At 40.2% G+C, this 57671-nt stretch carries 48 protein-coding genes and 3 tRNA genes (1 of these 51 running past the window's edge); 14 read left to right on the top strand and 37 right to left on the bottom strand.

The window, feature by feature from the left end; translation table 11 throughout:
• Positions 1-432: 432 nt before the first annotated feature.
• Positions 433-509 (bottom strand) — tRNA-Met (locus DW015_RS00040).
• A gap of 151 nt (positions 510-660) precedes the next feature.
• Here DW015_RS00040 and DW015_RS00045 point away from each other — a divergent pair.
• Positions 661-737, top strand: a tRNA-Pro gene (locus DW015_RS00045).
• Between the two features lie 42 nt (positions 738-779).
• Here DW015_RS00045 and DW015_RS00050 read toward each other — a convergent pair.
• The 10 genes from DW015_RS00050 to DW015_RS00090 all read right to left on the bottom strand — a co-directional run bounded on the left by DW015_RS00050 (position 780) and on the right by DW015_RS00090 (position 7316).
• Positions 780-968: a hypothetical protein gene (locus DW015_RS00050; protein WP_117903306.1), complete on the bottom strand. Its 189-nt coding sequence runs from the start codon at positions 966-968 to the stop codon at positions 780-782.
• An 18-nt stretch (positions 969-986) separates the two neighbouring features.
• Complete coding sequence (locus DW015_RS00055; protein WP_117903307.1) at positions 987-1301, bottom strand: hypothetical protein; 315 nt, start codon at positions 1299-1301, stop codon at positions 987-989.
• Positions 1302-1314: 13 nt separating this feature from the next.
• Positions 1315-2205 (bottom strand): site-specific integrase, encoded by an 891-nt coding sequence (locus DW015_RS13835; protein WP_117903308.1) that lies wholly within the window; start codon positions 2203-2205, stop codon positions 1315-1317.
• On the bottom strand, positions 2202-3203 hold the full coding sequence (locus tag DW015_RS00065; RefSeq protein ID WP_117903310.1) for a hypothetical protein: 1002 nt from the start codon (positions 3201-3203) through the stop codon (positions 2202-2204). Before DW015_RS00065 ends, DW015_RS13835 begins: the two co-directional genes overlap by 4 nt.
• A gap of 108 nt (positions 3204-3311) precedes the next feature.
• Positions 3312-4106 (bottom strand): zonular occludens toxin domain-containing protein, encoded by a 795-nt coding sequence (locus DW015_RS00070; protein WP_117903312.1) that lies wholly within the window; start codon positions 4104-4106, stop codon positions 3312-3314.
• Positions 4107-4358: 252 nt separating this feature from the next.
• Entirely contained in the window at positions 4359-4568 is a 210-nt protein-coding gene (locus tag DW015_RS00075) for a hypothetical protein (protein WP_117863323.1), read from the bottom strand.
• Entirely contained in the window at positions 4546-4782 is a 237-nt protein-coding gene (locus DW015_RS00080) for a hypothetical protein (RefSeq protein ID WP_117903314.1), read from the bottom strand. Before DW015_RS00080 ends, DW015_RS00075 begins: the two co-directional genes overlap by 23 nt.
• Before the next feature lie 259 nt (positions 4783-5041).
• Positions 5042-6718 (bottom strand): hypothetical protein, encoded by a 1677-nt coding sequence (locus DW015_RS00085; RefSeq protein ID WP_117903316.1) that lies wholly within the window; start codon positions 6716-6718, stop codon positions 5042-5044.
• A 70-nt stretch (positions 6719-6788) separates the two neighbouring features.
• Positions 6789-6944 carry a hypothetical protein gene (locus DW015_RS13320; RefSeq protein WP_181979798.1) on the bottom strand — a complete coding sequence of 52 codons (156 nt, stop codon included), beginning with the start codon at positions 6942-6944 and terminating at the stop codon, positions 6789-6791.
• Between the two features lie 54 nt (positions 6945-6998).
• On the bottom strand, positions 6999-7316 hold the full coding sequence (locus DW015_RS00090) for a hypothetical protein (RefSeq protein ID WP_117903318.1): 318 nt from the start codon (positions 7314-7316) through the stop codon (positions 6999-7001).
• A 327-nt stretch (positions 7317-7643) separates the two neighbouring features.
• Between DW015_RS00090 and DW015_RS00095 the strand changes: the two genes are divergently transcribed.
• The 4 genes from DW015_RS00095 to DW015_RS00110 all read left to right on the top strand — a co-directional run bounded on the left by DW015_RS00095 (position 7644) and on the right by DW015_RS00110 (position 8884).
• The gene (locus tag DW015_RS00095) at positions 7644-7967 is read left to right on the top strand and encodes a helix-turn-helix transcriptional regulator (protein ID WP_117894051.1); all 324 of its coding nucleotides are present in this window, start codon (positions 7644-7646) and stop codon (positions 7965-7967) included.
• Between the two features lie 5 nt (positions 7968-7972).
• Positions 7973-8227, top strand: a complete 255-nt coding sequence (locus DW015_RS00100; protein ID WP_117903319.1) for a hypothetical protein — start codon at positions 7973-7975, stop codon at positions 8225-8227.
• A gap of 2 nt (positions 8228-8229) precedes the next feature.
• A complete protein-coding gene (locus tag DW015_RS00105) occupies positions 8230-8517 on the top strand; it encodes a hypothetical protein (RefSeq protein ID WP_117903321.1) in 288 nt (95 codons plus the stop codon).
• Between the two features lie 145 nt (positions 8518-8662).
• On the top strand, positions 8663-8884 hold the full coding sequence (locus tag DW015_RS00110; protein WP_207659339.1) for a hypothetical protein: 222 nt from the start codon (positions 8663-8665) through the stop codon (positions 8882-8884).
• A gap of 96 nt (positions 8885-8980) precedes the next feature.
• Here DW015_RS00110 and xylB read toward each other — a convergent pair whose 3' ends face one another.
• On the bottom strand, positions 8981-10504 hold the full coding sequence (gene xylB, locus DW015_RS00115) for a xylulokinase (RefSeq protein WP_117903324.1): 1524 nt from the start codon (positions 10502-10504) through the stop codon (positions 8981-8983).
• Positions 10505-10749: 245 nt separating this feature from the next.
• Entirely contained in the window at positions 10750-10929 is a 180-nt protein-coding gene (locus DW015_RS00120; RefSeq protein ID WP_022288558.1) for a hypothetical protein, read from the bottom strand.
• Positions 10930-11307: 378 nt separating this feature from the next.
• On the opposite strand from DW015_RS00120, the gene serC reads away from it, so the two are divergent.
• From serC to DW015_RS00135, 3 genes are all read left to right on the top strand, one after another.
• Positions 11308-12390 carry a 3-phosphoserine/phosphohydroxythreonine transaminase gene (serC, locus tag DW015_RS00125; RefSeq protein ID WP_022288559.1) on the top strand — a complete coding sequence of 361 codons (1083 nt, stop codon included), beginning with the start codon at positions 11308-11310 and terminating at the stop codon, positions 12388-12390.
• 33 nt (positions 12391-12423) lie between these two features.
• Positions 12424-13575, top strand: coding sequence for a 3-phosphoglycerate dehydrogenase family protein (locus tag DW015_RS00130; protein WP_117903325.1), 1152 nt, complete (start codon positions 12424-12426; stop codon positions 13573-13575).
• 119 nt (positions 13576-13694) lie between these two features.
• Positions 13695-13988 carry a hypothetical protein gene (locus DW015_RS00135; RefSeq protein ID WP_117859496.1) on the top strand — a complete coding sequence of 98 codons (294 nt, stop codon included), beginning with the start codon at positions 13695-13697 and terminating at the stop codon, positions 13986-13988.
• A gap of 67 nt (positions 13989-14055) precedes the next feature.
• On the opposite strand, the gene DW015_RS00140 is transcribed toward DW015_RS00135, so the two are convergent.
• Positions 14056-14541: a GtrA family protein gene (locus tag DW015_RS00140; protein WP_117903327.1), complete on the bottom strand. Its 486-nt coding sequence runs from the start codon at positions 14539-14541 to the stop codon at positions 14056-14058.
• A gap of 209 nt (positions 14542-14750) precedes the next feature.
• Here DW015_RS00140 and DW015_RS00145 point away from each other — a divergent pair, with 209 nt between their 5' ends.
• The 3 genes from DW015_RS00145 (at position 14751) to DW015_RS00155 (ending at position 17451) form a co-directional block, all read left to right on the top strand.
• Positions 14751-16019, top strand: a complete 1269-nt coding sequence (locus DW015_RS00145) for a hemolysin family protein (protein WP_117903328.1) — start codon at positions 14751-14753, stop codon at positions 16017-16019.
• On the top strand, positions 16012-16515 hold the full coding sequence (locus tag DW015_RS00150) for a hypothetical protein (RefSeq protein WP_046441718.1): 504 nt from the start codon (positions 16012-16014) through the stop codon (positions 16513-16515). The genes DW015_RS00145 and DW015_RS00150 overlap by 8 nt, the downstream gene beginning before the upstream one ends.
• A gap of 102 nt (positions 16516-16617) precedes the next feature.
• The gene (locus DW015_RS00155; protein ID WP_117903330.1) at positions 16618-17451 is read left to right on the top strand and encodes a hypothetical protein; all 834 of its coding nucleotides are present in this window, start codon (positions 16618-16620) and stop codon (positions 17449-17451) included.
• Positions 17452-17555: 104 nt separating this feature from the next.
• On the opposite strand, the gene DW015_RS00160 is transcribed toward DW015_RS00155, so the two are convergent.
• Positions 17556-18053, bottom strand: coding sequence for a hypothetical protein (locus tag DW015_RS00160; RefSeq protein ID WP_117903332.1), 498 nt, complete (start codon positions 18051-18053; stop codon positions 17556-17558).
• Between the two features lie 388 nt (positions 18054-18441).
• Here DW015_RS00160 and DW015_RS00165 point away from each other — a divergent pair, with 388 nt between their 5' ends.
• The gene (locus DW015_RS00165; protein ID WP_117903334.1) at positions 18442-21015 is read left to right on the top strand and encodes a cation-translocating P-type ATPase; all 2574 of its coding nucleotides are present in this window, start codon (positions 18442-18444) and stop codon (positions 21013-21015) included.
• A gap of 107 nt (positions 21016-21122) precedes the next feature.
• On the opposite strand, the gene DW015_RS00170 is transcribed toward DW015_RS00165, so the two are convergent.
• From DW015_RS00170 to nrdD, 5 genes are all read right to left on the bottom strand, one after another.
• Entirely contained in the window at positions 21123-22151 is a 1029-nt protein-coding gene (locus tag DW015_RS00170) for an McrC family protein (RefSeq protein ID WP_242993183.1), read from the bottom strand.
• Positions 22152-22194: 43 nt separating this feature from the next.
• The gene (locus DW015_RS00175; RefSeq protein ID WP_117903337.1) at positions 22195-23478 is read right to left on the bottom strand and encodes an AAA family ATPase; all 1284 of its coding nucleotides are present in this window, start codon (positions 23476-23478) and stop codon (positions 22195-22197) included.
• Between the two features lie 81 nt (positions 23479-23559).
• Positions 23560-25254, bottom strand: coding sequence for a leucine-rich repeat domain-containing protein (locus DW015_RS00180; protein WP_117903339.1), 1695 nt, complete (start codon positions 25252-25254; stop codon positions 23560-23562).
• A gap of 124 nt (positions 25255-25378) precedes the next feature.
• Positions 25379-25897 (bottom strand): anaerobic ribonucleoside-triphosphate reductase activating protein, encoded by a 519-nt coding sequence (nrdG, locus tag DW015_RS00185; RefSeq protein ID WP_117903341.1) that lies wholly within the window; start codon positions 25895-25897, stop codon positions 25379-25381.
• Between the two features lie 274 nt (positions 25898-26171).
• Entirely contained in the window at positions 26172-28346 is a 2175-nt protein-coding gene (gene nrdD, locus DW015_RS00190) for an anaerobic ribonucleoside-triphosphate reductase (protein WP_022287606.1), read from the bottom strand.
• Between the two features lie 357 nt (positions 28347-28703).
• Here nrdD and DW015_RS00195 point away from each other — a divergent pair.
• Positions 28704-28780 (top strand) — tRNA-Arg (locus tag DW015_RS00195).
• Between the two features lie 856 nt (positions 28781-29636).
• Positions 29637-30521: a hypothetical protein gene (locus DW015_RS00200; protein ID WP_117903342.1), complete on the top strand. Its 885-nt coding sequence runs from the start codon at positions 29637-29639 to the stop codon at positions 30519-30521.
• Between the two features lie 735 nt (positions 30522-31256).
• Here DW015_RS00200 and DW015_RS00205 read toward each other — a convergent pair.
• From DW015_RS00205 to DW015_RS00285, 17 genes are all read right to left on the bottom strand, one after another.
• Positions 31257-32339 carry a site-specific integrase gene (locus DW015_RS00205; RefSeq protein WP_117903344.1) on the bottom strand — a complete coding sequence of 361 codons (1083 nt, stop codon included), beginning with the start codon at positions 32337-32339 and terminating at the stop codon, positions 31257-31259.
• A gap of 213 nt (positions 32340-32552) precedes the next feature.
• Positions 32553-33299 (bottom strand): helix-turn-helix domain-containing protein, encoded by a 747-nt coding sequence (locus tag DW015_RS00210; RefSeq protein WP_117903346.1) that lies wholly within the window; start codon positions 33297-33299, stop codon positions 32553-32555.
• Entirely contained in the window at positions 33286-35808 is a 2523-nt protein-coding gene (locus DW015_RS00215; RefSeq protein ID WP_117903347.1) for a VirD4-like conjugal transfer protein, CD1115 family, read from the bottom strand. Before DW015_RS00215 ends, DW015_RS00210 begins: the two co-directional genes overlap by 14 nt.
• A gap of 12 nt (positions 35809-35820) precedes the next feature.
• The gene (gene mobL, locus DW015_RS00220; protein ID WP_117903348.1) at positions 35821-39030 is read right to left on the bottom strand and encodes a relaxase MobL; all 3210 of its coding nucleotides are present in this window, start codon (positions 39028-39030) and stop codon (positions 35821-35823) included.
• Between the two features lie 2 nt (positions 39031-39032).
• Positions 39033-39458, bottom strand: coding sequence for a hypothetical protein (locus tag DW015_RS00225; RefSeq protein WP_117903350.1), 426 nt, complete (start codon positions 39456-39458; stop codon positions 39033-39035).
• A 335-nt stretch (positions 39459-39793) separates the two neighbouring features.
• On the bottom strand, positions 39794-40165 hold the full coding sequence (locus DW015_RS00230) for a hypothetical protein (RefSeq protein ID WP_117903352.1): 372 nt from the start codon (positions 40163-40165) through the stop codon (positions 39794-39796).
• Between the two features lie 2 nt (positions 40166-40167).
• Positions 40168-40734, bottom strand: coding sequence for a hypothetical protein (locus tag DW015_RS00235; protein WP_117903354.1), 567 nt, complete (start codon positions 40732-40734; stop codon positions 40168-40170).
• Positions 40735-40745: 11 nt separating this feature from the next.
• Positions 40746-41048 carry a DUF3217 domain-containing protein gene (locus DW015_RS00240; RefSeq protein ID WP_117903355.1) on the bottom strand — a complete coding sequence of 101 codons (303 nt, stop codon included), beginning with the start codon at positions 41046-41048 and terminating at the stop codon, positions 40746-40748.
• 18 nt (positions 41049-41066) lie between these two features.
• Complete coding sequence (locus DW015_RS00245) at positions 41067-42227, bottom strand: Ig-like domain-containing protein (RefSeq protein WP_117903357.1); 1161 nt, start codon at positions 42225-42227, stop codon at positions 41067-41069.
• Positions 42224-44902, bottom strand: a complete 2679-nt coding sequence (locus DW015_RS00250; protein ID WP_117903359.1) for a hypothetical protein — start codon at positions 44900-44902, stop codon at positions 42224-42226. The genes DW015_RS00245 and DW015_RS00250 overlap by 4 nt, the downstream gene beginning before the upstream one ends.
• Complete coding sequence (locus DW015_RS00255; RefSeq protein WP_117903360.1) at positions 44865-45194, bottom strand: hypothetical protein; 330 nt, start codon at positions 45192-45194, stop codon at positions 44865-44867. Before DW015_RS00255 ends, DW015_RS00250 begins: the two co-directional genes overlap by 38 nt.
• Before the next feature lie 3 nt (positions 45195-45197).
• On the bottom strand, positions 45198-47642 hold the full coding sequence (locus DW015_RS00260; protein WP_117903362.1) for a collagen-like protein: 2445 nt from the start codon (positions 47640-47642) through the stop codon (positions 45198-45200).
• 98 nt (positions 47643-47740) lie between these two features.
• Positions 47741-48094: a hypothetical protein gene (locus DW015_RS00265; RefSeq protein ID WP_117903363.1), complete on the bottom strand. Its 354-nt coding sequence runs from the start codon at positions 48092-48094 to the stop codon at positions 47741-47743.
• A 2-nt stretch (positions 48095-48096) separates the two neighbouring features.
• Positions 48097-49149 (bottom strand): toprim domain-containing protein, encoded by a 1053-nt coding sequence (locus DW015_RS00270; protein ID WP_117903365.1) that lies wholly within the window; start codon positions 49147-49149, stop codon positions 48097-48099.
• Complete coding sequence (locus tag DW015_RS00275) at positions 49146-49457, bottom strand: hypothetical protein (RefSeq protein WP_117903366.1); 312 nt, start codon at positions 49455-49457, stop codon at positions 49146-49148. Before DW015_RS00275 ends, DW015_RS00270 begins: the two co-directional genes overlap by 4 nt.
• A gap of 24 nt (positions 49458-49481) precedes the next feature.
• The gene (locus DW015_RS00280; RefSeq protein WP_117903368.1) at positions 49482-57524 is read right to left on the bottom strand and encodes an LPD25 domain-containing protein; all 8043 of its coding nucleotides are present in this window, start codon (positions 57522-57524) and stop codon (positions 49482-49484) included.
• Positions 57525-57540: 16 nt separating this feature from the next.
• Positions 57541-57671, bottom strand: partial view of a hypothetical protein gene (locus DW015_RS00285; protein WP_117903369.1) — the final stretch only. The gene runs 172 nt beyond the window's last position; the window shows 131 of its 303 coding nt (coding positions 173-303); its start codon lies beyond the right edge, outside the window; it ends in the stop codon at positions 57541-57543.

Raw genomic sequence — 57671 nt, forward strand, 5'->3', positions numbered from 1 at the left:
ATTACACCTCACATCGTCATTCCCATATCGGGTTCTTCGGTCATGTCCTCGGTCTGACTGCTGTTCATTTTTTACTTGATCACCTCCAGTCGTTTTAGATTCCCTTTTTATAGTATATTTGTTATCAAGCCTCCTTTGAAATAAAAAAAGACCGCTTTGTCGTTTATCACATTTCGTGATATTTGACAAAACAGCCTTCTAAACTTTGTGAATGTTTTTTCATAAAAAAACGGCAAGCCAGGAGCGAAATCTGCTCAAAGCTTGCCGTTTTATTTGACAATATTCATTTGTCGAGGGTTCGAACCCTTCCGGTCGGTGAAAATCATGAAAAAGCATCCATGGTTTTTACCTTGAATTTTTCAGCTGAAAAGCATGAAAAAAGCCCGTAAATACGGGCTTTTAAGGGTGAGCATCCATTTAGTCTCACCAATATGGTTGCGGGAGCTGGATTTGAACCAACGACCTTCGGGTTATGAGCCCGACGAGCTACCGAACTGCTCCATCCCGCGATATTTTACTGCTTTTTTTACTGCTCTCTCCTGAGTGCTTATTTATTATATCACAAATGAATGTGAATGTCAATACCTTTTTTGCAATTTTTTTATTTTGGCTGAAAACTCTTGACTATTGTATCCAAATCGGGTATAATATATACGTTGTCGGGGTGTGGCGCAGATTGGTAGCGCGCTACCTTGGGGTGGTAGAGGTCGCCTGTTCAAATCAGGTCACTCCGACCAATACAAAAGGCTGTTGCAATTGCAACAGCCTTTTCAATTTCATTAAAATTTTTCAGCTTGGCGAATAAGTTCAAGATAATACCGATATTCATTAATAGAAAAAATTTCAACAAGAAAAAAAGCAAACAAAGTAGCACGAACCTCAGAGCCTGAAGTCAACTTATCAGAAAGAAATGCGATTTCATTGTTCATTTTTTCTTTTGCGATATTTTTCATTTGTTCAATAGTCATTTTAAACACCCTTTCTTTTTACAGCAAGTTAATTGAAACCCAACGTTTAGCGCTTACAAGATTTCTGCAGGTCATTAAAACCGTGTGACAATCGCAATCTATGACATCAACCATACCGTCATGAAGTAACTCCAAAAAATAATATTTATTTTCTCCAACCTTTAAAAAATATACGGAAGGATTTCCGTTATCATCATCACAGTCATGCAGTACTTCCCATTTGTTTTTCATTTTAATCAACCTTTCTGCGGTTTGTGGGTTATCCGCTTTCCCTTTTCTGTATATATTATAGCATTCGGTATTTTCTTTACACCAAAAATTAAACTCTTTCATTTTAAAAACTCCTTTATTCAAATTTGAGATTATTCACAGCTTTGCACATTTGGTTGAAATTGCTATGTATATAACGCTGAGTAGTTGTTATATCAACGTGTCCGAGCAATGCTCTGAGAGTTTCGATATCTGCACCGCACTGAATAAGATACGTTGCATAGCTATGTCTAAGCTTGTGCGGGGTGAGATACTGTAAATCAGGATACTTTGTTTTTTGTTGCTCATAGAACGCTCTGTAGAGCCTGTTATAACGTCTAAGGGATATAACTGTATGAGTTATAGGTGAAACGAACAGAAAGCCGTCTGAGACGTCCTGAGAGCGTATCTGATTAAGTATAGATATTGCATTACTATGCAAAGGGATAAGCCTATCACGGCGAGATTTTGTGGTTTGTACAATCCTATCACCGCATGAAGTATGTACGAGTGTCTGACAGACTTTAAGATATCTATTATCAAGGTCAATGTTATCCCAACTAAGGGCGAGAAGTTCGCCACGACGTAAGCCTGTCCACAAGTCAAGCTGAAACATTCTGCAAACCCTACTATCATCATCAAAGAGATGTACAAGATTATCGGGGCTGAAATATTCAGCTTCTTTTTTTATACGTTTTGGAGGTTTAACATAGTCGCAAGGGTTTTTGTCACAATAACCATTAACTATAGCTTCACGGAATACACGTTTAAGTAAGAAATATGAACGTCTTTGACGGTCATTACTGTAAGATAGGGTGGATTTAAGACAATTCTGAATATCAATAGGCTTTACGCTCAGAAGCTCCATATCGGCTATATAACCGAAGTGTTTTTGATTTATATAGTAATAGTCCTTATAGCAATCATAGGCTATCACATCAACGCAGTATGCGTTATAGAACATCTCAAACCATTCTTTAAAAATCATAGGACATCATCATTTCCATTCTCTTTAAGATATTGAAGTATATCATTGCAGTTCTTTTCGACTTGACTTGAAAAGGTGAAACTACTTTCATACTGATAACAGACATTAGCACGAGGGGGAGAGACTATCGGCAAATCATCTTTGAAATCTGAATTGCAATAGATCTCTTTAGTTTTACGGACTATGTTCTTACTACTCCAGAAGAATTTACCGAAAATTTTCTTTACGTCCTTAGTAATGTACTTAGTGACATAAAAAGCTAGGTTTGACATCTGCCCGTAAGTCTGAATAGCTGTTGAGAAACCATAGCGCCAATCAGACACGTTATATACAACAGGCAAATCAGATATATCACAGCCGAGTTTATCACATATATGCAGGCGCTTTATAGTATCTATTTTAAGGGGCTTGTCATGACCCTTAACAAGACGTGTACCACTATCTACGAATTTAAAGTCACAATCGTTTATAAGAGAGTGGCAATGAATACCGCCTTTTTTGTGATACTCAGGAACAAGGACATAACGCAAGCCTTTACGTTGAACAGCATTATCAAACCAACGTTTCAAGGGCTTAAAGACTTCCCGAGGGTCGGAGCGGTCAAAATCTTTACCGCTGAATGTAATAGTAAGAAAGTACTTCCAATCGTTTTGATATACGATATCAAAAATACTTTGCTTAGCACGTTGCAAACTATCAAGACGGACTTCACAACTACGCTCTTGCTTATCCTTAAATTTTCTCGTATCAAGCATATCAAACATTATGTTTCCGTTTTCGTCCTCATAATCAAAATAACATATGTAATTTTCACGAGCCGTTTTAAGTTGCTCTTGTCTTGAACGTTCGTCAATACTATGCTCATGCTTGCAGTGATACTCAAATGCAGGGTCTTTAAAAATGTGTCGATCAGAACGTGTTATAGTATAACTGCCGTCACGATATTCCTTTATTTTGGTATTGCACTTGACCTCTTTAGAGGACGTTTTTAGGGGCATTTTTAACACCTCATTTTTAAAAGTGAGTACTTTTTGTGGCTAATATCAAGTAATAGCCACACGCACCGCAGGGGCGGCGCAAGCGCTCGCCCCTGCGGTCGCTCGTGGCTATATGCCACGTCTTTTTCGCAGGCTTCTGCTTGTCTTTCTATCGTGCATTATGTCACTTGTGACATCCACTCCACGATTGGCAAGTATTTCCGTGTCACTGATATACTCCTTATCAAGCATATTATCTACAAGCTGAGAAGTATCATATAGCTGTCGGCTCTGATTAGTCTGCAAATACAAACGGCTGTAAAGCTTTTTCGGCATATATGACTTATTCTCCGTATACGCTTCATACTCGTCTATATCATAGGTTTTGACCTTGATAAGACGTGTATAAGGGTGACGGAATGTAGCACGGCACGTTGACACTGTAGCCGTTATATCTCGTATCTGCTTATCAAGCAGATTGAAGCGTTGCACTGTAGCAAGTATCATCATTTTGCGCTTTCTGCACTGGCAGAGGTGTTGAAAAAGCGGTTTAGGAACGGCTCTTTTACCACCTGAGAAATCACGAGAATTAAAGATAGTACCTATCTCATCAATCACCACAATGCAATTTTTAGGAGCGTGCAGGATATCTTGTGCTGAATTAAGCTTATATATATTCGTCCACTCAGGGAAGTTTTGAAGATTGATATTTGTAAGTATAGACAACTGAGGATAACGAACGCAATAGTTATATGCTATCTGAGCGAGGGTTGACGTTTTACCGGTGCCGAATTTACCGGTATAAAGGTGAATGCCCCAACCTTGAAAAATAGCAGAATTATTGAAGTATGCACCGAAAAGGTGGTCATATACCTCATAGGTGATAAAGGGCGGTATTTGTTTTATGTAATCAAATAGTATCATAACATTAATCCTTTCTAAAATAATCAACAAGATGATAAACAGAAAAAATAAGATGATGTATAATAATCTCCAAAAGAAAAGAAAAAACAAATCCAAATAAAGCAGTTTGTTTAGGAGTAGTAAAGGGATATGAAACAATACTATTAAAAGTAATTACATGAAAAACTATAAAGGGAGCAATGAAAAACCAAGTATCAAGCATACAACACATAAGGTTAATTATAGGAAATAGTTTTCTATTCATGTAACACCTCACACCGCACTTGCACAACGTGTCATGCGTATCATCACATTATAGAAGAACTTGCAGAAGATACAGAGCATAACCACAGCGAATATAAAAGCCATGCCGAGGAGCAAAGCATCATATCTATTCATGACTTCTTGCGAGAGATCACAGCCCATTAACTTCAAAAGCTGAAAAAATGGATTATTTTCATCAAACACTATGTGTACTTTCATTATCGTTCACCTCACAATCATCAGTTTCAACCGCAGGAACGGCTTTTATTTCAACATCTTCACCGAGCATCAAAAACTCAATAAGCTGTTTTCTGTTTCCGCTGAACTCATGTTCAGCTTTAAAGTTTCTAAGGTCAGTGAAGAAACCTATAACACCGCTTATAGTACAAACCAAAAAGCAGACAGCGAGTATAAACAAAACCAAGTTAAGCATTTTTCTACCTCCTAACGAGCCATACAAGTGAAAGGACCATAAGAGCAACGAGGACAATTAAAACAATATTTACTAACATAATAAACCTACTTTCTAAGCATAAAATATAATAACGTCAAGCTGATTGATAAAAGCATACCGCCTATAATAGCCGAGCCGAGAGTAAAGCTGTATTTTCCAAATGGAAACGTATAAGACATACAGTTCATCAGGAATTTAAAAACTAATTCAATACCATGTATTATATTCATAATTCACCTCACGTAGGTAAAACAAGCTTGATAAGCGCAATAGTTAAGAACAGCACAAACCATGCAGAGAACACAGCATAAAACCATGACGGCAAACAGGAAAGAGCAGCGGTGAGAAAGTCCCAATATGTACCCGTTGTACTGAATATAGATTTTATATCCGTGAAATCAACAGAGCCGAAATTAGCATTGATTTTCTTTTTATCAAGATACTTGTTATAATCATCAGGTTGCATATATGAACCATCATTTATAACACCATCTGAACCCTTAGCAAGGTCAACGTCAGTGACCTTTGACGGCGGTATATTACACAAGTCTTTAAGCTTTGTAGTCGAGGGATTGTAAGTATTTCCGTCCTTGTCTTTATATACTTTTGGTACATAATCAGGAAACTTCTCATAAGAAAAAGGATCTGAAATAACAGAATAAACACGATAAGCCTTGAATGTTTCGGGCTTGCCTGTTTCTTCATCAACGGACTTTACAAAATCATCAATCTTTTCACAAGTCTTTAAATTTGTAAAATCTTCTTGATATGCGTATGAACCGAGCCAAGTTGAAGATGTTGTGTCCTCAGTTTTTTCACCATTCTGAGGAATAACATGACCGTTATTCTTTACAAATACACCGATAACATTAACATAAAGCTTGCTATCATCAGTAAGACCATGTGTTTTATAATCAATAGAAGTGAGGTCAAAAGCTACAGAAAGTTTACCGTCACGTGGAATAGTATAAATAGGTGTTCGACCTTGATATAATGTTAAATACGGCTCAAAGCTGTCAACAGTACCATTACTGTTTAAATCGTCAGAGGAAGAGCCGTCAGACTTGATTTTTTCATCATCTTGTCCCTTATAGTAATTGCCGTCATGGTTCATTGCATAAAGCACAACATCTTCATCAAAGAAACGTTGCAAATCATCACCAGCGTTAAGAAGATTTTTTGAAAGACAACATAAAACGGCATAAGTGCCAGAGCCGTAAGCTTTTCCTAAGTCTTTTTCATTGAACGTTTTTAAAAACTCAGGTGTAAGCTTTATATCAAGGTTTATATTATTATTTTCAGCTGCTACAAGTCCATTTTCATCAGCATTAGCACCGCCCTTTGACGGATAGTAAATTTTATTTTGCATATTCAATGAAAGTTCGGGTGTATATGTAACAGTAAACGGAGCAGGAACAGCGTTAGGGTCTTCCCATACAGGTGTTTTCTTATCTTCCCAATTTAAAACAGGAACGTTACTATATATTACCTTGGCTTGACCGCCTGAATAATCGTAAGGGTCATGGTCGTAGTAATCGCCATTTTCAGACCACCAACGAGTAGCGGAATCGTCAAAGAGAGGTTTATTTTCTGAGGTAACTAAGACACACGCAAACGCATTATAATCAGCCTTTGATACATAGCAATGAAGATTGTTACCAAAATAAGTAATAGAAGAACTAGATTTACAAAATATAATAGTATACGTAAAACCACTGCCGTTAGGGGCGGCAATGACAGTATAATAATCGGTTTTATCACTATCAGGAATGCAAGAAAAGACATTTTGTTTGATAGTGTCATTCCATGTAGTATAAGAAGTGCCGATATCATCAGCAAACGCAGGGACAGCACAGCATATCATCAACACAAGTGCAGAGAACATACAAAACACTTGCTTAATCTTTTTTCTCAATTTATCAACTTCCTTTCAAAAAAATTAAGCGGAGCAATTTGAATTACTCCGCTTATGTAAATGGTTTTGCTTATACAGCGTGTCTGAACTTTGCGAAAAGTCCTGCACCTGAGCCGAGAAGAGACAGACCTACAAGAATTGAAATAGGTACATTGCTTGTCATAGCATCCCAACAAGAACCAAATACAGTAACGGCATTTGTAAGCATTGTTGATACAGCTTCCATTATTAGCAAAACTCCTTTCTTATTAAATTTTTATAACAGCGGTTTCACCGCTAATTATTTTGTGTTGCGGTGAAGTGTTCCGTCTGCATTGATTACAGTAATATGAACAAGCTGAGAACGTCCGTTGAATATCTGATAGTTCAGCATTACATCACAGCCGAGAAGCTTATTGAAATCCTCAGAATTTCCGTTAAGTCTGATTGCATTTTCGGTCGGTATTTTCAGCGTATCGACCATTTTTCCGTGACAGTCGGGATTATCAACTTCCTGCAGAAGCTGAAATACTACCTTTTCGGGGCTGTTAATCTGCTTGCCCTCTATTACTCCGTTAAATGCTTTCTTTTTTGTCCAGCCTACAATAGTTGTTTTCATGTTTTTTCCTTTCTGAGGTTTTTCGGCTTTTCCTCGTGCCTTTTAATTTGCGATAGTAAACATAAGATAAACAGATGCTCACCCGGTGGCTTCTTTAGTGCCAAAACTCTAAGAAAGTTTCATAGAGTGCTACCTATTATGCACACGTTCACGGCTACTACCTACCATTCGAGACTTTTCCGTTTCAGGCTGTCGTCATTCACCGATTTAATCGTAGTTATCTTTATGTTCAAAGACTTAGTACAATAATGTACTACTGACATATATAATATACCCCATTTTTGTACTATTGTCAATAGAACAATTATGTACTATGATATAATTTGTATGAATAAACAAATAAGTGAGGTGATTTTTATTAATTATTATCAAAGACTTAGAGATTTAAGAGAGGATATGGAACTAAATCAAAGCATGATAGCGAAAATTCTTGACACTTCTCAAAAGCAATATAGTAGGTGGGAAACAGGTGAATATCCTATCCCATTTGAAAAAGTTATACAGTTAGCAAAATTTTATAAAGTGAGTATTGATTATATAGCAGGACTTACGAATGACAAAAGAGGAATAGGCTATAAAGCCGACAGCAACAGCAAATACAACATAACACAGCAGAACAATAATAGTGCTATTGTAAAAATAAAGGAGTGATAAAGTTGAATAGTGTATATAGTATAATTAGTGTTTTAGATGATACAGTAAAATTAATTCTTGCCACACGTTTAATAATCAATCTGTTAATACTCGCACTTATAGTCTATTTAATCTGCAAATTTCTTGGCCTTTGCAAAACTGTTAATGATCTTTCAAAGAGGAACAAGGAGCAGGCTGAACTATTGAAACAGCAAAATGAAACGCTTGTGAAAATAGGACAGATAATGATAAAAATTAATAAGGATAAAGAGGAGTAATCATGCTAGAGGAATTATTTCAAAATGCAGAAACAGCAACAGCAATATTCATAGGGTTGAATATAATTTGGCTAGTAATTGTTATTGCTTTAATTATTTGTGTTTTCAACATATCCATAAGACAATCACATCAGGACAGAGGACAAGACACCATAATCAAGCTACTGCAAAACATCTCCGACCAACAAGAGGACATACTTGACGAGCTGAAATACCTCAATGACAGCAATAACATAGACCGACAGGGGCAAGAGGACTACACAGAGCCAAATGACTATCAAGACTTCTGAGTGTCGCCTAATCGGCGAGAATACAAAGTGCTGAACACTACGGAATAAAGTGGAGAAGCGGTGCTTGTTAGTTGCTCCGATTATACATACTCAGGGCACAGGGTACGCACAGACTTGCGACAGTGTGCAGACCTGCACCCCAGAGGTGGGCACGTGGCGATGTCACACAAAGTTTTTCACTGCGTTCAAAACTTTGGCGACCGCCACTCAGGCAGGGGGCAGGCAGGGCGCACAGCACAGCATTATGCGCCCTGCACCCCCAACATTTAATGCTTCGGACATAAAAAAACACCCTACGCACTTCGTGCGTGGGCTTGGGGTGGTAGAGGTCGCCTGTTCAAATCAGGTCACTCCGACCAATATGTAAAAACGGCTTTCCGCTATTGTGGAGAGCCGTTTTTAGTTGTCAAAATATTCTAACGCAAAAAAGCTCCGACGGCAAATCGGAGCTTTTGGTTTTATATTACATCTTCGCAAGCTTTGCAAATTCTGCTTTCAGTGCAGGATAGATCTCTGTGTAAAGCTTGTAGTATTTCTCATACTCAGGTACTCGCTCTGCTTCAGGCTGCTGTACCTTGTCGGTCTTTACTACTGCCTTACAAGCTTCCGGTACTGATGAGTAAATACCTGCGCCTGTTGCTGCAAGAAGTGCTACGCCAAGGGCTGGACCTTCTTTCGATGAGGCTGTTTTTACAGGGCAGTTGTAAAGATCTGCGAGCATTGATCTCCACAGCGGTGAGCTTCCGCCGCCTCCGCATGCCATCATGTCGGATACGTTGATATCCATTTCTCTGAATACCTCAACGCAATCTCTCAGGGAGTATGATACGCCCTCCATTACTGCTCTCAGCATATCACGCTTTGTGTGCATTGCGGAAAGTCCGAAGAATACTCCTCTTGCGTCAGGGTCAAGATGCGGCGTTCTTTCGCCCATGAGATATGGCAGATAGAGAAGTCTGTTTGCACCAACAGGCACTTTCTCTGCTTCCTTATCCATGAGATAATATTCGTCAACACCCATGCACTTTGCTGTTTCTTTCTCTGCATTGCAGAAATTATCCCTAAACCATTTCAGCGAAAGTCCTGCGCCTTGTGTAACACCCATAACGTGCCATGCGTTCGGTACTGCTGCACAGCAGGTGTGAACTCTGCCCTTTGGGTCGATAGAGATAGAAGAAGTGTGTGCAAATACGACGCCTGATGTTCCGATAGTTGTGAACGCCTTGCCGTCCTCTGCAACGCCTGTTCCGATAGCCGCAGCAGCATTGTCGCCTGCTCCGCCTACTACTATAGTACCCTCTTTAAGTCCTGTAAGCTCAGCCATTTTCTTCGTGACTTTGCCTGTTACCTCGCATGACTCGTAAACCTTGCCCAGCATTGACATATCAATGCCAAGCGTATCGCAGACTTCCTTTGACCAGCAGCGGTTTGGCACGTCAAGAAGCTGCATACCGCTGGCGTCGGAAACCTCTGTTGCATATTCGCCAGTGAGGATAAATCTCAGATAGTCCTTTGGAAGAAGAATGTGTCTGCACTTTTCATATATATCAGGCTCGTTGTTCTTTACCCAAAGGATTTTCGCAGCCGTCCAGCCTGTGAGGGCAGGATTTGCTGTTATCTTGATGAGCTTTTCTCTGCCGAGCCTTTCGTTCATTTCTTCAACTTCTGCGGCAGTTCTCTGATCGCACCATATTATGGACTTTCTAAGAACGTTGTTGTCCTTATCCAGCATAACAAGTCCGTGCATCTGACCTGAGATACCAACACCTGCAACGTCCTCTTTATTTACGCCGCTTTTGGTCATAACAGCCTTGATAGTGTTTATCATTGCGTTTGCCCAGTCAGCAGGGTCTTGCTCTGCATAGCCGTTTTTAGGCTGATACATTGGATATTCGATAGTTACAGAAGAAATAACAGTGCCCTTTTCGTCAAAAAGCACCGTCTTAGTGCCGCTTGTGCCGCAGTCTACGCCGATTACATAAGCCATAGTTTTTTACTCCTTTATAATTATGTATAGTATCATTTGTTTTTGCTAAAACGATTACATTAATTATACAATATTTCTCTTTGAATTGCAATACCCATAAAACGTTTTCGCAAAATTTATCTGCACATAAAAAAGGACGGTGGGGCTACCGTCCTATAAGTTTGTTGAAAGACCTGGCGAACTTGTTGGCTGAACATCGTGTCTGCGTTATTGGCAGGGTACGGTCTTATACCGCCATTTTAAGTCTAGTCTGCTTTCTCAAGCACAAAGAATGTGCTGTTGTTTTCGCTTTTCATTTCCTTTATAGCCCAGCCTGCCGCGATCAGACTGTTGAGCTTTTCAACACGCTGAAATCTGTCCATATCCGGGGCTTTTCCATCATGGGCTTTGTCCTCATTTCTTGAAACATAAAATATCTTTTGCATATATATCCTCTTTCCCTGAGAGTGACAATTGTTCCCCGACTTTTTTACAACTGTCGCATTTTATTGATTACATTATACTACACAAATATGGAGATTTCAAGGAATACCAAAAATTTTAACCTCTTTTTAACGTTTTAGTATTATTCTGATTTTTCATGCTTTTCAGTGCTTATTATATATAACGGCATAGGTAAGGTGTAAAAATGCACGTTTTCAGGGCTGTTTTATGTGCTGATATGTACAAAAACTTATGACGAGTGAGTATTTTTATATGACAGCCCTTGACTTTTTTTTATAAAAGGCATATAATAATATTATCAATTTATATATTTATAGTCTTTATAAATAATGAAACTAATTTATATGGAGGGTTTAACAATGGGTAGAGTATATAACTTCAGCGCAGGTCCTGCTGTACTCCCTGAAGAAGTGCTTAAGGAAGCTGCCGATGAAATGCTCGATTATAAGGGCACAGGTATGAGCGTAATGGAGATGAGCCACCGTTCCAAGGCGTTCGATGACATCATCAAGGAAGCTGAAAAGGACATCAGAGATCTTATGGGTATCCCTGATAACTATAAGGTGCTGTTCCTTCAGGGCGGTGCTTCTCAGCAGTTTGCAGCCGTTCCTATGAACCTTATGAAGAACAAGAAAGCGGCTTACATAATCACAGGTCAGTGGGCTAAGAAAGCTTATCAGGAGGCTCAGAAATACGGCGAGGCTGTTGCTGTGGCTTCTTCTGCTGACAAGACTTTCTCTTATATCCCTGATTGTTCAGATCTGGATATCCCGGAGGACGCTGACTATGTTTATATCTGCGAAAACAATACTATCTATGGTACAAAGTACAAGACTCTGCCTAACACAAAGGGTCACACACTTGTTGCAGACGTTTCTTCCTGCTTCCTGTCTGAGCCTGTTGACGTAACAAAGTACGGCGTTATTTACGGCGGCGTTCAGAAGAACGTTGGTCCTGCCGGCGTTGTTATTGCTATCATCAGAGAAGATCTTATCACTGACGATGTTCTCGAGGGAACACCTACAATGCTCAAGTGGAAAACTCAGGCTGACGCTGACTCTCTTTACAATACACCTCCTTGCTATGGCATTTACATCTGCGGCAAGGTATTCAAGTGGATAAAGAAAATGGGCGGTCTTGAGGCTATGAAGGCTCACAACGAGAAGAAGGCTAAGATACTTTATGATTATCTTGACCAGAGCAAGCTCTTTAAGGGTACAGTAGTTCCTGAGGACAGATCTCTTATGAACGTTCCATTTGTAACGGGCGACGCTGAGCTTGACAAGAAGTTCGTTGCTGAGGCTACAGCAGCAGGCTTTGTAAACCTTAAGGGTCACAGAACTGTTGGCGGTATGAGAGCTTCTATCTACAACGCAATGCCTATCGAGGGCGTTGAAAAGCTTGTTGAGTTCATGAAGAAGTTCGAGGCTGAGAACGCATAAGCGTAACCTTATTATAAGAGAGGGTAATTTACAATGTATGAGATAAAGACATTAAATAAGATCGCTGCCTGCGGTACTGATATCTTTGACAAGGCTAAGTACACAGTAAGCGACAATGCTGAAAATCCTACCGCTATAATGGTACGTTCAGCAAAGATGCACGATATGGAAATGCCTGAGAGCCTGCTTGCTATTGCAAGAGCAGGTGCTGGTGTAAACAATATCCCAGTTGAGAAGTGCGCAGAGCAGGGCATTGTTGTATTCAACACACCTGGCGCAAACTCAAACGCTGTTAAGGAGCTTGCTATTTGTGCGCTTCTTCTTTCTTCAAGAAAGATAACAGAGGCTGCTGCATGGGCTGCTTCACTCAAGGGTACTCCTGACGCTCCTAAGACAGTTGAGGGCGGCAAGTCTAAGTTCGCAGGTCCTGAGATACTGGGCAAGACACTTGGTGTAATCGGTCTTGGTGCTATCGGCGGAAAGATCGCAAACGCAGCCGTTGCACTTGGCATGGACGTTATCGGCTATGACCCATTCCTTTCTGTAAACGCAGCTATCCAGCTCGAACCTGCTGTAAAGGTAACTGCTGATATCAATGATATTTACAAGAACAGCGATTATATCACTATCCACGTTCCTTATACACCTGACACAAAGAACACTATCGACGAAGCTCAGATAGCAATGATGAAGGACGGCGTTCGTCTTATCAACCTTGCAAGAGGCGAGCTTATCAACAGTGCGGCTGTTGTAAAGGCTATCAAGGACGGCAAGGTTGCAAAGTATGTAACAGACTTTGCAGATGATGTTGTTCTTGGCGAGGAGAATGTTATCGTTCTTCCACACCTTGGCGCTTCCACACCTGAGTCTGAGGACAACTGTGCAACAATGGCGGCTCACGAGCTTATCGACTATATCGAGAAGGGAACTATCAAGAATTCTGTAAACTTCCCTAATGCAGAGCTTGCTAAAACAGGCGACCACCTTGTTTGCGTGCTTCACAAGAACGTTCCTGCACTTATCGCACAGATCACATCTGTTGTATCTGACAAGGGCGCAAATATCGAGAACCTTGTAAACAAGTCTAAGAAAGACTGGGCTTACACAATGCTCGATGTTACAGGCGACGTTGACGCTGACGCTTTCAAGTCTATCGAGGGCGTTGTTGGCGTAAGAGTTCTTTAATTGTTGATAAAAGAAATTTTATATGCAGCAATGAGGCTGCCCACGGACGAACTGCGTCTTGGGCAGCCTTTTTTGATACAAAAAAACTATAATTTAAGTGAAAAATGGAGGAATTTAAAATGGACAAACTTATAACAGCAATTTTATTTATCGGAATACCAATGGCACTGACTCAGCTTATTTACAGGATAATTGACCGCAAGGGTAACAAGACCGCAAAGCTTGCGGAGCGTTTTCCTGTGCTTGTGAAAAGAAAGTTTCTTGTGCAGATAGGCGGAGCAATGGCGTTCGTTATCGTGTTCGGGCTTATCTCGCTTCTGCTTGACCTGCCTATCAAGGTGTTTTTCATTGTGTGCGGAGTTGTAGTGGGCGTGATAAACGGCATGGCGGTCACGCTTATGTACAGAGATTAGTCGGTTGCAACGTGGCAACTGATGAAAAAAGCTGTCAGCATTTTTTGCCGACAGCTTTTTTGCAATCTTATTTCTTTCTGAATACCACAAGCTTGCTGATGACATAGTTAAGTATCAGCACAACAACGTTTGCCACTATCTTTGTTACCCAATAGTTGAAGCTGAGAAGTGAGTAGCCGAGCCACATCATGAACATTTCTACGAGAAGAGTGAATATCCTTCCACCGTAAAATGAAGCCGCTTCGGAGATTATCGCCTTTTTGCCCTCTGCTTCAGACTCGAATACCCATATCCTGTTTGTGACATATGCGAATGTTACTGCACATATCCATGATATGACGGTGCTTGTGGTGGAAACACCGCCCTTGCCTATGCCTGCCTGCTCCAAAAGCACTTTTGAGATGCCTGCGGTCACAAAGCTGACTGCGGTGGTGAGTACGCCGAAAAACAGATACAAAAGCATTTCTTTGTTTTTGACGTAAAAGGGTCTGAACCAGCCGAATATCTTCCAGTCCATTATTTTGTCGAAAATGTCCTTATCTTTCTTTGTCATTTTTGTTATCTCCTTTTGTGCATATGAATATTATGAACACAAAGAATATTATAACTCTTTTACATCGTTTTTTCAACAATACTGTTGCAATTGGTTAAAAAATATGTTATGATAACTATATGTAGTCAGTTTTCATGACTGCCTTTAGTGCTATTTTTATAACTAGGGCAGCAAATTTATATTCTGACCTGAAAGGATAATTTTATTTTATGAAAGTTGTTATCATCGCTGTGCTTCTTATGCTGTCTGCTATTTGTTCTGCAACGGAGACAGCGTTTTCTTCGTGCAACAGGATAAGGCTTAAAAAACTTGCAGACGACGGAAACAAGTCTGCAAAGAAGGCAATGAACATATGCGATAATTTTGACAAGGCACTCACTGCTATACTTGTTGGAAACAACGTGGTGAACATTTCTTCATCTTCTATTGCAACGGTGCTTTTTACGGAGAAGTTCGGCAAGGGAAGCGTGGGTCTGGCTACTGTAGTCATGACGGTGCTTGTGCTTATTTTTGGTGAGATCTTGCCTAAGAGTCTTGCGAAGGAAAATTCTGAGCGGTTTTCTATTCTTATGGCGGCTCCGCTCTCCGCATTCATGTTCATCATCACGCCTATAACGGCTATCTTTATGGGCATAAAAAGCGGTGTTTCAAAGCTTGTGGGCAACAAGAACAGCGAGCCGTCTGTTACTGAGGAAGAGCTTAAATATATCATAGACGAGATTCAGGACGAGGGCGTACTTGAAGAGCAGGAGTCTGAGCTTGTGCGTTCGGCACTTGATTTTGACGAGATAACCATAAGCGAGATACTTGTGCCGAGAGTAAATATCGAGGGTGTTGAGCTTCATGAGGATATGGAGAGCATAAAAAAACGCTTTGTGCAGACAAAGTTTTCAAGGCTCCCCGTGTATGACAAGGACTTAGACCACATTGTGGGACTTATCCACCAGTCTGACTTTTTTGAAATGTATCTCAAGGGCAAGACGGACATAAGTCTTATAATGAACAAGCCACTTTACATAACCGAAAACCGCAAGATCTCTGAGATCCTGAAGCAGATGCAGCGCAAAAAGGTGCATATGGCGGTGGTGCTCGACCAATATGGCGGTACGGAGGGCATTTGTACCCTTGAGGATATCATAGAGGAGCTTGTGGGCGAGATCTATGATGAGAGCGACGAGGAGGATACCTCCCTTGTGAAAATAAGCGACGGTGTTTACGAAGCGTCGGCGGAGCTTTCGGTATCGGATTTTCTTGAGAGGATAGGTCTGCCGGAGGACACTATCGAAACCGAAAGAACATCTCTCGGCGGCTGGATAATGGATATGCTTGACAGACTTCCTGAGCAGAATGAAGTTATAAGCTGTCCGCCTTTTGAGATGACAGTGAAAATGGAGGACGAGCAGAAAATAGACAGGATACGCTTCAAGATATCCGAAGAGGAGCTTGAAAGCAAGAAGGCGGAGGAAGAAAATGCCTAAGCAGATAAAGAAAGAGCAGATAAAAAAGTCAGAACTTTTATACAGAAAATGGTCTGTTGCAGGGCTTGCGGCAGCGGCTGTGTTCATGGGGTGTATGGCTGGGCTTATGAGCATGATAGTGAAAACCGAGGGGGCAAAAGTGCCAACGATAGTGCTTTTTGCGGCGTTCATTATCTACACGGCAGTGTCGGTGGTATGTGCGGTGCTTGGAGTGAAAAGCTATGTAAAGGACGACTGCGGAGTGTGTCTTTTTCAGGGTATAGTGCATATTTACAGCGTTATAGCCTGCGTAATGAATGTGAGAATGGCATTTATAATACTGTTCTCAGCGTTAGGCTCGCAATCGGGGGTAGATACCCTTATAGGAAGCCAATCGCAGAACGAATTTATACAAAGTCAGTATGCAAGCTGGATATGCCTAGCCATTGCTACTCTGTTCTCAGTGATACTTGGTATTTTGGCGGTAGTATGGCTTGTGAAAAATAAAAAGAACTGATAATTCGGCTTTGCGTAGGGGCAACCTTGGGTCGCCCGTTATTTCGTATGTTTCACAGCATACAGGTCTTAGAAAATCATATAGTAAGGAAAAAGAAAAATAATGTTTTTGCTTATACTTGTAGTTGTATGCTACACAATATGTTCCCTTAGCGACAAGTACGCCGTTTCAACGGCAAAATTCAACGGCGATGAGCTTGGATTCTTAATGGCGGCGGCAACGGCTGTTTTCATGGCTTGCTGTCTGCCTTTCCTCGACAGGACTATTACGCTTAGCTGGCAATCCTTTGCGGCGATAGGTCTGCTGTGCTTGTCGAAGATCCTTGAATTTAAGCTTTCGGCTATTATCCTTGATGAAATATCAGCCTTTGAGCTTAAGGCTTGGCTTGGTATCACCCTTTTCATGTCCTATGCAACGGATATTTTCCTTGGTGAAAAGCCGAGCATTTTCAAGTTTCTTTTTATCGTGCTTACTGTTGCAGGTCTTGTTTTTATCGCAAGATCAGGCAGAACGGACAGCGGCAATATAAATTACCGCAGGATAGTTGTTCCTCTGGTGTTCTATCTTTTGGCAAGATACGGCTACGGCATAGTTGTAAGAGCGTCGGAGAATTACATATCCTCGACCATGGCGCTGTTCTTTGCGCTTATACTTATGGCTATCATACTTCTGCCAAGGGCGAAGCCTTTGGAGATATTCAAGAAAAATCAAAAGGGCGCATGGGTGGTCGTGCTTACAAAGATCCCGAATGTGGCAGGTCTGCTTGCGGAGAACGCTGTTATTGCAGTGAGCCTTGCGAGTGCGTCATTTATCCAGCCTATGATACTGTGTTCGCTGTTTGTTATAGCGCTCATAAGAAAAGAGCCTATCACAAAGCTGAGATTTATCGGCAGCGTTATTTGTATGGCGGGCATAATCGGATTTCAGATATGTTAAAAGAAACGTCGGACGTTTTCAAATTCGTCCGACGTTTTGTTGTCTGAAAGTTTACAGAAAGAAAGTGAGCGACCAGAGGTCGCCCCTACATTTTGATGTTATGTTTATCTTTCGGTATTGTACATTGCGGCAAACCAGTAATCTTCTTCAAGATAGCTTGTGTTTTTCTTGCCCCATGTAATTTTTATTTTCACAAGACAGCCGTCAATATCCTCTTTTGGAAGCTCCAGCTTTTTTGACTCCTTGGCAAGCACCTTTCCGTCATAGCTGTAGACAGTGTAAAGCACATCACCGAGCCTGTCCCCTGTGGCTTCTACGGACATAGGGGTTTTAAGGGTAACATTGCCGTCCTTATCAACAGCCGCCTTTACATTAAATGACGGTACAGAGGAGAGCAGATCTTCAAAGCTCTTTTCAGCGGAAAGGCTCTCGCTCTTGCCGTTGCAGTATCGTGTCTTTTCAGTGCCGGGAAGCTCATATTTGCTTCCGTCACAGGTCAGCACAACTGAACCTTTCTCCACCTTTGGGGTTATATTTATCACAAGGGCGCAAGCCAAAAAGATAATAGCGGTAAGCAGACCTACAAGTATTTTCCTTTTCATTATTATCACCAATGCTATTATAGCACCTTTTGGAATAATAATCAAGGGCGGTGTTTGAAAATGAGATCAAGCAAATGAGTTGCAAATGTACAATAAAATATATAAAAAACTATTGACAAAATCAAAAATATAGGTTATAATAACCTCATAGTAAAAGAGAGTAGCTGGCGGAGAGATCCGTTTATGTTTGCGTCAGTACGTTCCGATGAGGGACCGCTGCATATCTAAACGGCGAGACTTTTATTGATTAAATTGCCACAGGCGCAGTTTACCCAATAAACGTCTTGCCGATTTTTTATGCGTTTATTTTACTGAGCCTATGAGAAAAGGAGGCTTTGAAGGGTATATCGGCAGCGACTACAGGAAAAAATAAAAAAGGTGGTATTTTATGAAGCAGTATCAGAAAAAACTTGACCAGCTTTACACTGAGTTTTCATCAGGTGAAAATGGTCTTTCAACCGAGCAGGCAGTGAAAAACTGCGAAAAGTTCGGACGAAATGTTATCACGGAGGGCAAGAAAAAGTCCATTCCCATGATTTTTTTAGAGCAGTATAAGGACTTCCTTGTGCTTATACTCATTATTGCTGCGATAGTTTCAGCTTTCATGAAAGACGTTGAGAGCTGTGCGGTAATTCTCGTTGTTATCACAATGAACGCTATCTTGGGTACAGTTCAGACTGTCAAGGCTGAAAAATCCCTGACAAACCTTAAAAAGCTTTCTGCGCCGACGGCTAAGGCGCTTCGTAACGGTGAAAAGGTCATTATCCCATCTGAGGAGATCGCAGTGGGCGACATTCTTCTTATCGAGGCAGGCGACCAGATATGTGCAGACGGCAGGCTGATAGAATGTGCGTCTGTTCAGGTGAACGAGTCGGCACTCACAGGCGAGAGCGTTAATATCGACAAGGATATGAGCGATATAGAGGACGAAAAGCCTCTTGCTGAGCGTGCTAACATGGTTTATTCGGGCTCTTTTGTCACATACGGCAGAGGAAAAATGCTTGTCACTGAGGTTGGTATGGACACTGAGGTGGGCAAGATAGCCTCGCTTATCCAGAACGCATCAGAGAGAAAAACGCCTCTCCAGAACACGCTTGACGAGTTCGGCAAAAAGCTTTCTATAGCTATCCTTATCGTTTGTGCAGTAGTGTTCGGACTTAGTGTGCTTCGTGGCGGCAAGCTTATGGATTCGTTCATGTTCGCTATCGCACTTGCTGTTGCGGCTATTCCTGAGGCTCTCAGCTCTATCGTTACTATTGTGCTTTCTTTCGGTACACAGAAAATGTCAAAGGAAAACGCTATCATAAGAAAGCTTCAAGCTGTTGAGGGCTTGGGCAGTGTTTCTGTAATATGCTCTGACAAGACCGGTACTCTTACTCAGAACAAGATGACAGTCAGAAAAATAATGGTAGACGGCAGGATAATCGACACTGACGCTGTTGATATTGACGATGAAAAGGTCAAGACTATGACAAGAGCCATGATCCTTTGCAACGATTCAAGCTGTAAAGACGGCGTTGAGATAGGCGACCCTACAGAAACGGCTCTTATCAATTTTGGCACAAAGCTTGGCATTGACACTGACAAGGTGAGGGAAGATCTCCCTAGAATTTCTGAGATACCATTTGATTCGGACAGAAAGCTTATGTCAACTCTGCACGTTATCGACGGCGAGAAGGTGCTTTATGTAAAGGGTGCGGCTGACGTTCTCATAAACAGGATAACTTCAAGCGATGAGGAAAAGGCTGTTATAACTCAGCGTGTGGCAGAGCTTTCGGAAAAAGGTTTGCGTATACTTGCATTTGCAGAGAAAAAATTTGACAAGGATACCGTATGTCCAGAGGACGAGGACGGATTGGAGTTTGTCGGTCTTATTGCTATGATGGATCCTCCGAGAGAGGAATCAAAGGCGGCTGTTGCGGAATGCCGCAAGGCAGGCATAAAGCCAGTCATGATAACAGGCGACCATATCGTTACGGCTTCGGCTATTGCCCGTGAGATAGGTATTCTTGACGACAACTCAAAGGCTGTTGAGGGTCACGAGCTTGACGCTTATTCAGACGAAGAGCTTGTTGACTTTGTAAAGGACAAGGCTGTTTACGCTCGTGTTACACCTGAGCATAAAATAAGGATCGTAAAGGCTTGGCAGGCAAACGGCTGTATAGTTTCCATGACAGGCGACGGAGTGAACGACGCACCTGCGTTAAAGCAGGCTGATGTGGGCGTTGCAATGGGCATCACAGGAACTGAGGTTTCAAAGGACGCTGCCTCAATGGTGCTTGCAGACGATAACTTTGCAACTATAGTCAAGGCCATAAGAAACGGCAGAAACATTTACGAGAACATTAAAAAGGCTATACTCTTCCTGCTTTCGGGCAACTTTGCGGCAATTCTTGTGGTGCTTTTCAACTCACTGCTTGGACTTCCTGTTCCGTTTGCGGCAATACATTTGCTGTTTATTAATCTGCTTACAGACTCGCTTCCTGCTATCGGTTTGGGTCTTGAACCTCACTCCGAAGAGGTCATGAAACGCAAGCCAAGAAACGCAAATGAATCTATACTCACACGTCCTTTCCTGGGCGAGATCGCATTGTATGGCGTAGTTATAGCGATAGCAGTAGCTTCGGCTTTCCTTATGGGAAACAAGACAAGCGCAGCTCTTGGTATGACGATGGCATTCGCAGTGCTTTGCTCTGCAAGATTGTTCCACGGCTTCTCCTGCAAGAAAAAAGGTCCTGTTATCTTCTCAAAGGACTTTTTCAACAACAAGTTCGGTCTTATGGCGTTCGGTCTTGGAATGGTATTTTTAAACTCCGTTCTGCTCGTTCCACCACTTAAAGGACTTTTCAAGATAGCAGACATGACAGGTATGCAGTTTGCATGGATATACATTCTAAGCTTTGGCTCTATGCTCGTTATCCAGCTTATAAAGGCGATATTCTTTACAAAGTCTGAAAAGTAAGGCTGTAGAGTTATCTTATAAAAGTTTCAAGGCGGGCGACCTTAGGTCGCACCTACGCAATAAAAATAACCGCTCTTCGTGATGTCACGGGGAGCGGTTTTGTTTTATTAAGATGTGGCTATCTGTGCTGAGAAGCTTTGCTTCCATGCTTGTATGGATATATTGATTTTTTTGTAATATTCTCCATAGTCATCGTATTCGCTTGACGGAATAAAAATGGGAAGCTTGTATATCGTAGGAACGGCTTTATAAAATGATGAAAATGAATTAATTTTCTTAAAACTAAAAACACAATGTTCTTCCTGAGAGGGATAGATTATTCCGCAGGTGTCACCGCCTGTCAGGAAAAGATATGACAATAGCTGGTGGATATCAGCGTCTTTATTCCAATCCCAGAACTTGTATTTTGCGTCTAATACGTTTCTTTTGGAATCGGATTTGCCCTTTTCTATGTAGTCAGGATACCAATATTCTTTGTCAGCCCATTGCAGGCTTCCTTTGGAATTGTCTGTAAGCAAATGTTCATAGCTATATTCGTTCAACAGCTTGACAGCGATAAACTCCTCCCACAGCCATGAGATATCAATGAGTATGCCAAAGGTGTCTTCTTCTTTATCGTCAAACACGTTCTGACCTGATTCCTGCAATATCATCAATGCGAGCTTTCTTACGTCCTCGTATTTTTGATACATAGGGTGGGTTATCTCTCTTCTGCACTTCATGGAGTCGGAATAGTTTACGTTCATTCGATATGAGGGCGTTGCATTTTCTATTGCGTCTATTATCTCGTTGAGGATAACGTTGTTGTTGAGATAGCCTTTCAAAATGTCGGGGAAATAGTCTTTGATATAGTCGAGAGTTTGGCGTATGAGGCATAGAATATCGTTGTCGTAGGAATACTCTCTTGTGGAATATCCGGTCTTTCCTAAAAAGGGATTGTTTATCTTTATGTGCCTGTTGATATCCATAACGCCCTTGAAGTCATACTCGTTGTATCTCTTTCGCACATACTCTTTGTATATTCCGTCTTCGTATGCTTCCATAAGCTTCATAAGAAACAGAAGCACCATTATGGCAGTATAGTCGCTTTCTGATTCGCTGTTTACGTTTATGTCAAAAACATTTATGCCGCACACACTGCACAATAGATAGAGCAGGAAATACTGTTTATCGTCCTTGTCAAAGCGTGACCTTATCCATTACGGCTTCTGCGGTGACTTCATGCCAAGCAAATCTTCTTCTTAAAGCAAAGTCAAAGACCTCTACGCTTCTGTCGATATCGTTCATTGTGCCTATGATATACACATTTGAGGGGATAAAGAACTTATCGTTATCATTATTTATATAGAATGTTTCGTCAGTTGCCAGTGCAGAATACTGCGTAGCTATCCTGCCTTTTTCTCCTCTGTAGTCTGCGTCCAAGCAGAACATGGTTTCACCAAGGACTTTTGATATTTCCGCTCTGTTTATCTCGTCAATGATAAAAAGGAAAGGAGGGAGTTCGGCTGGCTTTATGTTTTCAGCATCAAAGCCTTCCTCTTTTATCTTGTTTATCCAGAAGTCAACGATAGACTTGTCCTCGCCAGAGAGAAACTCTTTTATGGCATCTTCCGTCACCTTTTTGCCTGAAGCCTGTATACGCTCTATAACTCCTGCTTTTCTGCAAAATGACTTGAAAGAGCCGTTTTTTAACGTATAGCCTATGCTTCCGCTTGCAAGGTTTGGTCTTATGCCCTCGATAAAGTCTGTGTAGTCATATGAGGGGTGGAACTGCACCATTTCCATTTGTATATTTTTATCGGCGTTTTTGCCCAACAGCTTGTCGGCGATCTCATTTCTTGCGGAAAATGTCTTTCCTGTGCCAGGTGCGCCGTTTAAAATGAGCTGTTTGTTTGCTTTTAACAGTGAATATGTATCTACCATAAGTGAAAAACCTCCGCCAGATGTGACTTGAGTGCCATCTATCAAGAATTCTGCTACTTGTCTCATTTTCTGTATAGCGTCAGGTTCTCCGTCAATAAATATGCTGTTATTATTGGCGTCCCTAAAGATAGGTTTTTTACTGCTGTCAGTAAGGTTGACCCAAGCACCCGTTCTAAAAACGTCCATTTCGGTATCTTTAGATATTGATAGTAAAGCTTTATTTATTGTAAGGGTTCTGCTTTTGTCAACAAAATTACCTGCATTTTGCCGCCATGCTCCTAGCTTTGTTTCTATTGGTGTAGGATTTGGATACATTATATAAAGAAAATTTTCAATGTACTTTTTGTCTGTAGGTGATTGAATGCCCTGCAAAACTATCACCATAAAGAAATGGAGATTTCTTCTTAAATAACCTCTATCTGTTTCTTTTTGAAATTGGTCACTGTTTAAGTATTCAAGCTGTTTTATAAACGTTTCGTCTTGGTCAATCAACAACTGTTGCACATCTGCAAATGTGCTGTTCCATGTTATTTTTCCCATATCAGGTACTCCATTCTTCTATAATTTTATTGCAATAATTTCGTTATATCTTATCAGCAACGCTTTGTCAAGGCGGAGTAATCAGAAATAGAGGAATATCCACTGATCCATGGTGTCAAGATCAAGTTCTCTTACGTCTATGATCTTGCTGGTGCAGTCTGATATTATGGTCACGGTCTCGAGGCTTTCACATTTGCTGAATGCATATGAATTGATGTAATTTAATGAAGTCGGGATAGTTATGTTTTTAAGATTTTTGCAGTTATAAAATGCCATGAAGCCTATATCTGTTACGCCATATGGTATCTCAAGGTTTTCAAGACTTTTACATTCGCTGAAAGCATAACTGCCTATGCTTTTGACTGCGTCGGGAATGGTGATGTATTCAAGACTACGGCAGCCTGCAAAAGTATTATTGTATATTTTATCTATTGAATCAGGCAGTTTTATGTGTTCAAGGCTTTCGCAATTGTTGAATGCGTGTGCGCCAATGTAATATAATGAATTAGGAAGAGTTATGCTTTTAAGACTTTCGCACTGATGAAACGCATAATGTCCAATATCAGTTGTGCCATATGGTATCTCGATGCTTTCAAGACTTGTACATTCATCGAAAGCATAACACCCTATGCTTATTAACGCATTAGGCAGGGTAATGTTTTTAAGGCTTCGGCAACCTGAGAACGCACAATTGGTTATTTTCTTTACTGAGTCAGGTAGCTTTACTTGTTTTAGACTTTCACAATTTTCAAATTCGCTGTCGCATATGACAAGCGTACCATTTGGGACAGTTATGTCTGTAAGTTTCTTGCACCCACTAAAGGCATTGCATCTAATGTCCTTTGCAGACTCAGGTATTTTTATGTCTTCAAGGCTCGTACATTCGCTGAAAGCATGTTCGCCTATGGCTTTAACTGTGTCAGGCAGAGTGATGTTTTTAAGACTTTTACAACCCTCAAACGCACTATTGCGTATCTCAGTTACCGTCTCAGGCAGTTTTATGTGTTCAAGGCTTTCGCAGTTTTCAAATACGCTCAGGTCTATGAGCGTAACGCTATTTGGGATAGTTATGTCTTTAAGATTTTTGCAGCCTTTAAAGGCATAGAAGCCAATGTCCTCTACTGAATCAGGTATTTTTATGCTTTTGAGGCTTGTGCAGTTTTCAAAAGCCTTTTCCCATATAGAAATTACTCCATCTGGTATATTTATACTTTCAAGCTCGGTGCAATTACAAAACGCTTCTTTGCTAATAGTTGTCAGTGAGCTTGGAAGAGTTATATTCTTTAGTTTGGTGCAACCCTTAAATGCGGCTTCGTCAATGCTTATTACAGAATCAGGTATAATTATACTTTCAAGCTCGGTGCAATTACAAAACGCTTCTTTGCTGATAGTTGTCAGTGAGCTTGAAAGAGTTATATTCTTTAGTTTGGTGCAACCTTTAAATGCGCCTTCGTCAATTATTGTTACAGAATCGGGTATGGTTATACTTTCAAGGTTGGTGCATTTTCCAAAAGCTTCTTCACCGATAGTTGTCAGCGAGCTTGGGAGAGTGATGCTTTCAATGCCGCAATCCTGAAATGCACAAAAGCCAATAGTAGTTACTGTGTCAGGTATGTCTACATTTTTTAGATTGTAGCATCCGTCAAAGATCAAAGAATGAATAATCGTTGCGTTTTTGGGAAGCTTTACACTTTCAAGTTCATAGCAATTTCTAAATAGATAGACGTAGCTTGTCGATTCGGGCATAGTCAGGTTTTCAAGATTTATGGACCTCATTGATATATTCCTCCATTTTTCTTTATTTGACTATATTATAACACATCAACTGTCCGTTTGTCTGGACTGCAAATAAAAAAGCGGCCATATGCAAAACATGGTCGCTTTTCCAATATCTTTATAGTTATATATCTTCGCTGTTCACCCATACCCCGTCCTCTTTATGAAGTATCCTCTGATTTTCAGACCCTCTGAATTTCAGGGAGATGTTTTTCTTTTCAAGGACGAACTCGCCGTCAACAAGGTAGTCAATAAGGCTCAGCATTTCGTCTGTGTACTGTGTTCTGTATGGGGACTTTGAGCCTGCAAGCAGGTCAGTTTCAAGGGTACAGCCTGTGTAGCACCACACGTCCTTGTCGGGAAGTTCTGTTTTCACACGGCGGAGGAGTTTTGTAAGCTCAGACTGGTTCTCAGGCTCCATAGGCTCGCCGCCAAGGAGCGTAAGTCCTTTTATATAGCCCTTTGAGAGGGCGTCAATTATCTCGTCTGCGGTGGTATCTGTGAAAGGCTTGCCGTAGTCAAAGTTCCAAGTGTCAGGTTGAAAACAGCCCTTGCAGTGGTGTCTGCAACCTGATACGAACAGCGTGACCCTCACACCTGAGCCATTGGCGATATCGGTTTTCTTTATCTCACAATAATTCATTTTCCGCTCCTTTCATACATACAACGCAGGGCAATACGATTTTGTATTGCCCCGATAGTCATATGCTGTTTGCTGTTTTATGTCAGTAATAATGTTCATTATTTTCGGATTTTGCAGTTTTGAGTTTTTGAGTTTTCCTTGCTATAATGTTCATTTTTCTGACGAGTTTTGATTTTTGAACTTTTGGGTTTTAACGGCTATAATGTTCACTTTTTTTGAAAATCGCTCAAAAAATTTTTTGGGTTTTGTAATTCTACAAATTTTTCTGAGCAAATCACAAATGCAAAACTCTCTCCTTTATCTCCTGAGTCCTGCCCTGATTCCAGAACTGCGTGCCGATGTAGCCGCAGGTGCGCCTTGCAACGTTCAGAGTGTTCTGATCTCTGTTGCCGCAGTTCGGACACTCCCATACAAGCTTGCCGTCATCTTCTACTATCTTTATCTCACCGTCAAAACCGCACTTCTGACAGTAGTCGCTCTTTGTGTTAAGCTCGGCATACATGATGTTGTCGTAAATATGCTGCATAACTGCAAGAACAGCCTCTATGTTGTTCTGCATATTCGGCACTTCCACATAGCTGATAGCTCCTCCTGGTGAGAGAGCCTGGAACTGTGACTCAAAGGTGAGCTTGTCAAATGCGTCGATGTTCTCGGTAACATGGATATGATAGCTGTTTGTGATGTAGTTTCTGTCTGTTACACCCTCGATAACACCAAAACGCTTCTGCAAACATCTTGCAAATTTGTATGTTGTGGACTCCAATGGCGTGCCGTAAAGGCTGAAATCTATGTTTGTTTCTGCTCTCCACTTTGCGCAGGCATCATTAAGGTGCTGCATAACTTCAAGGGCAAAAGGCGTTGCTGAAGGGTCTGTGTGTGACTTGCCCGTCATGTATCTTACGCATTCGCAAAGACCTGCATAGCCAAGTGATATGGTGGAATATCCGCCGAACAGGAGCTTGTCGATAGTTTCACCCTTTTTAAGCCTTGCCAATGCACCGTTCTGCCAAAGGATAGGCGCAACGTCTGACGGAGTGCCTTTAAGTCTTTCGTGACGGAGCATAAGCGCACGTCTGCAAAGCTCAAGCCTTTCATCAAATATCTTCCAGAACTTATCCATATCCTTATATGACGAGCAGGCAACGTCCACAAGGTTTATTGTAACAACGCCCTGATTGAATCTGCCGTAATACTTAGGCTTGCCGTTTTCGTCAAGATATGTTGTAAGGAAGCTTCTGCAGCCCATGCAAGGGTAGCACTGACCATTGCCATTCTTGTCTACCTTAAGCTCCTTCATTTTCTTTTCGCTTATATAGTCAGGCACCATTCTCTTTGCGGTACACTTTGCAGCAAGCTTTGTAAGCTCCCAATATTTTGAGCCTTCTCTTATGTTGTCCTCTTCAAGGACATATATTAGCTTAGGGAACGCAGGTGTTATATAGACGCCCTTTTCGTTCTTTACGCCTTGGATACGCTGTCTGAGCATTTCCTCTATGATAGCCGCAAGGTCATCTCTTGTCTGCCCCTCCGGCACCTCGTCAAGGTACATGAAAACAGTAACGAAAGGTGCTTGACCATTTGTTGTCATAAGAGTGATGACCTGATACTGTATCATCTGAACGCCCTGAACTATCTCAGCTTTTACTCTCATTTCGGCTACCTTATTTATAGTATCCTCGTCGGCAGGGATATTAAGCTCTGCGAACTCTTTTTTTACCTCACGGCGGTATTTATCACGGGATATCTGAACGAACGGAGCAAGGTGGGAAAGTGTGATACTCTGTCCGCCATACTGTGAAGAAGCTATCTGAGCGATAGATTGTGTAGCGATATTGCAGGCTGTAGAGAAGCTGTGTGGCTTTTCTATCATGACCTCACTTATGACAGTGCCGTTCTGGAGCATATCCTCAAGATTTACAAGACAGCAGTTGTGCATATGCTGAGCGAAATAATCGGCGTCGTGGAAATGTATCAGACCTTTTTCGTGAGCTTCAACTATATCGTCAGGAAGCAAAAATCTTCTTGTGATATCCTTGCTGACCTCGCCTGCCATATAATCCCTCTGAACTGAATTGACAGTAGGGTTCTTATTGGAATTTTCCTGCTTGACTTCCTCGTTCTCGAAGTTAAGAAGAGAAAGTATCTGCTTGTCAGTAGTATTAGCCTGTCTGACGATAGAACGCTCATAGCGGTAGGTGATATAATGCTTTGCCACTGTATACTTGCCGTGGCGCATGATATCGGCTTCCACCCAGTCCTGAATAGTTTCAACGTCCATAGCCCTATTCATTTCAGAGCATTTGTCCTCTATATTCTGTGCTATCTCTCCTATCTCTCCCTCAGAGAGCCTATCCTTTTCCTCCACAGTGATATTAGCTTTCGCAACGGCGTTTTCTATCTTTTCCTTATCGAACGTATTCTCAGCGCCGCTTCTTTTTATTATCTTCACCTATACTCTTCCTTTCATTCTATCCTGCTCAACCACTATATATTGTGGTTGACTGCTTTTATCACAACATAATATTGAACATTTACTATTATACCACAATCAGAATATAAGTCAAGGGCATAGAATGATAAATAATCTACAAAAATTTCGGTTAAAAACAGAGCAGTTTGCCGAAAAAGTATTACAAATGATTACAAACACTTGATTGACAAAAAGTGTGAAAAACAATGGAATTTAAAGGGATGATAAAGGTGTGAAGTGGCAGGAGGTGATGTGAATGTTTTGTAAAATAAATAGTAAAATTCCATTAACTCATTGACAAAGGGGCTTGCATATGATATAATATTAGAGTTGAATGCGCCAGTAGCTCAGCTGGATAGAGTGACTGGCTACGAACCAGTAGGTCGGGGGTTCGAGTCCCTTCTGGCGCACCAATCATTTTTGATACTCACAAAGGAAAATCCACAGGATATAAAAAATGTGGACTTTCCTCAGCAAGTATCTTTAAGTATCCTTGCTGAGCATATATGAAAGCTTGTAGTAACAAACTAGGATATGTTTTGTGACATTTGTTTCGTTTCGCTCTTAGACCTTGTCAAGGCAGCTTCACATTGTGGAGCTTAAGCGAATCATCTGATGTTAATCCATAGTGGCGTCGGCACATAGGCTTGCAGTTAGCTTAACTGTTACTGGCTGGCTCGTGTTCATGTTCTGAAATGTTAAGAATGCCTGATCGGCGTGATTGAACAGTAACGAACGTCATGGCTCTAAGCGACTTAAAGACAACTCAATGTCTTGTTGTGCTTGTGTTTCACATCAGTTGACCTCATCTCAATCTTATTTGAGGACTTACGATATTCGATTTTCAAGCTGCATTTTTGACGAGTTGAATCAGCAGCTAAAAGCAAAAAGAGCTTTCCAGATGTTTGACATCGTGAAAAGCCCTTGACAATCTATTTCCAACGTGCTATAATAGAGCACGAGGATAGCATTCTCTGAAAGCTCCACAGTTGCTGTAACATCTGTGCTGCTGGGCTTATAAATTCCGCCAAGAGTTTATAAGCCTTAGAGGGTGCGATTTTTTATGCCCTCTAAATTTCCTCTGTATATTAATTATACCACCATTTTGTCAATTTGTCAATACTTTTGCGGAAATTAATGGCGGAAAATATATATTTTATATATAAATGCAAAATGCCCCCTAGTGTGTCACCGTGACACATATTCTTGGTCTTGTCATTTTAGAAACTTTTTCGAAAAAGTATTTTTTCAAAAATGGAGTTGTTTCTTATGGTTATTCTTGAGGTTCCTGAATTTCAATATGATATTGTCAAATCCAGAGGTGCTGTCTGGGATGCTAACATCAAAAAGTGGTGTGCTGATCGAAAACATCTAAATGCATTATGCGAATGGATACCGTACTATAAGGAATCTTACTATCATGGAAAAGAAGTTCAGGGTATAAATACTTTTGAATTACAAGAGTTTGATAAGGTCTTTGATAATAATATAGATATTATTAATCAATATTTGTATCTATGTATTACGAATATCAAGTGTCCTCTTTGCTGGGAAGAAACGCCTGTTGTGTTTAAAATATCTTGTTATGAATATTATATAGACGATGTTTCTAATGATTTTTTCCCTTTTGAAAACTTTTCTATCCTGCCCTTAAAAGACATAATGGTTATGAATAAATCAAATCCGGTGATTTCATATTTGTATGAATATCTTCATGATAATTTCGGGTATGATATGAACGTATTTATATCTGAGTTCTATGATGATAAATGCAATTTAAAGTATTGTAGCAAGGATTATTTATGCTACAACACTTGTCGTAACTGCCACCGCCACTTAAATATTGAAGATGAAAAGCTGTCTTTATGGTTTAGTGATGTCTTGTTCGATTTTTCCTTTGATGTTTTAAAAATTGAATTAAAGTATGATTTGGTTTATTCGTATTACGCAACTCCTGCAATTATAGATTTAAAAGAATATTATTATGAGATTCCCGATGAATATAAGAATTCAACAGACCCTCTTCGTAGCAATTCTCCGTTTTGTAATAAGGCTTACGAAACGTGGAAAAACGAAGGCTTTTACAGATCAGAATTTTTTGCCAAATGGAAACAAAAATTAAAAAATGCAGAAGTGATAAGATTTACATTTTAATTCATATAGCGATTTCGTATGTTGATATACTATGCAAGTGTTTGATTGCAAATAAAAACTCCCTATGTGTCACGATGACACACCAGGACGTTCTTTACTAAAATAGTTAAGTTTTGAGTATTTATGTGTTAAACTCATATTTTTTATTTTATATTTATAGAAATAAAGATAAAAGATAACATGTTTTTTGTCTTTTTTATAGTGAAAAAAACTTTTTTTAGAATTGTTAGTGAAAAATTTGACTTTTATTTTTTGGTGTGATATAATAAAATTTTCGCCCAAAGTGGAAATTTAGTGAAAAATGGTCAATTTATCACATTTTTTCTGAAAATAATAAAAAATCGGTTTTTGTTCGTATATGCGTTTGACGGCAAGAAAATTTTGTGGTATAATATTACTTGGATGAGGAAATAAAAAGCAGACCTGCTTTCAGATATTAAAGGAAAGGAGGTAATTGCCAAGTGGATGTACCAATTTTAGCACTGACCATTTTGCTTGTTTGGGTTTTGGGCAACATTATAAAAGAGCAAAAAAAATAACCGTGCTAGCCTGTCAAACTAAACGGTTATTTTAAATAATCACAGACAACCAACTTAGTAAGTTGCGTTGCCTCATCTATGTTTAATATAGCACAATTTGAGTTGATTGTCAACATTGTTAAGACTTCTCAGGGCTTTTATGCTCTGGGATGTCTTTTTATTTATGTTATGTACAATGTGAAAAATTATGAATGTGTCACGGTGACACATTCACATCTTTCATGTAATCTTCAATAGTGTTAGCAACGTTAAGCTTCTCCTGAAATGTTAAGTGAGTGTAGATATCGCTCGTCACTGCCAAACTGCTGTGTCCAAGCCATGCAGATACGGCTTTCATGGGAACGCCATGTTGAACGAGCAGGGAAGCGCAAGTGTGGCGAAGATCGTGAAAGCGGCATCTGAGGTGCATTTCGTTCATTAGTCTGATGTAACGGACAGAAAGCTCATCAGGCTGTATAAGAATGCCCTTGCTATCAACGCATATGTATTGTAAATATTGCCGTGAATAGCTGCTCCTGTTAGCTGCATAAGACAAGCACTGCTTGTGTTTGAGCCATTTCAAGTAGCTGTATACACTGTCAGGCAGCGGAAGTGTGCGGCGGCTTGACCTTGTTTTAGGCACGTCTGAAAATATAAGCGTAGTTTTATGGTTTTTGACGCATTTGACCACAGTATGTTGAATGCACATAGTGCGCTGCTCAAAATTGATATCCGACCAACGCAGCCCCAAAACTTCACTGCGCCTAAGCCCCATTGTTCCTGCTATAAACACAGGTGTGTAAATTGCAGTGTGTTTTATTTTGCTGAGAACAAGATCAAATTGCTCTGTGTTGAGAAAGTTACCACAGAACTTGTCGCAGGAGGGAAGTTCTGCAAGAAGTGCGGCATTTTGGTCTGTCAATCCGTTCTTTACGGCAAATTTCAGCGCCATCTTGATGTTTGAATGATGTTTCCTGATGGTTGAGCCTGATAAGCCTGATTGAAGCTTTGTGAAATAATATTCTTCAAGCACTGCTGGCGTGAGCTGAGAAAGCATTGTACCCTTGCTGCGAAAATACGGCACAATATGGCGATTGACCTGGGTGCAGTAAGCTTCATATGTGTTGGCTTTTACAGACATTTTTTTGTTGTGCAGCCACGTTTCAAGCAGATCGGCGAACGGAGTGTCACTAGCTTTTTTAGCCGACAACTTGTCTTTAAGCTGTTGGTTTTCTCCTGCAAGCTGTATCACAAGTTTTTCAAGTTTTGTTTTTTCGTCAATTAGTTCTTCGATAGTCATAATGATCCCCTTTTTTGATATAATAAATTAATTATATTACAAAAACAGGTATTTTGACAGCTTGAATTGATATCTGTCTGAAAGAAAAAAGCGAATTTCACATAAAAACAAATACTCATCAATAACTTTGATAATAACTAAGTATATAAACCAAAATCAATTATTTGATTTCAGACAGATAATCAAGAATGGGTCAGTTATAGACAGTTCATTTTACCCACTACCCCTTTTTAAGAAAAAAATCTCCGAAAGCCGCATTTTTTTCTTAAAACCTATTGACAAATCCGATTTTTTGTTATACAATGAACTTGTGTTTTTAATGGGTGTGTTCATTGTAAAGCAATGAATGCTCTGCCTCCTGCTTGAGCGGCGGGGGGCTTTTTTTATTCTGCTGTGAGGAACATATATGCAGACAGTATATGTGTTGTCTGTAAAATCACCTACACGAGTTCTGATTTTCTTCTTACGAATGAATTTGCCTTTTACAAGCTTTTCTATCGTCCTGAGAACGTCCTGACGGCTCATGCCAAGAAGCTTAGATAGATCATTATAGCTTTGGAAAAAACTCTTGTGCGAGCTGTCAGCCAGCTTACAGCACACTGCATAAACTCTGAATTCATTTCCATTCAATCTGCTCATAAGCTTTTTATCCATGGTGAAATATTTAGAAGCTGTAGATACGGCATCAATAGTGTATGTATATGTTCCGAGCTTGCCGGGTGTAGTCATTTGACGTTTCTGTGATTTTATGAAACCGCATTTGCTGAGAGAACGGACTGTACGCTTTACCGTTGACAACGAACAACCGCATAGTGACATAAGGGTTGACTGCTTGACTGTGATCTCATAGCCAAGCAGATTTCTTTTTGTATTCTTGTGGATAAGACTATAGAATACACAGGCAAGTTTCAAGTCTGATGCCTGTGTAAAACGTGTAACAAAGCTGTTAGGTATTCGCATTTTTCAATTCCTCATTATTAATGTATTGTTCCAGTGCCGCCCATTCATCGGCAACAAAATTGCTGCGTATATCAGGACGTTTCTGTATTTTCTTTATGTAGCCCCTTGCAGCGGCATAGTTTTTCTTTTCTATAAGGCTGCTAAGCTCATCTCCTGCAAGTCCATTGACCTTATAGAGAAGTGCAGATATATCTACATATGGGAGTTCGCTTTGAGAAGCAGGGAAGTCATCGGGGAGATAAAGCTCGTCTGTGCTTTCATCAAAGCCGTCCTCGTCATCCTGAAAGTCATTGTCAGAATAAGCCTGGGCAAATATTTTTCGTGCTTCATTATCACGAAATTCTTTTAGCTGTTGGATATGCTGCTGATACTCTATGACCTGACGCTGCGCCTGACTTGCCTGTTTTTCAAGATCCAATGCAGTCTTATACACAAGCTCAGAAACTGCTCCGCCTGCAGCTTTTATTTTCTCAATATCATTAAGCTGCATATAGTATTTGTTCATAGCACTTTCTGCATTATTTTTCAGCTTATCAAGTCTATACTGATTGCCTATAACGCCCAAACTGTCCCAAAGCTCATCATATGGGTAAAGCACAGCAGAGAGGTCTATGTTATGGTTTCTTATAGGCAGATTTTCGACAGGTATTCTTGGCGGCTTATTCTCGATAAGGTGATAAGGCGTGATATTAGTTCGTATTGGCTCACAACGCATTTTCTTAACTATGGCAGTGCCAAAAGGAAGCTTAGACAGCTGTGTGGTATCGAGCAGAGCCTTGCGGTCAACGTGTTCGCCTTGGTGATCGATAAAGCCATATAGGCTGCCGCTGAATGTAAGATAGTTTACGGTCTCGTTTCCTATCATTTCGGAAAACGCCTTGTTAGTGTTTCCGTTAAGAGAGAGTATGTATATCTGAATATTGCAAGCGCCCTTTATGCCGTCCTCTTCTTTATCATACTTCTTGAGCTGACCATAGTCCTGCAGAAAGAGATTGAACAGAATGTTAGCTCCTGGAGAAGCGTTCATTTTGCTGCTGAGGTCAGGAAGCTTTGTCATTTGACCAAACTCATCGTAGATATACTCTATTTTTCGTGGCAATTTGCCGCCCTGGTATTTTCTTGCCTGCTTTGCAAGGTACATAAAGGATTGGTCTGCAAACATTGAAGCTATTACATAACGTGATTTTTCCTCATACGGCACAAGCATATATATTATGCAAGGCTGATCTTCATTGATAAGGTCAGCAAAGTTTATTTCATTTTTAGATGTCAGCTTTTGAACTCCCATATCCGTCATGAAGATCTCAAGGTCTGCGGAGAGAACAGTGTATATTGAAGAACGTGTATCGCCCTGGGAGAACTTTGACGTTGAATAGGATGTTCTTGCAAGACAGCCCACAGGCAGCGCATTGAACAGTTCATCGAGAGCATTGACCATTTTCTTATTGCCGCTTTCGTCCTCGATCACTGTATTATATACGCCAAATTCAGTGAAGAATGTTGTTATGCTGTACATATTAACGTTTGACATATCACCTTTTTCATAGCCTTTATCAAGGAAATAGTATATCAAGGCGCTTAAAAGTGACCTTGCAGAGTCTGTCCATATTGCTTCGCTTTGTACATCGTCTGTAAGACAGTGGGCAAACGAGCTGACAAGCTTAGAGGTTTGTGAAAGATCGTTGCTTCCGCTCCGTTTTGCAGCGAGATATTCGTCAATGATAAGTTGTAGAGGATTCCAACAATCAGATCGGTCCGTATCGATAAGATTAAGAGTGACTATCTTATATCCGTTATTTGCAAAATCTTCATATGTCAGTTCAAGCAACTCGCCTTTCATATCGTTTATGATAAGCGAGGGCTTATTTTTTGAGTTAGCCATAAGCCGCATACTTGGCAGCACATAGCATTCGCCTTTACCTGAACGAGGAGCGCCTACTATCATTGTGTTGTATGTACCAGTTTCAACATAGTACATACCATTGCTTTCACCAATGAGCATACCAGCTTGTTCCGCTGACTTTATATTATCCATAGGGACTGCCTGAAAGTGTTCAAGAAGCTCATTATCTTCCATGAATTTATTATCACCCTTGATGTCCTTGCTGTCATTCTTCATACGCCACAGAGTATGGAGCTTTACTGTTATACACAATCCTACTACCATTGCCAGGATAATCTCAAAAATGAACATCATAAATCCTGACGGAACAACGATGTTCCACGGCATAAAGTGAGTGCTTGTGTATTCACCAGAGCGTCCGTTAAGGCTTACCCTGCGCATACTTTTAAAGATGTAAATAAAAATGCTGTTAAAGATCACATACAGTATCGATGTAGCTATTGCAAATTGTTTTATTCTGACATTTCGGCGGTCTTTGTCTTTTTCAATAGGTGTTTTATTCACCGCATTTAAAATACGCATAGCAAGATCATAGATCCAACCAAATACAAAAAGTATTTTTGCGATGATAAGATTTTTTATGCGCTTAAGTTTTTCAAGATCCATATTAGTTCCCCTTTATATGCTATGATATTGTTCTTTTGCTTTCGCCATTTCCTGCTCAATCTCAAATTCTCTCATAAGACGTGCGGTTTTTGCTTCCTCAGATTTAAGGGCGTTGCGCAGCATACTTGATGATTTATGAAGAAGTGTCCTCTGCGCCTGCATACAGCCTGCTAGTCTGAATTCAAATGGTATATCCGCTTTTTTACCGCTTATTATCTTTTTAGCAATGTCATTGCCTGAGCGTGCTGACTTTCTCAGCCATTGATATGCTGCTTTCTTTTGACCGTCACGAAGCAGCATTAAACCATAAGCGAGCTGTCCACTGTTGTTGCCGTTTAAAGCGCACTGACGGGAGCACTTTTCAGCCATTTCGTTTTTATTTTCAGATAGATACACTTTTCCAAGAATATACTGTGCATTTGGATCGTTGTATTCAAACGCAGAACGCTTAAGGTATTCTTTAGCTTTTGTATTATTGAATGAGCTATAGTATTTGCCCAGAGTGTATATCGCAGGCTCAAAGTCCTTATCGGCGGCTGATGAAAGGTAGCGTATTCCTTTTGAAACTTCTGTTGATTTTCTGCTATCAAGAAGAATTTTCCCTGCAGCATACATTCCGTATGTATTATCCTTGTCTGCGGCTTTGATGAAATACTGCAATGCTTTTCTTTTGTCCTGAAATGAAAGATACAATTTACCAAGGCGGTACGCTGCTATTCCCATAACATCATCCTTATGCTCAGCAGCGTGCATAAGGTGCTTTTCTGCAAGAGCATTGTCATTGAATTGCTCCTGATAGAGTTTTCCGAGAGTGTATGCTGCATAGTAATTATCTTTTGCTGCTGAACGTTCTAAGTATGATGCCGCCTTGTCATATCTCTCTTGTGAAAGATACAGCTTGCCAAGACTATATTCACACAATCCTGTTTTATCCTGTGCGTTTTCAGCACCCTTTATCAGGACTTTTTCAGCCTTTTGAAGATCTTTTTTGTTGTCGCTCTGATAGAGCTTACCGAGCATATATTGTGCTTTATAGTTATTGGAGTCCGCCGAGAGCAGCAGATATTTTTCAGCACATTCAAGGTCTATATCCGTTCCTTTGCCATTCAGATACATCATACCTATCTTGTAGCTGATATTATCGTCATGGTTTTTAGTGAATACTTTCTCTAAACCTGTTAAAGCTTCAGCGTAAAAATCATGCGCACTCGTTAGGTCTTTTTCTACTCCTTGTCCCAGTTCATAAGCTTGTCCTACGGCATAACTTGCGAACGGCATTCCGCCTTTGCTGCTTAGTGAGCGCATATAATAGTCAAATGCTTTGGCATAGTCTGTTTCAACACCAGAGCCGTACTTGTATATGTTACCGAGAGCAAAAAAAGCATATTTGTTTTCAGACAGCTTATAATGCTCTATGGCTGAGTTATAGTCTTGAGTAACTCCAAGACCATATTCATACTTTTTACCTATACGATAGTTGAGATAGGATTTTGTCCAATTATCACGTTTGTCATCACTCATGCTTACTATGGACAGCAGCTTGTGAAAATCTTCAAAGGCTTTGCTGTAATATTGCTGACTTAGTGTATCGCCGTCATTGGATTTTAGCATTTGGCTGTCATAAAGCTTGCCTATGTCATATGTTGCGATAATATTTCCGCTTTTGCTTTCTATTGAGAGTATTTCAAAAGCTTTTTCGGGGTCTTTCTTTATGACTGCTGATTTGTTCTGTTCATTTCCGTACATATAGTCGAGGGCAAGCTTATAGTTCTTGCTCCAATCTATGCGTAGACGTTCCACTGCCTGATCGCTTTTATCATTTTCAGACAGATACGCTTCAGGCTCTTGCGGAAAAATATCCGTGCTGTAGTCAGGAGCATTTGGTTCATACAACTCATCATAATTTCTTGAAGATAGGTACATTTCCAAATCATCAGGGATATCAGAGTTTTCTAAAGAGTCATAAGGCATAGCATCCTCTAAATCATCTTTTTTATTTTCAGACAGATACACATTTGATTTCTGCGAGGAAATACCGTTGTTGTAGTCAGGCTCATTTTTCTCAGAAAAGCCTTCGCTTTCTTTTTCAGACAGATACGTTTTCGTTTTTGGAAAGTAAGAAGTATTATCAAGATCTATATGGGATTGCAGATCCTCAGGTGGTTCAAAATTGACATTCTTTGTGTTGTAGTATTCACGGCAGATAGAAAGAAATGAGTTTCCTACTCTGGAGTAAAAACCTGACGGATCATGAAGCTGATGTTCTTTATACTCAGCCCACCTTGAATTTTGTCCGTATCTGTTTCGGAACATTGCTTGTGTGCTGTCGAGCTTATGAAGATATGTGTCAAACATTATTTGCAAAGTTTGATTTTCTGATATGACAGATCTTATACAACTGTCAATCTCGTTTTTTGTCACATCATTTTGTTTTGCATACCACCACTGCTTGCCGCTGTTTTTTAGGTCATCAGGAAGCTTATCGATAAGTGCGTTTATTTTTTGAATACTGCTTGCAAACTCGGACTTGATATGAGGTGCAAGCACGTTTCTTTGAAATTCAGTAAGGTTAGCAGCGGCGGCACTTTTGTCAATGAAGTGCGTCATTTCAGTTTTCAAAGCGTTGAAAGCTTTCTGCTCGATATCGTCTTGACCTTTGTTTTTGTATGTAATGCGTCTATCTTCAAGTCGGTGATATTCAAGAAGCTGATAATGGATATGTACATTACCTGTATTGACGTGAATGCTGCCGACCCAGTAGCAGTTACTTGCATCCAACTTTTCTGATTTGTCTATCATTTTGTTAATGCCTTTTCGTGCGGCTTCAATAAGTGCCTGGCGGTTGAGCTGATTGCCGACTATGAAATTATTCTGCCGCAGATATGCGTTATCAAATGAGATAACTCCTGCATATTTCGGACAGCCCTCAGAGCGGCTGACAGCTTCAAGCTGACGTATCTTGTCTATATCGGCAGGAGTCAGACTATCTTGTGTGCTTGTGAAAGCACCTAAAGAGCGTTCAGCTTTTATGTTTTGAGCCTGACTTTTCTCGTTTGGTACAAATTCTGAATATACATACTCCATTTCGTTGGCGTGTTTGTTCGGCTCAAAAGCTTCAGGGCGGAGCATATAGTCCAGAAAATCGAATATCTTGTTGCCACCGTCACCGCTTATTCGCCACTTGTATACGAATTTGCATTTGTGAAATATTCCTGGTGTCATTATTAGTCACTCTGTTCGTCTTGCAGGGAGTCTGCACCCTTATCAACTGAGCGCTGATGTACGATGCTCTTGTAGTTGTCATTTGATCGTGACATGACGTCATGCGGTTCGCTGTCACTCAGACGCTTGTCGGCTGAGTGGAATTCCTGCACTTCATAGAAGTGCAGGAGCGTATTAATTCCGTCACGCTCCTGATATATCATGCTGTTATTTTCTTTTGCGATCATTAGCAGCTTTTCAATGTTATCTTGAATGTTTTTCAAACATTCATCGTTTGGTGTTTGTTTGATGTTATTGTAGGCACTGTCTATCAGAAACGCAAGACAATTGCTGTATGTTTTAATTCCGTTCAGCTCCATTATCTTTAAAAACCTTTGATAATGTAGTTCTGAAAAAGACAGCAGCTTATTGATAGGTTTGCTTTTCATTTTTCATCCAACCTTTCCGTGTAGTTTGATTTTATTTTGTGATATTTAAGTTAGAGGTGTGGGTCAAGAGCATAAAGGCACGATATCGTGCCTGCTGGAAACCTCGGTAGAACCGAGGTTTCAGGTGGGATACTGTGATATCATCGGGTCTTTTTCTATATACGATTTTTTGTATATAATTGTAATTTATATATTTTATATATATTGCAAATCAAAATTTATATATGATTTATATACGAAAACTTCCTCTATTTACCTCTTTATATACGAATTATATAATTTTCATGCTGTAATAATCTGTATATATTTCTGTTGTGTAAACAAAACAGGCTTATTTATGAACTTTCTTTGTCCGAAATTTCAAGCATCCTGAGAATTTCTTCATTTGTAATTGAGTTTTCTTCAGAATTTGTTATCGTTTCTGTAAGAAGATTTTCGATTTTTTCTGTTGTATTTATCATTTTTTGCGCTGCAATATGCACATTATTTATAGTGGAATTTGCACCCTCTGAAAGGCGGTCAAGCTCCTGATTTACTAACGCACGAACGATAGGCGGAAGAATATTTACAACAAAATCGTCATTGCTTTTCACAAAATCTGATATTAGTTTTGTAAGTAATGCGTTCCGTGATAAGTCCTCAGCTTTTGCTATATTGTCTAGTTTATCTATCATATTCTCAGGAATATTGCGTATGATTATATCCATTTTCAATTACTCTCCTTATATACTTCATTGTAGAAATCAGCTTCATCACCATATTTTTTTGCTATCTCTTTGCTGTTGCCCTTGAACACGTTAGGGAGAATTTGCGGTATGGTGTAAAGGAAAAAGCCTTGCTCAGGTGTCCACTTATTTAATTCAAAGTAATATGGTTTACGTCCTTCTTCTTTTATATATACAGCAGTGAAATTTTTGTCTGCAAACCTTATCTCTTCAATGCTGTTATATTGGAAGTGGTAATCCTCTTTTTTATCTTTATAGTAAGCAAGCTGCAGTTCATTTTCTGTTGCCTTTATATAAAGAAAATGCCTTGGATATTTCACAAACATCTTTCCTGTTACCATTGCAAGGATAGTAAAAAACGCTGTAAGTAAATAAAAAAGCAGTGCTGCTTTTGCAAAAAGTGCAGATAAAAAATACATTACCAATGCACAAAAAACTGCGATTATAACAGTGTATTTTATCTTGTTAGTTCTTGCTTTTTGAACTTGAAATTCATCATCAAAAGAACTGTTTTCGTTATTGACAGGGTACTCAAAAAGTATATTTTCCATAGCACTTTACCTCACTTGTTCTGTGACGAGATGGTTATATCACTGCTGCATATTTTCACGTTATTATCTTTAAAAGTCCTCAGTTCTCCCTTAACTACTATCACACTGCCTTTGCGCAAATGATTTCTTGCAAAGGAAATTGTGCTTTCCTCATTAACGTATACAGTGAAAACATCGTTAAAGCTCTGCTCGCCTTTTTTAGCCTTTCTGGGCACTGCGATAAGAAATTCGATAGCATAGGCGCTTAGGTTTTTTATATCAGAAACGATAAAACCTATTACTCTTACTTTATTTGAAGAATTATTAAAAGTCATTCTGATTACCTCTTTTCATTATTGGCTAACTGTTATCATACAGCTTGCCTTTAAGCCCTTATCTTCTGTTGTTGCGGTTATGATAGCTTTGCCTTTTGATACGGCTGTTACATTGCCGTTGCTGTCAACTGTTGCAATATCAGGACGGTTACTCTCCCATTTTACGTTCTTATTAATGGCATTGTCAGGCTCGATCTCTGCACGAAGCTGAGTGCGTCCTCCCACTTTAAGCTGAACGTCATTATACTCAAAATCTGTAGCAAGCTTTATAGAATAGACTCTAGGCTGCGTTGTTGTAGTTGTTACTTGCTCTGTCGGCTTTGCAGATGGAGCAAGTGTTTGAGCAGGCTCATTATGTGTTGCGCCAGTGGTCTGTTCTGGGGCATATGCAGGCTCATCATATCGTCTTGTCTCCTGCGGTCTTGTGTTGTTTTCTGCTGTTGCAGCTTGATGTTTGGTTGAAGTAGTTGTGCTTGTTTGTGACTCTTCTGCCGCCTTTTCGCTGACGTTATGTGTTGTTTGTGATGTAGCCTTTGTAGTCACAGCGACAGCTTGTGCTGTTGTGGTTTTTGGCTTTGTTGTGCTTGAAATACTGCTTGCTGTACTCGTTTGTGTACGGCTTTCAGTATTGCCTGGGACAATTTTTATTGCACTTTTCTGCATATCTTTTCGGTCAATAGTTATCGTTCTAATGTACCCTTTTCCTTTCTCAGTGTGTGCAGGTATCTTCTCTCCAAATTCATCATATGCGTCTGCATATTTTGTATCTGGCAGAGCAGATCTGACAACAACACGCATTATCTTGAAGTCGGACGGAGGGTCTTTCACTGTTACTTTTCTTGAATAATCATCATATTTTTCGCTGACTGTGAACTTATACTCTGTTAGATCATCATCAAATCTTATCGTCTTAATTTCGGGATATGTTGCCCTAGTATCACTGCTAGAAAGGCGGCATTTTAAAACAAATTCGCAAATATTATCGTGGTAAGAAGCGTCTGTTATCTTTATATTGTAGCAATTAAGAGTTAGCGTCTGATTATAATTATCGCTTTTGCTTTTGTATGTAATTGATTGCATCCATCTGTTCGATGTGAGAAAAAATGCTGCTAACAACACTGTCACAACAGTAAATATTATATATATTTTACTGCTGCTTTTAGGACTTACTACTTTCATCGTGCCGCCTCCGTTCCTGCAGCTTGAAGAAGTTCTTTGATAAGATTATCCACCATTTGAACTATAACTGCGTCAATATAATGACTTATGTTTTGCTCCATTCTAAGGTAGGAATATGTTTCTGCAAGGAAGCATTTCCTGAAATAATCAGAGTCCATTTTTCTCAACATAAGTCCATATTCCTGCTTAGAATATTCGTTGTAATAGTGAGAAAAGCAGTTGTGGATTATCTCTATTCTGTCCTCTGCATTGCCCATATAGAGAAGCTGTCTTGCACCAACAATTCTTCTGCAATGCAGCTTGTCCCTGCCTGCTCCTAATGACAACAGCATTTGACCAGGCTCAAATGCTGTGCTTTCTTTAAGCTCGGTATATGAGAATTGCGGAAAGGCTTGGTGCAATATCTCAATGCTTTCAGGCGATTGTTTAAGCACCAATCGGTATTGAACTAGGGAGAAAATGACTTTTATAGAGCCTGCTGCTGTGATGTTTCCGTCAGGAATAAAGTCTAATATTGATTGAGTTGCAAACCATAATCCTGCAAAATATTTTCTTGTGCGGCGAACAAGTTTTTCAATAAACTCTGTTACCTGTGGATATTTCACTGAGATAAATCTGTGAGCTTCGTCAATAAGACACACAACATTTCTTTTATCCCATGGATTGATAAGGTTTTGATTGTAGCCTATGTTTTTGCATATCGTTGACCACATAATAGTGAGAATATTAAAAAGCTGAGCGTTGTATACATTCTCAGCCATTTCACTTATGCTCTTAACATCAAAGATTATCAGGTCATTGTTTTTTACATCAACATTAGTCGCTCCGTCAAACATTCCTGCATATGCACCTTTACCGCAAAGCTGTTTTATATACACCTGAATGTTGCTGTACGCTTCATATTTTCTTTCTGGCATACCTGTTATGTTGCAAAGCTTTTCGTGAAGCTTGTTGTTTACATCTGTAAAAGACGGAAACTGTTTCGGATCAAGATATGTAACATCTGTTTCAGGGAAAATACTCTTGTCTGACAGACATTCAGTTACAAGATCCATAAAGATTTCCATAGTGTACATATCTATTTCTGGCATATACATTGACATAAATGTGCGTATTCTTGACATTTCAGAAGCAAAATTTTCTCTTGCTTCGTCCTCTGGTGATATCTCATCATCAACTCGTGAGTCTACAACTTTACATATTTGCAGAGGATTTATCCTTGAATTGCTGTTTATCTTTATGGTTTGACCATCATAGACCTTTGCCATAGGTTGATACTCGCTTTCGATATCAAGTACCATTACTTTATTGCCTATAAGCAGCTGGTCTTCAAGCATTGATTTCAGCGTTACTGATTTACCGCCGCCTTTAAGTCCTATTGCCAAAAGGTCAAAGGAATTACGACTTTTAGTCCGTTTAAAGGTATTGAGAATATTAAGACCGCCTGTTTCCGTGAAGCCAAAGAAAAGCCCTGTATCGTCTATATGTGATTGATAGTAAAACGGAAACTGACGTGACAAGGTATCAAACACTGGGAAAGGAGTTTTTATTGTATTGCTCTTATCAATGGTGGATAAAAACTCATGCTGCATTATATTTGTTGGAACATACGCCGCCAAACCGCTGAGTTCAAGCTCGTGGATCAGTTCCTGTGTCCGTTTATTCAGTGAGTTTAGATCGGTATCACTTACAATAAATCTGAGTGTTACATAGTATATCTGCTCATTGCCATTTTTTATGTTCTGGTATATCATTTCTAGCTTCTGATATTCAGTGCTTGTATCGAGCTTTTCTGTGGCGTCCTGAATTATACCTCCTCGTGACTCTAACTCTCGCAGGGAAGAACTAAGTTCATCTAATACAGTTTCTTTATCAGCCACATTAACGTCCCATACTATCGTATCATTCGATTGTGTAACTATCTGAGCAAGTCTAAGGTCATCTATCTCAGCTGCATAATCGTACACTACCACTGTCTGAGCAAACACATCATTTATCTTGTAATAGTTTGGCTTAAATATTATTGTTTCAGGCAGGATAGTTTCATTAAGATCTCCATTTTCGGACAACTGCTGATTTTCTGTATTCAGACAGATAAGCTTATTGAGCGTAACGATTATTTCTTCGGTTGAACACCATGATACATCAACATCTCTCATGTGGTTTATAAACCTCTGAGCGCCAGTATATATTTTCTTCTCGTCATCAGAATAGATAAAAAGATAAGCCATTCGGTCATAATGGCTTACCTCAAAATCTTCAAATATATCATGCTGTTCGTTGAGCAGATATTCTGAATACCTATTGATGCTTTTTTGCATTTTATACTTTATATAGGCTTTCTGATTAGCAAGATACGGAGTTTTTGAAGTGAAAACGTATTTGTGATCAGTGCCTATAGATAAAGTTGCCTTGGCAAAATTATTGAAAACTGTATTGCGGTCATAATCGTTAAGATCGAATATATCCATGCCTGATACGGCAAGAACACCCATTTTAAGTGATTTTCCTTTGACCTTAAGCGTCACAATGCCGTTTTCAATGCTTTCAAATGAAAGACGTGACATTATGCTCGATTGGTCTTCGGCAGCTTTCTTATGTGCTTTTCTTTTTGAAAAACCTTTACCATTGACCTTGTTATTCGTGCTTTTCGGCGTCGATGATCTCCTCATCATTGATCTCTCCTCCTTGGTGCTTGTGCAGAGTTTTATTTGTCATTAGGAAACTGAGCCACTCAAGCCATGCTTCAGCAAAGCTTTTGCATGGATCAGAGGGGCTTTTTCCGCTCATTATGAGAAATATCACACTACAGAATATGATAAATGGAATGCCTAGTTTGGGACTTACCATGATATTGGCTAACTGTGATGACACCATTAGTGTTACTATCAATCCGACTATTTTTGTAAGGTTGATATGGCGGAAGATACGCTGTTCCGCTTTTGTCTTTTTAGGTACTACTCCCATATGTTACTTGCCTCCCTTGTCCTTAAATCCATTTCCTTTTGATGTGTCAGGTTTATTGTTATTATTGCTTGCTGCAGCCTTTGGAGCGTCAAAGCCACTGCCATGAGCAGGCTGAGATGTGCCGCTATTATTGCTGTTATTGTTGCTGTTTCCACTGTTGTTATCGGCTCTTGCGTCAGTTCCATTTGTGCCGTCTTTGCCTGCTGCGCCTTGCGCACCTCTGTCGCCTTTAGCTCCATTCATGCCGTTAGCGCCATTTAAGCCGTCTTTTCCGTCAGCACCCTTTGAAACACTGCCTGCGCCGCCTGATGAAAAGCCCTCTCCTACAGACTCTTTTACGTTATTGGCAATGTTGTCTTTTGCATTTGAGAATGTATCTTTTATTGAGCCTGGATTTGTTGCTGCATAAGCTGCCTTTGCGCCTGCATTAGTATGACCGAAAGCCCCGCCGACAGCGCCTGTTACAGTTCCAACAGCCGCTCCGCCTATAGCTTTTCCTATCTTTCCAGGGGTAGTATCACCGCCGTGTATACCGCCATATACGCCGCCTGCAAAGCCTTTTACTGCTCCTGCTGCGCTGCTTGCGGTATGCTTTGCTATATTACTTGCACCATGTACAACGCTGCTTCCTGCACGAGCAAGTCCCATTGTGGCATAACTGCCCATTTGCATTGATTGGTTGATAGCCATCATTGTGGCTGCGCCAGACTTAACACCTGCGTCAATGCCGAACAGCTTAGTCAGTATTTCAGGTCCGTCTATAACAAATTTTGCTCCTGCGATTATGACTATAAGCATTACGGCAAAATTATCTCCATAATCAGAAGATTTTACGCCCCATATAACGGAAATATATATCCTTATGAGAATGACAACTATCATAAGAACAATATTTGAGAGAAGCATATTTTGTATAGCCTTTTTGGCACGTCCTGAGCCATTAAGATCAGTAGCTATTATAAAAGGTGTTATTAGCTGTGAGAACACTATTTCAAAAAGGGTAGTTGCTATTTTTATTCCGCTGAAAATAAGACAAATAGCTACTGCTATCATTAGTACGAATGTTGACCAGAAGTCTATGTGATAATAGTACAAGCTGTCATATGTGTATCCGCTAGTAATATTTCTTCTTATAACTTGTTCTAAAGAATTAAGATTGTCATATTCTTCTTCATCAAAGAGTGGAAAAGCTTGATATGTTGCATTAACAGGCTCTGCTTCTTTAGCAGTCCTTGTGTTTGCAGCTATATTAAGATTTCTTATGACATCATTTTTTATGATATCAAGCGCTTCTTCAACAGTGTGTGCGTTTGCTCCAACTTCCTGCGTTTTGCCTGCGGCAGCTACAGCAGGGTGGTTTGCTATAATGTCACGAAGATATGTATTATAGTTAATGACATTTGTTATCCTGCTGCCGTCTGGATAATGCAGATCTCCAAGTGTAGCACCATAAGGACAAGCGTCCCCAATAGAAGCTGATAAAAATGTTTCATAATCTTTTTCAGACAGAACGCTTCCGTATATTGAGCCTGATGTGCTGTATACAGAACAGTAAACTTGCATATTTGCGCCATAATCAGCGCTAAGTATAAGTTCGCCGTTTGCATTTTTTAGAATATTATATTCATCTTCAAGACCGAGCAGGGACATCATGTTTTCGGTTGTCAGGTCATTAAATTTTTTCTGGGCAGGGTATACATCATTTACATCAGTGATATAATAGGTAGTCCATGGTTTATCATCATCAGGCGCAATACCACCAGTTATCTCGATATCTTTTATATTTCCAGAACTTCCTACAGTGTCAAGGTAATTCATTTTTTTCTTCAGGTCAACGCTGTTCTCGACGTCATATATTCCTGAAGCTAAAAGATCTTTTCCGAGTGTTCCTATAGCAACTGTTCCGTCACTGTTTACACTTGCTTGCTCAGATTGATCGTTTATCTTAATGTTTTGAGCTACATCAACACCTTTGCTGCGGAGAGAGTTGCAGGAAGATATAAATGTAGGAAATGCCACAAGAAGTATAGATGAAACGAGTATGCTCATAAGAAAGTCAGATACACGGATCTTATTGTGGTAAACTACTAATGCACAAGCTCCTAAAACGAGCGCAAGGCTCATTACTGCTATTATGACAGTTCCCATTTTACCAAAGCTGAATTCATCTGACAGATAATCAAAAAAGTTGAGCTTGAGCAGGGCGCTGATAGCTTTATCAAAAAAGTCAATTACATCTGCAAGAAAACTCAGAATGTTAAATTCGATATTCCGTAACAGATCACGAAACTGATTTCGGACAGTTACCATTTTTAGAATACTTGAAGAACAGCCAGTATATCCTGATCGTTCGGCTGCCCATACCTCCAAGCTTCCAAAGCCACTTGTTACTATGGCAGCTATAAATATGAGTTGATACCACACCTTTTTTGTTTTCATGTACTTCAAAATTATGCTCCTTTCGTGTGCTTTTTGTTTGTGTATGCTCGTAGAAACACTATAGATAAGCGTTTTTACGGACACACACAAATGTGTGTCCTTTTGATTTAACCCACGCCCATACTCTGCAAGAATTGGTCTGCGAAAACAAGCAAAATAATGGCAAAAACTAAAGCGATGAGCCACGTTTTTACATTAGCGACACCTTGTTTGCCGCTTGTGCTGAGGCATATAACTACGCCTACAACACACAAACCAATAAGTGACTCTGCAACAATGGACAAACCATCCTTATTTTTTTTTATCCACGCTGCTATGTTAGACCATACTCCGCCTGCTTCTGTGTCTTCAACGTCAGCATAAGCTGCCACGATCGTTGAAAAACAAGCCGTCATTGCTCCGAAAATTCGTGCGCTAAGCTTTATGCCTTTTCCTTTGATTTTCTCAATTGTTTTTTTCATAATTATTCCTCCGTATTTTGTTTTTTGTTTTTCGACGTTACAATAAATTTCAGCGTATCGTTCCAATCTTTGCCGTAAGGCGGTATGCTCACTTTTACAGTGTAATTTGCAGAATAGTCAGACATTAGCTTTTCTGTTGCTTGACGTCCTCTTTCATCATTATCAAGACAAAAGACTATCTGTTTGATCCGTGGATCATCAGATAGTCTTTGTTTAAGTGCTATATCAGAGCAGCCTGATAGTGATACCCTGTTTATTCCAAGCCAACAATCAGAACGATACATTTCAGACATTCCGACTGCTGCACACTGTTTTTTCATTGAAAGCTGCATTAAAGCTCCGTGAGATAAAAGGTCTATGGGTGCTTCAAACACATAAAGCTTTGTAGGGTCATAACCATACGCATTTGGTTTAGCAGGGATATAAAAGCTGTATTCTTTCATGCTGCCTTCAATGTTCTGCGGATAGTATTTGTTGTATGTGTTTGTGATCTTTGCTTCTGCAAACTTCATTGAGCCAAATTTATCGTAGCCGCAGAAAATAGCTCGCTTTTTAACATCGAGGTATATGAGCTTATTGCTGACACAATAATTTATTATGTCAGCTGGAAGCTTTCTCGTTATGTTAAGATAAGCGAAAAGCTCTCGCCATTTGCCCTGCATGGGCGGCGGAGCTTTAAATTCTGCCTTTTTAGTTTTTTTCTGATAGTGCTGTTCGCTGATTACTGCTTTTCTCATTTCAGGAGAAGCTCGTATACTGGCGTTGCCTATTAGACGAGAAACAGCTTCTTTAAAATCGTATCCATCGACCTTGCAAAGCCAGTCGATAGCACCTTTTCCGTAAAGATCTCTTGAATACCAGTGCCAGGTATAGCGGTCTGGATTGATCTTAAGACTGTCATGCTCTATCCCTATATACCAACCGCCTGACGATTTAAAGTTGAAACCCTCGTGGCTTTCGAGAAATGTGACCATATCTGTTCGCCGTGCGGCTTCAAGCTCCTCTTTAGAGTACATGACAAAGCTTTTGCCTGATTCGTATCTTCTGTCTATCATATACCCTCACCTCCTCTCATTATGAGTCGTGCTACAGCATCTTTGAAACCATATCCGCCAACTTTGCAGAGCCAGTCGATAGCACCTTTTCCAAACAGATTTCTTGAATACCAGTGCCATGTATAGCGGTCGGGGTTGATTTTAAGACTGTCATGTTCGTTGCATATAAGCCAGCCGTCTGAGGACTTAAAGGAAAAACCCTCGTGCTGCTCAAGAAATCTTACCATGTCGGTGTTCCTTGCTGCTTCGATCTCTTCTTTTGAATACATAACAAACTGCTCGCCAGAGTTATATCGTCTGTCTATCATATACCCTCACCTCCTCTCAATGTTTTATAATTTAAGAGCCTTTGGCTTAAGTTTTTCCAGTAAGGAATTATTCTTGCTTGTGTCAATTTTGTCACCGTTAAAAACATAGCTGCGAAACTGGTCGCTTTCTTTTTCAGACAGATTATAGACCTTTGTATCTGACGCAGCGATGAGCTTGCCACCCTTTGATACTACATCACACCATTCTGATTTGTCTTTAGTGCCGATCAATGCCTGATATTTGTTATTATGGAATCTAAATTCCACAGCACTTTCAGGAGCATTATTTATACTCTGAGAATTTCCGCTGAGCTGTGCATTGACATATTCAAGACGCTTTGTCTTTTCGGATAATTCTTGTCCATGTTCAAATGGTTTGAGCATATTTTGCTGAGCTTCTGAGAGATCTTTGTTTGCTCTTTCAAGCTGTTCTTCAAAAGAACATTGCTTCTGATTTATCTGTATTCCTGCAAGATTTTCAATTCTTCTGACATTTCCCACGCCATTATCTGTGGCAATGTCACATGAATAGGTGAGTTCTCCGTGGAGAACAGCGATACAAGGTTTATTATCAAGCTCAAAAAATGTATTTGCTGACGGATTTCGTTCTATTGTGACTTTAAAGCCATGATACGTTCCAAGCTCTATAGGCTCACCTGTGGCAGTACATTTTGCCATTGCCACGGCAATTTGTTCCCCTGCATTTTCTCTCTTATCGTATCTGACGCCGCCTATTGTCATTTCAAACTCCTTGTTCAACGCCTGATTTTTTTGATATTTAGACATATCGTTCCTAGCTTTTGTGAGAAGTTCAGAGTATTGTGTTATCTGTTTCGGCAAAATTTTCTCTGCCAACTCCTGCATTTTATAAATTGACTTCTTGTGTTCTGCTTCAAGAGTTTTCAGCATTGCAACATCATTGTCAAGCTGTATTTTCTCTTTTATCATAGGATTACCCGAAGCAATAGCTTGCATTTCAGAGTATGTAAGTACCATTTCGTCAACATCTTCTGAAACTCTCACAGGACTTTTGGAGGTCAATATCTGATTTATGAATTTTGCTTTATTGGTTATAATACCCATCATATATGCGTCAAACGTCTCTTCGGTAAGATAGTGGTAGATTCCGACGTGTGAAAATCTATTACCTTGCCTTATGCCACGTCCATCCTGCTGAGTGAGGTCAGATGGTTTCCACGGTATGTCAAGGTGATGGATTGCACAGATCCTATCTTGAATGTTAGCGCCCGTTCCAAGCTTTGAAGTACTTGCGATGATAAAACGTTTTTCTCCTTTGCGAAGGCTTTTGAACATCTCATCTCTTGCCCTATCTGTCTTTGCGTCGCCTGCAAAGCAAATCTCTTTTTCTGGTATTCCACGCTCGATAAGCGCTTGTTTTATAGCTTTGTACACAGAGAAGTGTGTTTCGTCCTCGTTGATCGCTATATCACAGAATACTATCTGCACGCCTTTTTCTGTCATAGTTTTTCTGTAGTTCTTTTCGAGGTTATCGATAAGCTTCATCACTTTGCTGTCTGGTGCAGGCTGAGCGTCTTTGAAAATACATCTAGTGTCAAGACCGAGCAAGCGTGCTTCATGAGTTATTTTCAGCATATTGTCCTGCCGTGGGTCGACAGTACCGCTGTGTATCGTTTCAGAACGTGTGGCAAGCTCTTTCATGTATGCTTTTTGACGTTCGTCAGGCTTTGAGGTCACTACTATCGGCTTGCCTGTTTCAAGCTTTGGCACAGGAAGTTTCAGCATATCCGCTGTTTGAATATCAGCGAATTCCTTATACATCTGCATAAGCTCAGGAATATTCACAAACTTGCTGAAACGGTTCTTCATCTGAAAGCCGTTGCCCGCAGGCTTGATTTCAAGCTGTGATACCACCTCACCGAATGTACTCGCCCAATCATCAAAATTCTGCAATCCTGCTTTTTCAAGAAGATCTGGTCTGAGATAACGCTGCATGACATAAAACTCGACCATTGAATTGCTTATAGGCGTTCCTGTAGCAAAAAGTATATTGTTGCAGCCGTACTTATTGTTGAGGTACTGAGTTTTCATCAGCATATCCTCTGATTTTTGTGCTGCTGTTGTTTGTACGCCTGCCACATTTGACATTTTTGTAGAAACAAAGCAGTTCTTATAGTTATGTGCTTCATCGCACACTAGATAGTCAAAGCCGAGTTTTTCAAAACACAATGATGAGTCTTTTGGAGAAGAAAGCAGCTTTTCAAGCCTTTCCTCTATGTTTTTCTTCTGACGTTCAAGGGCTTTTACTGATGATTTATCCCTCTTTCCTGTTTCTGATATCGCACTCATGATATCGTGAAGTTCTTTTTGCATGAACTGCTCTTTGTACTCGTCTGACATAGGTATTCTTTCAAACTGAGTAAATGACATTATCACGGCGTCATAGTCACCAGTAACACATCTTGCAATAAAACGCTTTCTATTGGCTTTGGTAAAGTCTTCAGGTTTTGCCACAAGCAGTTTTGCGTTTGGATAAAGCCGCAGCCATTCACTTGCCATTTGCAGCGTAAGGTGCTTTGGCACAACTACGCAGGCTTTATTTATAAGACCAAGGCGTTTCTTCTCCATTACAGTGGCAACCATTTCAAAGCTTTTTCCTGCACCAACTTCATGTGCGAAAAGTGTGTTTCCTCCAAGCTTTGCACGCATTATGGCGTTTGATTGATGTTTCCGCAGCGTTATTGATGTGTTCATGCCTGGAAAAGTTTGATGTGAGCCGTCATACTCTCTGCCCCTTATGGAGTTGAACAGATAGTTATACTTTGCAACGTATTTTTCACGTCTACCCATATCGTTCCATAGCCAGTTTTTAAAAGCCTCCTTCATTAAACGAGCTTTCTCTTTTGCAAGCTGTGTTTCCTTAGTGTTTATCTCATACCATACTCTACTGTCCTCCTCTCGTCTGTCACGAACTAAAATATCACGCTGGTTAAGCAGATTTTCAAAAATATGATAACTACTCATTCGGTTTGTACCGTAGGTTTGATTTGCGGCAATAGAATGGTCTTGATATTTTCCCTCAATCTTATATTCGCCAAGCGTTGTTCTTGTGACAGGGTATAAGTATGTATTTGCTTTTGCATATTCATTCAGAAACTTGTTGTAATCTGCAATATCGATCCAGTTTGCACCGATCCTTACAGAAATCTCACTTGCATCAAGGTCTTTTGGCACAACTTTCATCAGAGCCTCTACGTTTTTGTTGTAGCTGCTGTCAATATGCTCCGCATGATCTCTGGCTATTCTCAGCTTATCACGAATATTGCCTGACAGATATTCAGATGACTCTGTATAGCCTGAATATGGGTCATTGTCTTTAACTTTGGCAGGATCTCTGAATAGTTCATCACCAAGGTCAGCAATAACCTTTTCAGGCGTAGTGTCTGTGAGCTGTGACATATAGAGAATATCGACCTTTCCCAATCTGTCCATTGACACTTGAAGTGCTTCTAGTGCTGTATCAACTTTTGAAACTGGAATATCTGGAAGTATCGTTCTCTTTGTGAATATTGCAGCCTTTTCAACTGTCTTATTTTCCACGTTGACGACTTCGAGTGCAGCTAAAGTGTTGTAGTCATCATCATTAGAAAAGCAGCGTGAATTGGCACTGTCAGTGATGTTTCCGAACTTTGTTCTGAAATTGTCATATGTGCTGTTGAGCTTTTTCTGAAGTTCTGCAAGCTGTTCATCAGTGCAGCCGTCAGCCTGGGCATTGATAAGCTCCATAGTTGCTTGCCTTAGAGTATGAAGCCCTTTCATGCGTTCAAGCGATTTGCCTGTTTCTGTGACCTTGACCATTACTTCATTTTCACGGAAATAAAGATCTCCGTCAACAATGGTATGAGTGAAGTTCCTGACAGTTGGATCAGCAGGGAGTATCTCAGCTGTCCCATTGTCAAGCTCAGTTTCCACAGTATCAATAACGCCGTCTATTTTTGAAATGGCATTTATGAGCTGCTGTGCAAGGGGAGTGTCACTGTTTGCATAGCAGGTCGTTACCTTGCTGTCTGCACCATATTTTCCTCGCATACGCTCGTCCCACGCCATAGTACCAAGTACCATATCGGGGTTATCTGCAAAATATTTGTTGCAAGGTATACCGTCTGCTGTTTGAGTAACGTGTACCCAGTCTGGTATAACAGAGGTCATTGTTGTTCTTTTTTTCAGAAAGATAATATCTGTTGTAACACTGTCTGCGTCTTTAAACGTTCCAGAGGGAAGTCTTACTGCGCCTAAAAGGTCACAGCGTTCGGCAAGATACTTTCTTGCTTTATCATTTTTCTTGTCCATTGTGAATTTTGAAGTCACAATGGCAACAATTCCTCCAGGCTTTACCTTATCTACTGCTTTTGCGGCGAAATAGTCATGAATTTTGAAGTGGTATTTATCATAGGCTTTGTCTGCAATGCCATAATCTCCAAAAGGTATATTACCTATGACCACGTCAAAGCTGTTATTCTTGAATGTTGTTTTTTCAAACCCTTTTATCTGGATATTATCCTCTGGATAGAGCTGCTTGGCTATTCGTCCTGAAATGCTGTCAAGCTCAACTCCGTAAAGTTTTGAATCTGCCCTCATTTCATCAGGCATTTTTGCAAAAAAATTTCCAACGCCCATGCTAGGCTCTAGGATGTTTCCACCCTCAAATTGAAATCTTTCCAAAGCAAGATATACGCTGTCTATGACTTCTGGCGGTGTATAGAAGCTTGTAAGTGTAGATGACCGTGCTGCGGTATATTCATCTGCGGTCAGAAGTTCTCTTAAACGAGTCTGCCTTGCTCCCCAACTGTCAGCAGAAACATTCTCATTATCCGCAACAAAAGCTTGAGCAGTTCCGCCCCAACCTGAGTATCTAGCCATTATCTTCTGTTCTTCAGGTGTCGCAAGCCGCTTTTCACTCTCTATTTTCAGTAAAGTTTCAATAGCAGCTATATTTGCGTCACATCGAGCAGCAGCTCCGCCCACAACAACATTATCAGGGTCAAAGTGGTATGTGCTTGCCTTGACATTTTTCTTTGGCTTTTCTACCTTTTCGGTTTTGACATCTTTATCAGGTATAGTGACGGTTTCAGAAACAGGGGGTGTTTCAAAGAGTGATATCTGTTCATCAGATGTGGCAGATATATGGGTGCTTTCAGAAACAGGCGGTATTGTCTTTTTTTCTTCAGAGAGAACATTATTATCGATTGTAGGTGTTTCATATGGTATAGGTTTTTCGACCTCACCATTTTTTATCGCAAGCATTTTCTTTTCATAATCGTCGATCTGTTCTCTTGTGAAGTAGGCGTTTTCAGGCATTTTCTCATACAGCTCATTGATCTTAGCTATCTGTTTTTCAACTGTTTCTGCCCACAAGTGCTTTTCTGCACCTGTTTTCAGATAGTAATCACAATCAAGCTTAAGCCTGCCCCAAAGCTTGTCTATTTCAGGCTGTGTTTCATTTGTAGGTGTAGGCACTTCATCGACCAGTTCTGCCATATGTGCGGCTTTTGCAGCTTCAAGCTCAGGTATGATCGATCTGTATATTGAGTATCTTTTCAGAAAATCAATAACGCCGCCGTATCCGTCACCTGCGTCCTGGCGTTCAGTGATCGTTTGTCCGTCAGGCATATTGATAGTAAACTTGACCTTATCATAGCCCATAAACTGTGAGAATTCGTCATCAGCGTCTGCTTCATACCATGCTTTTACTGAGCCGTACTTCTCTATTGCAGCCTTTGCTCCTGCCACCATTTCACTGTCAGCCTGTTCCATGAGCGTGTCAAATTCTGCAACACTGTAGGTCTTGCCGTCCTCAAAGTAGTTGCTTTCGCTCCATTCACAGGTTATTGTAGGCTCGGACAATGCAGCAGAGGTCTTGACACCATTTGAACTTATATCTGCACTATTTTCCTGTTGCATACTCTTGACAATATTGCGACTTTGGTGTATAATATTAGAGTCAAGATTGTTTATCGCCTCAGGCAAATGGAGCCTTTGATACGAGGACAATTCTTGACTTTTTTGTTCACTGTGATTAATGTAAAAATCATTATCATATTGCTTGACAATCTCGAAAAGTTCTGCTATACTTATATCAGAGCTATTAAGAACCGCAGGGCGTAGCTGCTCGTCAGCCAAACCTATAATTCTTAATGGTTCTATTTTTATGTCCTGCAAATTGTAGAGCCTTTTTAATGTTCCGCCTTTTGCGTCAAAGAGTTCTTCAATACTCATTTTGGCTATATAGTGGGTATTATCAATATTACAAATTGAGTAAAGCTTGTGCATAAAGGAAGAATTGTACGCTTTGTTATTTTTATTTAAATCAGTAAGCTGTGTGTCAAGGAGTGTGCCGCTTTCAACCAATTTTTTGACATGATGCAGCATTTCAAAAGGTATGTTATCTTCGTGCTTAAATGCATATCGGATCGAGTCTTCAATGCCGGCTCTACTGACTTGAATGTTCCAGCCGGTATCTTTGTTGACAAAAACGCCTCTGTCTATTACTTGATTTCTTACATCAGCTTTGATTTGTGGATAATCTGCACCTGTCGTGTCGATATTAACAATTTCGACTTTTGTTTGTTCTGAATTTCTCCAATCGCCGTTTTTTACTCTGTAAAACGGTGATTTTTTGTGTATTTCGTTTTCATATCTGTCAGCCCAGACCTGTGTAAGTTGCAATTCACTTTCAGTGAAATTCAAAACACTTTTTCGTGGTTCAATCGTTTTTAGAACGTCAAAATCCTGTTGTGTAAGGATCAGCTTCGATTGTTCCTTGGCGTGCTGTATTACTGCTTTGTCGAGAAATTCCTGCACGGCATGAGGCTCTATCTGACCATCGACCGCCTGATGAAACATATCAAAAAAAGTGCGTATCTCATCTGTTGTAAGGCGTTCATCTATCTCATCAAGAACAACCGTTGAAATTCCCTCAGAAAAACCCTGCTGCAGCATGGCTTTTTGTTCATCACTATATTCATGGTGAGAGAACATATCTGACAGTTTCAGCCGACCATTGAGCTCGTTTACATATGTATAGTAATCATTAAGTATGCCCTTTGAATCGAGTGTTTGATCTATTACACTTTGAGCGTAGTAGTCTGCTACTAAAGATGATATATGCCGCAGTTCGTCGGGCGAATATCGGATGCTTACCCAATGCTGTATGTTATGCTCGCCATTTTGTGCAGCCGCCACAACCGCTTGCTTTAGTGCAAGTATCTGGTCTTGCGAAAATTTAAGCCTTATAAGGTCTTGGAGTATATCATCAACCCTATCAGACGTGCTTTCTTGCTTTGCGGTTTTGGCATTGTCAAGAGCTTTGTTTTTGTGGTCAATTGCGATAACTTCTTTTTCAATTTCAAACAGCGTGTCTTTGGCAGCGTGCTGAACAGCTCTGCTGAAAAGAATCATATCTCTTGCATTTTTGATAAGGTCAAGAGCGCTTACATCAACATCGGTATGCAGATCTATTTTACCTGAAAGATTACATCTTTGAGAAACAACGAACTGCACCACAGAATCCAGTGCATGGCGGTATACCTCAGCCTGTTTTGTGTCAAGTCCCATTTGAGATATTGCATTTTGTACTGACTCAGCTATAGGCGCAGAATTAAGACTGTTTGCTGTCATTGCTTCGATACATTCTTTGACCGATCCTGCGTTTATATTGTATCGGTTATTAAGCGTATTGAGCAGCTCAGGTGTATTGCGGTCAGTAAGTGTCCACATCTCAGGCAACTCTTTGCCGCCTGTCTGAGTGACGTCATATAAATATCTGCAAGTGTGATTTTTGCCAAAAACAGCAACGCCGTGAGAGCCACGTCTTACATATCGCCCTAGACGTCCCCATTTCTTATACTCAGCGATCTTTGTTGCGTTTCTATTCTGCTGATATACTAGCACAGCGTCTGAATACGGCTGCTTATACATCTTTGCAGAAAATTTGAGATAATCAATGTATTCCTGCTTATTGTTCCTCAGCTGCTCATTGATTTCAAACCATGCTTGTTTTACAGCTTCATACTTATCGTGCTTATCCATTTAAGTTTCCCCTCTTTTATTTTTCAAGAATATTTAAGAGCCGCTCCAAAAGCGCTTTATTCTTGCCTGTATCTGTCATATCCACGATGTTGAGCGCATATCTTACGCCCTCAACAAATCCTAGATCGTGAGCGTCATCAATTACAT

The organism is Ruminococcus sp. AF37-20 (assembly GCF_003460465.1).
GTDB classification, from domain to species: Bacteria; Bacillota; Clostridia; order Oscillospirales; family Ruminococcaceae; genus Hominimerdicola; species Hominimerdicola aceti.

Coding starts and splice junctions, on each gene's coding strand:
- DW015_RS13835 (WP_117903308.1), bottom strand. CDS start 2,205: ATGATTTTTAAAGAATGGTTTGAGATGTTCTATAACGCATACTGCGTT.
- mobL (WP_117903348.1), bottom strand. CDS start 39,030: ATGACACCAGGAATATTTCACAAATGCAAATTCGTATACAAGTGGCGA.
- DW015_RS00075 (WP_117863323.1), bottom strand. CDS start 4,568: ATGAAAGTACACATAGTGTTTGATGAAAATAATCCATTTTTTCAGCTT.
- DW015_RS00255 (WP_117903360.1), bottom strand. CDS start 45,194: ATGGGAGTAGTACCTAAAAAGACAAAAGCGGAACAGCGTATCTTCCGC.
- DW015_RS00130 (WP_117903325.1), top strand. CDS start 12,424: ATGTATGAGATAAAGACATTAAATAAGATCGCTGCCTGCGGTACTGAT.
- DW015_RS00240 (WP_117903355.1), bottom strand. CDS start 41,048: ATGACTTTTAATAATTCTTCAAATAAAGTAAGAGTAATAGGTTTTATC.
- DW015_RS00250 (WP_117903359.1), bottom strand. CDS start 44,902: ATGATGAGGAGATCATCGACGCCGAAAAGCACGAATAACAAGGTCAAT.
- DW015_RS00160 (WP_117903332.1), bottom strand. CDS start 18,053: ATGAAAAGGAAAATACTTGTAGGTCTGCTTACCGCTATTATCTTTTTG.
- DW015_RS13320 (WP_181979798.1), bottom strand. CDS start 6,944: ATGGAAGCTGTATCAACAATGCTTACAAATGCCGTTACTGTATTTGGT.
- DW015_RS00120 (WP_022288558.1), bottom strand. CDS start 10,929: ATGCAAAAGATATTTTATGTTTCAAGAAATGAGGACAAAGCCCATGAT.
- DW015_RS00150 (WP_046441718.1), top strand. CDS start 16,012: ATGCCTAAGCAGATAAAGAAAGAGCAGATAAAAAAGTCAGAACTTTTA.
- DW015_RS00210 (WP_117903346.1), bottom strand. CDS start 33,299: ATGCGAATACCTAACAGCTTTGTTACACGTTTTACACAGGCATCAGAC.
- DW015_RS00230 (WP_117903352.1), bottom strand. CDS start 40,165: ATGGATATAATCATACGCAATATTCCTGAGAATATGATAGATAAACTA.
- xylB (WP_117903324.1), bottom strand. CDS start 10,504: ATGGCTTATGTAATCGGCGTAGACTGCGGCACAAGCGGCACTAAGACG.
- DW015_RS00165 (WP_117903334.1), top strand. CDS start 18,442: ATGAAGCAGTATCAGAAAAAACTTGACCAGCTTTACACTGAGTTTTCA.
- DW015_RS00050 (WP_117903306.1), bottom strand. CDS start 968: ATGACTATTGAACAAATGAAAAATATCGCAAAAGAAAAAATGAACAAT.
- DW015_RS00175 (WP_117903337.1), bottom strand. CDS start 23,478: ATGGGAAAAATAACATGGAACAGCACATTTGCAGATGTGCAACAGTTG.
- DW015_RS00215 (WP_117903347.1), bottom strand. CDS start 35,808: ATGGATCTTGAAAAACTTAAGCGCATAAAAAATCTTATCATCGCAAAA.
- serC (WP_022288559.1), top strand. CDS start 11,308: ATGGGTAGAGTATATAACTTCAGCGCAGGTCCTGCTGTACTCCCTGAA.
- DW015_RS00245 (WP_117903357.1), bottom strand. CDS start 42,227: ATGAAAGTAGTAAGTCCTAAAAGCAGCAGTAAAATATATATAATATTT.
- DW015_RS00070 (WP_117903312.1), bottom strand. CDS start 4,106: ATGATACTATTTGATTACATAAAACAAATACCGCCCTTTATCACCTAT.
- DW015_RS00265 (WP_117903363.1), bottom strand. CDS start 48,094: ATGAAAAAAACAATTGAGAAAATCAAAGGAAAAGGCATAAAGCTTAGC.
- nrdG (WP_117903341.1), bottom strand. CDS start 25,897: ATGAATTATTGTGAGATAAAGAAAACCGATATCGCCAATGGCTCAGGT.
- DW015_RS00200 (WP_117903342.1), top strand. CDS start 29,637: ATGGTTATTCTTGAGGTTCCTGAATTTCAATATGATATTGTCAAATCC.
- DW015_RS00180 (WP_117903339.1), bottom strand. CDS start 25,254: ATGAGGTCCATAAATCTTGAAAACCTGACTATGCCCGAATCGACAAGC.
- DW015_RS00105 (WP_117903321.1), top strand. CDS start 8,230: ATGCTAGAGGAATTATTTCAAAATGCAGAAACAGCAACAGCAATATTC.
- DW015_RS00280 (WP_117903368.1), bottom strand. CDS start 57,524: ATGGATAAGCACGATAAGTATGAAGCTGTAAAACAAGCATGGTTTGAA.
- DW015_RS00080 (WP_117903314.1), bottom strand. CDS start 4,782: ATGCTTAACTTGGTTTTGTTTATACTCGCTGTCTGCTTTTTGGTTTGT.
- DW015_RS00155 (WP_117903330.1), top strand. CDS start 16,618: ATGTTTTTGCTTATACTTGTAGTTGTATGCTACACAATATGTTCCCTT.
- DW015_RS00145 (WP_117903328.1), top strand. CDS start 14,751: ATGAAAGTTGTTATCATCGCTGTGCTTCTTATGCTGTCTGCTATTTGT.
- DW015_RS00270 (WP_117903365.1), bottom strand. CDS start 49,149: ATGATAGACAGAAGATACGAATCAGGCAAAAGCTTTGTCATGTACTCT.
- DW015_RS00090 (WP_117903318.1), bottom strand. CDS start 7,316: ATGAAAACAACTATTGTAGGCTGGACAAAAAAGAAAGCATTTAACGGA.
- DW015_RS00095 (WP_117894051.1), top strand. CDS start 7,644: ATGAATAAACAAATAAGTGAGGTGATTTTTATTAATTATTATCAAAGA.
- DW015_RS00275 (WP_117903366.1), bottom strand. CDS start 49,457: ATGATAGACAGACGATATAACTCTGGCGAGCAGTTTGTTATGTATTCA.
- DW015_RS00205 (WP_117903344.1), bottom strand. CDS start 32,339: ATGACTATCGAAGAACTAATTGACGAAAAAACAAAACTTGAAAAACTT.
- DW015_RS00065 (WP_117903310.1), bottom strand. CDS start 3,203: ATGCCCCTAAAAACGTCCTCTAAAGAGGTCAAGTGCAATACCAAAATA.
- DW015_RS00225 (WP_117903350.1), bottom strand. CDS start 39,458: ATGAAAAGCAAACCTATCAATAAGCTGCTGTCTTTTTCAGAACTACAT.
- DW015_RS00140 (WP_117903327.1), bottom strand. CDS start 14,541: ATGACAAAGAAAGATAAGGACATTTTCGACAAAATAATGGACTGGAAG.
- DW015_RS00135 (WP_117859496.1), top strand. CDS start 13,695: ATGGACAAACTTATAACAGCAATTTTATTTATCGGAATACCAATGGCA.
- DW015_RS00235 (WP_117903354.1), bottom strand. CDS start 40,734: ATGGAAAATATACTTTTTGAGTACCCTGTCAATAACGAAAACAGTTCT.
- DW015_RS00055 (WP_117903307.1), bottom strand. CDS start 1,301: ATGAAAGAGTTTAATTTTTGGTGTAAAGAAAATACCGAATGCTATAAT.